The organism is Amphibacillus jilinensis Y1 (assembly GCF_000306965.1).
Lineage (GTDB): Bacteria > Bacillota > Bacilli > Bacillales > Amphibacillaceae > Amphibacillus_C > Amphibacillus_C jilinensis.
Genome location: NZ_JH976441.1, coordinates 5,188 through 62,858 on the forward strand (window position 1 = coordinate 5,188; position 57,671 = coordinate 62,858).

Sequence of the window (57,671 nt, forward strand, 5' to 3'; positions counted from 1 at the left end):
AGTGATAAACACCGTCCAACTAAGTAATACAGCCATGATATCAGGGTTTCCCAAAAACGCTTTAAAGGCATCAGCCATTAGACCGCCTATCTCCATCTTTTAGTACCCCTCTCAATAGCTGTAAATATTAATAGTGCAAGTGGAAAGGTTAATAATCCGGCTGAACCAACGACAATATAGACTAGAACTATTTCAAGTATCGTAAAGTCTACCATTTCAAACATTTACTTTACCTCCTAGCCACTCTGCTAATCAGCATAAAGATTATAATCGTAAACAATACGCTTGTTACTAAAAGATCTCCTAGTGTAATTTCATGAATGATGTGGATCTCCCCATTATCTGTAACCATTCTCGTCATTTCCCTTGGATCAACTGGTACAACAACCGTTGCCTCATTCATCAAATCACCCCTGCACTTGCTTGATTAACTCTAGTGTAACGAGTCAAAAAACATTTGTGTATCCCAAAACCGAACGTATGTATGCCAAAACTATTCTTTTTAATTTTCGTCTAACAAAGTTAAACTTACTCGTAAATCCATTAAAGGTATACTATTTTAGGTATATCAAGATTCATATGCAGTCAGTCATTTAAAAAGCAAAAAAAAGCCGTGCAGAATTAAATATATAAATTATATTTAAAAGCTGCACGGTGTACATGTTTAATTTCCTAATTCTTCAATTCTATATTCAGTAAAATAATATAGTAATTTCTTATTGGTATCAAATTTAAGATTTGTATTCTTAAAAATATAGTCTAAGTATTTTTGGATATTCATCACTATAAAAGCAATTACAAGTGCAAAAGAAATTAACATAATAAGATCAAAAAGTCTAAGTTCAGGTTTTACAAATATAAATTTAACAAATTCATTCCAAACTACAAAAAGTAATCCACCTAATAAAATTCTTGTCTGAGCATGTTTTTTTCGAATCTTATTTGCTTCTTTCTCAAAAATACTGTAAAGCTCATTAATTTGTTCAATTGTTAATTTTTTTTGTTTAATTAAACATCTAAATTGGTGATAGATTTCCTTTTTATCTTTGAATGAAAAAAAATAGGAATCATATATTTTTTTGTGCTTTCTTACGTGTAAGTGTATAATTAAAAGAATTAATAGGAAAAATAAAAAGCCTAAAAGTTCCAAATTAAATATAATAGCAAGAGCAAGTAACACGACAGACAATATAGAACTACACACATAAATTTGGTTATGTTTTCTTTGGAATTTCTTATAATTATCAAAATTCTCATGTTTTTTTACGTACCTCTTTATGAGATCAAGAAAAAGTTCCCTTACTTCATTTTCTAACATATCTTCACTCCAATCTTCTAGTTAACTTTATAATACAAAAAAAAGCGTATCTTTTCAAAAAACATGGTATTAACCATTCAAAACATTGTATATATTATATTGTGTAGTGAAAGAACGACCTGTAGGGTGTAAACCTGACTCTAATGTATTTATCCAACTGCTTAAATCTTTTTTTTTACAACCCTCCTTCTTTAATTCTTCGGGAAATTCACTAAAATCTTTTTGCCACTTATACATTTGTCTTAATGCGTTATCTATCCTGCCAAATCTATACACCGTCATTGAATTATTACAATAATTATCTCTAACTGCATATTTGCGCAAATATAAATATGTCTTCCCTTTTGCTTTTACACGCTCTAAATACAATTAAATCATCCCTTTCGTTTATTTAACCAATCGATAAAACCAACGGCATCTTCAAATGCTCGTTCAAAATTGCTGTTTTTACGGATTGTCTTGATCTTATAAGGTTTGTCACCACCCTTAGGATAATTGGCTCTCCAGGCGGTGACTAAATCATTTGAATAACGTTCTATGAACAAATAAGATCCAAATCCATAGCGATACTCGTATAAATCACCATGACCATATACATTAAACCCTTTTGATCTGGCTTGCTCATTTTGCTTATGTCTTGCTATTATTTTGTTCTTATACTTTGTTATCTGATTTTTTAACTCTTTTGTTATTTGATTTTTCTGGTATAATAGCTTTATCTTTTGATTGTTTAGCACAACAATCTGGATGTTTTGGTCATTTAAATGGTCTAAGAGTTTACTGATCATTTCAAATCTCCTCCTCGATCATTTCAGAGTTACTTTCAGTTACTTTAGTTACCTTAAGTGACTTATTTTCTTGTTTACTCTGATTTCCACTGTCTATAGGAAGGTTTGCTGATTTTGTGTAACTTTGGGTAACTGAGTAACTATTAGGTAACTCATTTTCAAATTCAGAAGATAAACCTAAACCAAAAAAGAACGTTTTATTTCCAGTAGACTTCCTTTTTTGAAAACCTTTCATAGAAATACGGTTGTTAAATGCCCTTTTCTTTAATGGATATTCTCCGTTTTCCTCTGCCCAAGCAAGATACTTTTTATGTAGCTCCCCTACTTGAACCTTTGCTTCTGATCTAATGACACAACATTCATCTAAAAAGCTTGACAGTAGATCCATTTCCTCTTTATATTCATCCGTAGCGTTTTTAACATCCTCAGGCTCTTTTAATCCTTCCTGTTGCCATTTAAGACAACCCTCAATCGCCCAATTTAATATACCTGGTAATTCCTTTTGAAGTTTTTCTGGCAAGTGCTTATCTACTTCTTCTTTAGGTATTTTAAAATCAAAGGGAATTAACCGTATTCTTCTCCAAATCCCCTCATCATCACCTTTTACAATCGGCTTGTGGTTTGTAGTAAAGAAGATTTTAAATTCTGGCATAAACTCAAAAAACTCTTTTCTTAAAAAACGTGCAGTAATTGGCTCTCCTCCTGTTAATTGTTTAATTAACGCTTCCGATAATTTTTGACCGTCCTCTGATTCCACAGCTGAAACGAATCTTGAACCATGTAATCTAGCAATATCATTGTTAATGCCACCCTCGTTTATCTTATTGGTAAATGTATCTGCATTTGTCTGTTTGCTATAATCACCCAATAAGTCTTTAATTGTGTTAATTAGCGTACTTTTACCATTACGCCCTGTTCCCCACAGAAAGAAAGCCACTTGCTCACTTGTATCACCTGTCAACGCATAACCAACAGCTTTTTGAATAAATTCAATGAGTTCTTTGTTAACTTCACCTTTATTATTTTTGAAAATACTATTTAAGAAATGAATCCAATTCGGGCATGTGGCTTCACGGTCATAATTAATATGTGTATTTTTAGTCATTAAGTATTCTCTTCTGTGTTCAAGAAAGGAACCTGTCTTTAAGTCAACAACACCATTTAAACAATTTAATTTATAGGGATCTTTGTTCAGTTCATTTTGCGTCACAGGCAACATGGCTTGTGCGCGACTAATACTATTTAAAAAGACAGAACTTCGCTCACTTGATTGTGCCCATTGGTATATTTTTTTACGTTGATCAGTACCTTCTTCTTTGGCTATTTCACTATACATTTCTCGAAATGTTTTAATAGCGATACGCTCTATTTTTCGCTTTCTATCCTCAATCCAAGTCGCTCCATCCCAAAGCAACCATTCTTCAAATTCAATGCAATAACGTAAATTATAGCCATTTCGGTACACTAGTCTTTCAGCATTTCCCATTTCGGTCATATTAAAAGTGGGTTTAGTCTCTTCTTCTTCATCTATCAAACTATAGTTCGTTCCACTTGCTTCATGTTGAAAAGCACTCGTTAACGTAGCTTGAAATTCTCGATCATCAATTGATGGTATAAAAAAGAATCGATTTAAGAAACGAACAATATATAATACATCCTTCTGTGAATACCCAAATTCAATTAGTCTACAACAGTGACTGTATAATGTGTTATTTCTTCCGCCTTCATAAACAGGCACTTCAAAAGGTCTTGACTTTCCTTCTATCTTTTTTAGCCTTTCAAAAAAAATTGGCATAAGATCAAGTTCTGAATCACATATATGAACCCATTCACGACCTTCTGTGTTCTGACTGGGCATAACAACTTGTCCACGTCCTGCAAGACGATAATCTCCAACAAAACCACCTGCCATTAAAACTTTGGCATCTTGCCCTGTTATTTTGCCAGTCGATTTAAAGAAAAACTGATAGCCTCTAACTGTTCTGATCGCATGAAATTTAAATTCAGCAGTTAACAAAGCTTGAAAAATGGCTTCTCCTTCCTGCATCTCGTCAATGTCAATTACATCGTAGCCATCTGGAATGACTAATCCTGTCCAACCTTTTTGATTAAGCCAAGCTATTTCTTGCTTTTGATCTAAACCAGGTTCATTTAGATCCTGCCACCTCTTCATAAATGGACGTTTGGCAACACTATAGTCATGTTCTTTATTAATATTGGAATAACCAATTAATTTGATAATTTTTAAAGGTTTATTTGCTGAGGGAAACAACCTTGTTAGATCGATAGGCTCAGTTTCTAATAGTGCTAAATTCATAGAGTTGCTCCTTCCTGATAACACTTGAAAAATAAAATAATCATGATAAAGTAAATTTGTAAGTTTATTTATGCAGTAAGTGTTGGCGCACTTGCTGTTTTTTTATACGGTTAACTTGTCCTGCTTTTGTATAAAAAGAGCTTGCATAATCAATTAGTAATCCTTTTGCTCTTAGCGACTTTATAACAGTGGCTAAAACTTTTTGCTTCTCTATCTTTTCCATCTAACCAACCTTTCAATAAAATGGTACAATTAGGATACAATAAGTTCCTTTTTCTCTTCTTTAAAATATGGTTCTACAGCCTTATTAAAGGCTTCTTCCTTTGGTATAGTCCCATACGTTTTTGTACCAATGTAAATGACTGATTTCCGTTTTTTCTTTTTTTCTGGCATGTAATCCCTCCTTTGTTTCTAACTTATGCAGTACAGTGAGAAGGACTAACCATATTTTTCAGTTGAGTAATAAGCAGCCCTGAACATCTTAATATGCTCAGCTAATTGCTCAATGTCATAATTGATTAGGAAATGTTTTTCTTCAAGCCGATAACCTTGCTGTCGATCAGATTGAAAAGCGAAATGAAAGGTGCATGCTAATGTAACAATGGACACCCCAATGACATCACTAACAGCTCGTTCTGTTTTGGAAACGATATATCCAGTAAATGGACTTAAGCTGTATGAATGATCTTCCTTTACTTGACTAACGATTTCAGCAATTTCACTTGTTGTTAGTTGAGCAATTCTTGTTAAATCAAAGGTTGTACCTTTGTAGATAGTTTTATTTGACATAGTTTCACCCCTTATATTGTTTTCGCCAACAGAAACGATTCGTTTCTGTTTTGATTAAAAAAAAGATCTTCAATACTGTGTCCATAAAGATCAGCAATTTTTTTAGCAAGAAGTAAAGAAGGTGTGCGATCCCCTCGCTCAATTGCCCCTAACATCTGCGGGGTTATTTTTAACTGTTCAGCTATATGTGGACGCGATTCTTTACCTCTTGCTTCAATTAATAATTGTCTCAAATTCTTCACCTCCAACGAAACAATTTGTGTCTTACAAACTTAAATATACAGAAACATTTCGTTTCTGTCAATGATTTTAAGAAACTTTTCGTGTCTTTTATAGAATAGAAACTATATGTTTCTTATAATAAGTGGAAAGGAGTGTTGTACATGCTTAAAGATAGATTGGTTTCCCTTAGAAAGGAAAAAGGTTTAAGTCAGTATGAAGTGGCTGACCGTCTTGGCTTTTCAAGAGGAAAGCTGGCAAATTACGAGCAAGGAACACGACAACCAGATTACGATACCTTAAATAAAATTGCTGAATTTTATGGTGTATCAGCTGATTATCTTCTTGGCAGAACGGAAAAGAAACAATTTGAAGAAGATGAAAATTTATTCTTCTTTGATATGGAAGGACTCAATGAGGATGAGATCGCAGACATAAAAGAACACATTGAGTATGTTAAATGGAAGTCTAAGCAAGGGAAGGAAGAATAATTTGAATAGAACGCAAGCAAAAGGATTTATTGAATTGTTAAGAATTTCGATCATGTTCGCTGGTGTATTTTTTTACTTTACGCAAGGATTAAGCTTCTACTTCCTTATAGCAGTTTTAATCGCACCAAACATCTTAGCACAAATTCTTATTGCAATATTACCAAAGAATAAGAAAACAAAACGAAAAACAACATCAAAAAAAGCTATTAAAAAGAAGCCTTCTGCTACTAAAAACAAAGTGCCTACAACAAGACTTCTTCCAGACAAGCAAATATTAAAGATGCCATTAGAGAAAATGTCTGGTCATGAATTTGAACGCCTGTGCTTTTTATATTACAAAGCTAAGGGTTACAAGCCTAAAGAAACTGGAAAAGGTGCTGATGGCGGTGTCGATCTACTCATATATCAAAGACAGCATAAAACATATGAAGCTGTACAAATTAAGCATTATCTTAACTCTGGAAACCAAATTACCGTGAAAGAAATTCGGGAGCTAAACTCTGCTAAACTCAATCATGACTGTGTAATTGCACGGTTTATTACAACAACTACATACACTAAAGATGCTATGTTGCAAGCCGACAAATATAAAATTGAAACACATGGTATTGAGTGGGTTAGAAGCAAAGTAGACACCTGGAGAAAAGAACAAGCAAAGAAGATTAGCTAATATCTTTGAAAGATATTAGCTTTTTAGTATTGAAAATGAGAACGTTTGTTCTTATAATGGTCGTGGGGTGATAATTTTGTACCAGAACTATAGACCTTTTGATGCAGAAATTTATATTATGAATCTATATAAGAGTATTGGAATTAATGAGCCGTACCAAATCAAGGAAACAAGGATCGCATATGAATTAAACGTAAATCTAACGTATACAAAAAGTCGATCATACAGTTATGAGCGTAGAGGTTACAAGGCAATAAATATATTTAATGGAATATCCGCTCCCCAACAAAGGGAACGGTTTTTCCACGAACTTGGTCATATTCTAAGGCATCGTGGTTCTCAAGTAAAAATGCCAAAAGCATTTTTAGAATGGCAAGAATTTGATAGTACAAGATTTAGCAGATATGCTTGTCTCCCACATTTTATGCTTATGAAGTATGATCTTAATTCTAAATATATTATCAATCAATTATCACAGGATTTTAAAGTGCCTACTAATTTGTGTTTTAATCGTCTCAACCAAATCCAAAATAATAGCGTGGAAAACGTTCTATTATCTGGGAGGACTATTAGATTTTAATTCTTTTAATCCTTTATCCCATTTAAAAAAATATAATTTTATTTGAGGATAAAATCCTAGCCATAACAGCAATGAAATTGTTACTATACCTGCTAATGAATTAAATGTATTTGCTAATGCACTAGTTATAGTTGGATCAGAAAAGAATAATATTTTCACAGATGAGAACAAACTTACAGCTATAGAAGTTATTACTACAAACATCTGTCTAATGTCACTCATAAAATTTAATTCTTTTTTTCTCTTAAACTTCATGTATGCTCTTGATTTTCGCAAAAGAAAATTTGAAATATTTTCAATGTGATTTTCTACTTCGGAACAATTATTTTTAAATCCATTTTTAAAAGTATAAAATGTGATTCTATCTTTTGAATATTGGATAAGTATTTTAAATTCATTATTTGTATAGCCTTCTCTAATATCTTCTATAGGGATATAGTAATCAGAGCTTTCTGGTAGAAAATCATCCGAATTAATTATCGATCTATAGCCTATCAATTTTAGATATTCACTTATTACATGCCTATACTCATCTATCTCTATATCTTCTAAACCACTAGGAGTATTGATATAATTAAATATATTGCTCGCTTCTTTTCTACTCCCTTCTTTTAGTTTATTTAGAAATTGATTCGAAGAAGGTTCATTTGATAATGGAATGTCCCAAAAAATTAAATCATCAAAAAGACTCTCCTTAACATCGTTTATGAATGTAACATGAATTCCTTTAGAAAATTTCACATCATTATCTACTACAAAATTCACTCTAGATTTAAAATCCAGAAAATCATCTGTGTTAACAAAATAGCAATTCTTATCTTCTCTGATTGGAACATCCATTGAAGGGTCTAACCCTGCATTAGCTAGAACCGTTCTAAACCAATACTTTATTAGTTCCTTTTCATTTATACTTAGATAAGATTGCTTTATTAATTCCAAAATCTCGAGATCATCCTCAGAAGATATTTTGGGTATTTCCTTTTCATTTAATTCTATAATACCTTTTAACCTTAGGCTCTCGTAACCTTCTCGATCAAAAAGTTGATGACTCTCAATTTTTTTGAAATTAACTTTTATATCTGCAATTGTATTTGAAATAACTTGACTAATAATAAGATCTAAACAGCTAATTTCTTCTATTGAAAGACTGTATTCTGACATTTTAACCATTCCTCGTATTTTTCTATAATAATCACTCCATCACCATTTGAATCATAAATTAAACTCTTTAAAAATGATAATATTAAATTACTTAATTCATCACTTTCCGATTTATTTTTATTTTTATTCAAGACCATGTATTTTGATAAAAAATCTTTAATCGTATCACATTCACCTACTTTTAGACTATGGTCAGATGTTAACTCAGGACTTAATGAATAAACAGAGTCAGATTCTGCAATCATAGTCGATAAATTATAAATTATGGTAACAAGCAACTTTAATTCTTTCATTTTAAATTCCTTGTTAGTATTTTCTTTTATCAATCCTTCTAATTGTGATTTAATCTCGCCTACTTTTCTATCTCTATGAACACCTAAACTTGCTTTATACATCTGTTTTAGATAGAGGTTTAACTGGGCATTATAATCTTTGTAGTATTTCTCAGAAAATATTATCCAAGTTAAATGTAAAACAATAACATCTAGTACATCTGATGTAACATATGTCTCAATTTGTACTTTTCCATTATTATTAATTTTCATACTGCAATTATGTCCTTGAATTATCGATCTTGTGGAAAGTTCATAAATTTCAAGTTGAGAATCACCCACAAACTTCACAATAGGATTTTCTGTATTACCCGCATGTATACCGTACATATCAATTTTTAAATCTTCTCCAGAAGAAAATTTTGGAGATGAGACATCTCCATTTAAGCGAAGATTACACATGATTAACTGAGCTTCATCCAAAATAACAGGATAATAATCCGGCGTATGCCCTTTAATAATAAGATAAATCACTTTTATAATATTTTTCACATGACTCTCATTTCCTTTAGGATTATAAACTGCAATAATTCCGGAATTAAAGTAAAGTCTTGTCTCAATAGAAATTTCATCTATAACTTCAACTGGAATTTCTTCATCTTGATTAATCACAGCTTGTTCTATGGTAATTTTTAAATCTAATTTGTTTCTATCAAATTTAACTTTAGTAATATACGTATCATCCTTTAATCCGGGAGATATTGAATCTATCAAACGAATATTACGTTTATGAGTCTGAAGATCCTTAAGTCTTTCTTCTATCTCTTCAGAGTATTTATATTCAAATTTTTTTAAAACATACAATTTAACATTTAATCGATCTCCTTGCCTACCGTATTTTTCAAAGCAAGATTCTATCTCATTCCTTAAACCATTAGAATTATCTCGAAACCGTTTAAGTAGCCCCCTATAACAACTTTCTTTATTTAATTCTTTATTTATCGCATAACTTTTAAAATGTTCTATAAATTGTTCAGAATATATCCTACGAACCATTTCTTTAATAGTGTATTTATCCCTAAAAAAAAATGTATCCTCCTTCATCAATATACCTCCATGTGCCTCAACATCGAGTTTTCAGCTATCTCTTTTAGTTCACTTTTTTGCTCTTCAAGTTTATTTACTATTTCTTCTATAAAAACATGTGGTTGCATCAACTCTTCATATGCTTCCTCGAAGTCTTCAGGAAAAATAGTTTTCCTACTTTTACATCTAGTAATTTCCTCTGCTCTTCTAAACATTACTATTGCTAACTGTTCCAACTGATCACCGAATAATTCTTTTGCTTCATCTTTGATCCTAGTTCCTTCAATTTTCGAGTGTTCCTTTGAGAATTTTGTTAATGTTCCTTTTTTAATCAATTTTACTTCTTCATCAAGATTTTCGATCATACAGAAACCCCTTTTTCCAAATGTATTTTTACAAAGTATATCAAAATACCTATATAATTGCTGTCTTTTTTTGTCGAATTAAAATTTTTATCAATTATCTTAAATAATCTTCCTTAAAATTTGATTTAAGGAAGATTTGTGTAATGAATTAGTAGGATGTTATTCAAAATTAACTCCCTCATAAATTTTGTGATTAATACCCACAGAATAATATTTTCTTTAGAAAGAAAGGCACTTACAGTTTGTTTGCAATCACCATGAATCACATTTGATATGTGATTTCTTACCGTTTTTTGTGAAATAAATAGTTCATCTGCGATATCTTTCGTTGTTTTATCTTGCACCAGTAATTCAAATACTTCTCTTTCACGTTTGGTCAATAATTGCTTCGGTTTGTAGTCGTGATCTTTCAAATTTAGACCCCTCCTTGCTGTCCTTAAAGCTGCAATTTGAAGGGTATTAATTCATTTAGTCATGGTATTTTATGATTTATGCCGGTTTCTGTGCTTTTACTTTTGCATATTCTTTTAAAAACCAACGCCTGTCACCGTCTCATCTACAATTAGCAAATAACTTCTGCGTGATTAAATAAAAGAAAGACTCATCTTTATTGCAGTTAACACTCTTGGAACTTAACGCCATACACCAATTGTAATGAAGAATTGAACATATTTTTTAACGTTTTTTCTGCTTTAAACATTGCAATCGTTGTCCTCAAAAGCGATAATAGAAGATAGGGTCAATGTTTGGAGGGAGCATAACTTATGCACAGTAACATGAAACAAATAAAGAGCGTTGTTGAGCAATTAGATACCAGTGGTTCTGGTTATGATTTACTAAGGTATGTAGCTTTACCTGACCTCTTGGGAACAGATGCAGCAACGATTTTATACGTATTAGGAAAAAACTTAGCGCGGGCAATGGAATGGAAATCGATTGATGAAATTATTGATTTTTTCTATAAAACCGGTTGGGGAACACTGGAAATGATGAAAGAAAAACGTTCAGAACATATTTTCAAATTACAGACGCGGGTGATCTCGAAACGTTATGAATTGGGAATTGAGACTGATTACCGTTTAGAATCGGGTTTTTTAGCAGCTGCAATGGAGACATTATATCAATATAATTGTGAGTGTGTTGAAGAAGAAAAACCTAAGAAAAACTATGTGGAGTTGCGGGTGCAGCACTATCGGTAAATATGTAAAGACCTTAGCTAAATTACTCTTGGCTAAGGTCTTTTTCTTCATTTAAGTGGTTTAAAATAATCTGTGCCGTCGGTTCAGGGATACCTAACCTTTTCAATGTTTCTATCGGTGCTTGTTTAATATCTGTAATCGATTTAAAATGTGTTAATAATAACTTACGTCGCTTTTCACCAACGCCTGGAATAGCATCGAGTTCTGATTTAAACGCACTTTTCCCTCTAAGTTGACGGTGAAATGTAATGGCAAAACGATGGACTTCATCTTGAATTCTTTGAATTAAGTAAAACTCTTGAGACTGGCGACCCAAATCAACAACAACAGGAGGGACACCATATAGAAGTTCACTTGTCTTATGCTTATCATCTTTAGCCAAACCAGCTAAAGGAATATCAAGCCCCAATTCATCTTCCAACACTTCAGTAGCTGCTGTTATTTGTCCTTTGCTACCGTCAACTAAAATCAGATCGGGTAAAGGTAGATTTTCTTTTAGCACACGTGAATAGCGACGGCGTATCACTTCGCGCATTGTGTCATAATCATCTGGCCCTTTAACATCTCGAACTTTGTATTTTCGATATTCTTTTTTATCTGGTTTACCATCAATGAATACCACCATAGCTGACACAGGGTCTGTCCCTTGAATATTCGAATTATCAAATGCTTCAATGCGATGAGGGATTTCAATATTCAGCTTTTCACCAAGCCGTTCAACAGCCTTTATCGTACGTTCTTCATTCCGCTCAATTAGTGAAAACTTTTCAGCTAAAGCAATTTCAGCGTTTTTTCCTGCTAACTCAATCAGCTCTTTTTTGCGACCACGGTACGGGATCATGACATCAACATCTAATAATTCAGTAAGCAATTGATAATCAATCGGTGCGGGTACAAGCACCTGTTTCGGCTTAATATGATTATGATGTAAATAAAAACGTCCCACAAACGTGGTGAATGTCTCTTCTGCATCGTCAAAGAACGGAAAAATTGAAACATCGCGCTCAATTAATTTTCCTTGGCGGATAAAGAAGACTTGCACACACATCCAACCTTTATCATAAGCGTAATGAAATACATCACGATTCACTCGATCATTTAAGGTCATTTTTTGTTGTTCCATTACCGCATCAATATGTTGCATTTGGTCACGTAATTCCTTTGCGCGTTCGAAATTCAGTGCCTCACTTGCTAGCTCCATTTTAGTTTTCAATTCCTTTTTTATCTCTTGATGCCCACCATTTAAGAAAGTCACCACATTTTGGACAATCGTTTGATATTCATCTTTAGACGGAGGCACCTCTGCACAGGCTAAGCATTGCCCTAAATGATAATACAAACAGGGTTTACCCGGAGGATTGTTACATTTCCTTAAAGGATAAATTCGATCTAATAGCTTCTTTGTTTCCCTCGCTGCTAACACATTGGGGTATGGACCAAAGTACTTTCCTTTGTCTTTTAAAACTTTTCTCGTAATAATTAGACGTGGATGGCGTTCATTGGTCACTTTTAAGTATGGGTAACTTTTATCATCTTTAAGCAAAACATTGTATTTAGGATCATACTTTTTAATAAGATTCATTTCTAAGATTAATGCTTCTATCTCTGAAGATGTCACAATATATTCAAAATCAGTAATTTCTTGAACAAGCCGTTGTGTTTTTTGATCATTTGCACCGGCAAAATAAGATCGCACACGATTTTTTAATTTCTTAGATTTCCCAACATAAATAACCGTCCCGTGCTTATCCTTCATCAAGTAGCAACCCGGTTGAGCCGGTAGGACAGCTAATTTTTCTTGGATTGATGTTGACATACGCGCTACACTCCATCTTAATATCTAGTTCTTACCCGTTATTATAACACACACTTGCTTTTGCCAATTTAATTTTGATTTTTAATATATAAAATTTAAATAGACTTCTTATCTAAACACCAAAGACTTATGTTAGTAGACGGAAGTCTATCAACATAAGTCTTTGTCGACGGTCTATTGATTTTAAATCAAGCCAAAGTTTCTACTTAATTATTTCAAAACTACCGATTACCGGCAATGGTTGTTGTAGGCCTTTATTCGCATTAAGCATACCTACAATCATTAAAGCAAGAGCAATAAACATTCCTACAGGTATAATGAAAAAGCCACCAATTACAGGGATAAGGCTACCTAAGATGTTAATAGCAGCTGAAAAAATAAACAAGTTTAGGCCTTGATTGGCATGATAACGTGCAAATTTAGATTCTTTTGCCGCTAGTAACGGAATAAAAAAGATTAAATAAGCAATCATTGCAATGTTTTTATTTTGTTGTACATCATTTTGATCGACAGCTTTTGCTTCTTCCATTTCTCTTTCCTCCTTATTCTAAGACAAGATTGCAACAATAAAATAAAGTTACAGAAATTATCTGATCTGTAGGAAATATTAGCATAGCAAAAGGTGATTTACAATATCTTCTGAATAAAACAATATTTTAGTACTACTTAATAAAACATTCTAGTTAAAAAAGCTTAGTAATTAAGCTTTTTTATCTGTCGATTTATGATTATATTTGCTCAAAAACAACTTAAATCCTTACCTCGCACTACTTTTTGACTAGCGGAATATGAGATTTAGTACTGAAAAAATTAAAAAAACTTATCTATTTTTTAATGTTAGAAGAAAATATATTCCATATCATTTATTAATCAAACACCCATCGTTCTATATATGCGATTTCTTTGTCGTATATTCGCCTTACTAAAAGCAAAAAATCACCAAGCCATGTATGCAAGGTGATTTTTTTACGCATTTATATAACCAATATCAATGCGTCGTGATGACGCATTGAGGGAAACCATAAACTATGCGTGTTGATTAATACGCGCTTCTAACGCTTCTTTAGGTTGGAAGCCGACAACCTGATCAACAACTTCACCGTCTTTGAAAAGCAATAAAGTCGGGATACTCATCACACCAAATTTACTAGCGGTTTCTTGATTATCATCAACATTAAGCTTCACAATTTTTACTTTGTCATTCATTTCTTCAGAAAGTTCTTCAAGAACCGGTCCAATCATTTTACAAGGACCACACCAAGGTGCCCAGAAGTCTGCTAAAACAAGTCCTGATCCTGTTTCAGTTGCGAAGTTTGCATCGCTTGCATTTACAATTGCCATTCTATATTCCTCCTAAAAAATAAAGCTTATCATCTTCAAGGGATAGTATACCACCTAGGGGCATTTATTGGCTAGCAGTCTGCTCACCCGTATTATATCCTGACTTTAACAATTCATACCGCTGTTTTATTTAAGCTCGAAGATAGTCACACCGCTTCCGCCTTCGTTCATACCACCAGCAGTTGCTGAAGCAATATGGCGATGCTTCTTTGCAAAGTCTTGTACCCCTTTTCTCAACGCTCCTGTCCCTTTGCCATGGATAATAGAAACACGTGGGTATCCCGCTAACAAGGCATCGTCTATATATTTCTCTAATTGCTGTATTGCATCTTCGTAACGTTCACCTCTTAAGTCCAACTCTGTTTTGACATGGTAATTAGATCCTTTAACCGTTGCAAGGGGTTGTTCCACCACTGGGCTATCACGCTTGATTAACTGAAGGTCTTTTTTCTTTGCTTTCATTTTCATCATGCCAACCTGAACTTGACATTCCTTATCACCAATCACTTCAATAACTGTCCCGTTTTGATTTATCGTTAACAGCTTAACTTCATCACCAACCTTAAGCTGTTCAGTTTTAGTCGTCGATCGAGCGTACTCAGCTTGGTTATCTTTTTTGGATAATTCAGGTTGGGCATCATCAAATAATTTTCTTGCTTCAATCCATTCATGTTCTTTCAGAGCAGATTGATCTTTCATTTGACGAATAGTTGCGACAATATCTTCTGCCTCTTGTCGAGCTTTTTCAACTGCTTTTTCTGCTTTTTGTTCTGCTTTTTTATATAAATTTTCACGCTCGTGGTCAAATTGCTTCCATTGCTTTTCAAGATCTTGTTTCAGTTGTTCAGCGTCTTGTAAAACCTTTTCTGCATGATGATAATCTGCTTCTGCTTTTCGGCGTGCTGTGTCTAATGACTCAATCATATTCTCGACACTTGTTGAATCGGTACCAATCAATTGTTTTGCAGAACTAATGATATCATTAGTTAGGCCTAAACGCCGTGAAATGTCAAAGGCATTACTGCGACCAGGTACCCCAATTAAAAGGCGATAAGTCGGCTTTAATGTTTCAACATCAAACTCAACTGAGGCATTAATCACCCCGTCCCGATTATAACCATAAGCCTTGAGCTCTGGGTAATGGGTGGTAGCAATAATCCGAGCGCCTTTCTTAACGACATCGTCTAAGATCGCCATCGCCAATGCTGCACCTTCTTGTGGATCCGTTCCTGCTCCGAGTTCATCGAAGAGCACAAGGGTTTTGCTTGTTACTTGCTTTAATATCTCAACAATATTTGTCATATGTGAAGAGAACGTACTTAAGCTTTGCTCAATGGACTGCTCATCTCCAATATCAGCAAACACATCGTCAAAAATTGATAAGCGACAGCCATCTAAGGCTGGAACTTGCAAGCCTGACTGTGCCATTAACGTACATAATCCAACGAGTTTAAGGGTAACCGTTTTCCCACCAGTATTCGGACCGGTAATCACAATCGCGTGATAATCTTCTCCTAATAAAATATCATTTGCGACCACCTCTTTGTCCGCTAATAAAGGGTGGCGGGCTTGCTTCATGTCAATGATACCTTGATCATTAATAGCAGGCATTGCTGCACGCATCGATTGCGCTAACTTCGCACGGGCAAAAATAAAATCAAGCATAGCAAGTAGATCAATATTTTGACGTAAATCTGCTTGGTCTGCAGCGATTCGAACCGACAAGTCGCTTAGAATACGTTCAATTTCTGACTTTTCCTTTACTTTTGCTTCTGATAAAGCATTGTTTAATTCGACCACTGCTTGCGGCTCCATAAAAAGTGTCTGACCCGAGGCTGATTGATCATGGACAATTCCACCAACTGCACCTCGATATTCTTGCTTCACCGGTAGCACATAACGATCATTTCGAATGGTGACAATCGCGTCAGACAACATTTGACTTTTAGAGCGTGTATAGTTGTCTAAGCGCTCACGTATTCGGCTCTCACTTGTCCTAATTTTTGTTCGAATCGAGCGTAACTGATCGGATGCCCCATCCATGACATAGCCATGATCATCGATACAGCTTTTAATCTCTTGTTCTAGTTCACTTAACGGCTCAATTTGGGCAACCATCTCTCGGATCACCGGGATATCTGGATCCTCCATTTGTTCAATAAAGCGCTTGAGCTTTTTTCCACCATAAAGTGTACTGGCAACCTGCAGGCACTCTTGGGGATTTAACATTCCTCCGATTTCGGCACGTTTCAAACTTGGACGGATGTCAGTAATCCCACCAAATGGCACATCGCCATGCAGTCTCACCACTTGAACGGCTTGATCGGTTTCTTCTTGTAATTGTTGTACATGTTCTAAATCATAGGCTGGTTTCAATTGCCTTGCCTGTTCCTTCCCTAATGAAGAAGCGGCTTGATCAACTAACTGATCGATAATCTTGTTAAATTCTAAAACGCGAAAAATGCGTTTATTCATTTTAATCACCTGTCTCTTTTCTTTTCCAAAATGCTTGCAACTGCTCAATTGACCATGTATTGACAACCGTATCTGGTTTTAGCCATCCTCGGCGTGCTACTCGTACCCCTTCTTCCATATAGCTTAACGTCGCTTCACTATGGGCATCGGTATTGATGGCAATCGGAACCCCTTTTTCTTGTGCTTTACCTACCCATTCAGCAGATAAATCAAAACGTTTTGGATTTGCATTTAATTCTAAAATCGTTCCTGTTTGTTTAGCTTTATCAATCAATTGATCCACATTTACCCGATAACCTTCCCGCTTTCCAATCAAACGCCCTGTCGGGTGAGCAATCAGTTTAACATAAGGACTGTCCATCGCTCGAAATAGGCGATTCATGATTTCAGCTTCACTTTGATTAAAACTTGAATGAATCGCACCGATAACAAAGTCCATCTCTTTCAAAAAGTTCTCACTAAAATCTAAGTTGCCATCCGGCAAAATGTCCATTTCTACACCGCACAAGATTTCAATGTTGGGATATGCCCGTCTTAGCCGTTCAATCTCTTGGCGCTGTTCACGAAGTCGCTGTTCATTTAGACCATTGGCGACGCGAAGAAATTTAGAGTGATCAGTAATAGCGATATATTGATAACCACGCTTTTCTGCCAATTGAACCATCTCTTCAATCGACTGCGCACCGTCACTCCATGTCGTGTGCATATGAAGATCGCCCTTAATATCTGCAATATCAATTAAATCAACAGTATGTTCAAATGCCTCAATTTCTCCGTTAAATGCTCTTACTTCTGGAGGAATGTAATTTAAGCCAAAGTGATTGAAAAAAGCCTCCTCTGTAGCAAAGGTTGTCACTTCTCCCGTTTCTAAAGATTCAACACCATATTCACTAATTTTCTCACCTTGTTCTTTTGCCCGTTGGCGCATCGCCACATTATGATCCTTAGATCCGGTAAAATGGTGCAAGGTTGTCGCAAACTGTTGGTCTGTCACTAAACGAAAGTCCACAGAGATATCATATTTACCAGCAATGACAACAGATACTTTAGTATCCCCTGCTGCTATTATTTCTTTAATGCCGTCTATATCAAGTAAAGTTGCTTTTACAACATCAGGTTGGTCTGTTGCGATAATAAAATCTAAATCTTTTATCGTTTCAGACATACGACGCATACTACCAGCCAATGAAAAGCGTGTAATCGCTGTAATCGTCTCTAAATAACGTTCGATTGCATTAGCAAATGGTAACATCACATCAAATGGCAAGCGATCCGGACGTTTGCCAACGTCTTCAATTGCTTTTAATATTTTTTCTGCTGTTTTTTGTCCGAATCCTTTTAAATCAGCAACTTGACCTGATTGACATGCTTGCTTCAAGCTATCTTGATCGTCAACACCAAGCTCTTGGTATAAACGGGCTAATTTTTTACCACCCAATCCCGGGAGATCAAGTAATGGTATTAAACCACTAGGAACCTCTTGTTTCAATTGTGTTAATGTATCTGAAACCCCTGTTTGCATATATTCATTAATGACAGCCGCCGTTCCTTTACCGATGCCATTCATCTTGGTAAAATCATCAATTTCATTTAAAGAACGCTGATCTGTTTCGAGGGCTTGTGCTGCTTTACGATAGGCTGAGATTTTAAATGGATTTTCTCCCTTCAGCTCAAGGTAAACAGCAATTTCCTCTAATAATTTAATAATATCCTTTTTATTTAATGTCATCATTCTACCTCCTGCTTCGATCATCAATCGGTTGATAATGATTATCTGAAACCTATTAAATGGAAGAAAAACCCTTGCATCTTATATGACAAGGGTTATCCATTAACAATATGCTCAAACCATAATGATTGAATTTGTTCTGATAAAATTGGCGTATGATTAATCATCAAGCTAGCTAATCGCGACCCTTCCAGTAATGATTGAATCTGCGAGACCGGTAACAAAGAAGCAATATATAGCAGTACAAAAAGTACTAAATATTGTTCAACAAAACCAAACACAGCACCTAAAAGATTATTAAATGCACTTAATATAGGTAGCGAAGCAATTGAATCTAGCATTGAGGCGATTATACTTAAAATAATCTTTGTACCGAAAAATAAAATCGCAAAGGCAATCATATTATAGTAAGCATTTTCTAACGATAGGACATCTTGAAAGAAGGCCCATTCCTCAGCAGCAATTCGTGGATATGGAATTAACATTTCTAGATGGCCGGCTAAACGACCATAAAAGATCACAGCAACTGTGAACGCTACAAAAAAACTAATAAAATGAAATACTTGTAAGATTAAACCCCGTTTTAATCCCCTGAAAATACCGAAAACGAGTAATGCAAATATGATAATATCTAACATGTGTCTACAAATCCTCTTTCTCTTCTATTTTTTTTAACAAATCTTCATGTTCTTGTTTTAATTTCAAATAATCATTAACGGTGTTAACAGCCGTTAACACTGCCAATCGCGTAGTATCTAAGCTTTTGTTTGCTTGATAAATATCTCGCATTTTATCATCAACCATGCTGGCAACGACGCGCATATGATGGACATTTTCTTCACCTAATATCGTATACGTTCTACCATATATATCAACGGTCGTCCGTGTTTTTTTTGCTTGGGACACACAAATTCCCCCTTCTATCAAATCCTAATATTTATCTTAACATGAACATGTTGATTTAGGAAACTATTCTCTTAATAGTTTCTTTGCTATAATAAAAGATATTATATTTTCAAAGGAGTTCTTATGGGGCAAATTGTACTTAATGTGTCGGAACAGACCTTATTAGAAATGAAGCAAGCATACCAATCTGTTGAAAAAGCAACACCTCCGGGAGCCGTTTTTTCTGCAAAAACCGCTTCTACAACGATAACAGCCTATAAATCAGGGAAGGTCCTCTTTCAAGGAAGTCAACCAGAGATCGAAGCTGAAAAATGGGCAGGAACGGAAACACCCTCCACGTCAAAAGCAACGAAGAAAAAAAACACCCATGCCTATCACCCTGATCCATCCTTATTTCATCAATCATTAATTGGATCAGATGAAGCCGGTACCGGTGATTATTTCGGACCTATAACAGTGGCTGCTGCCTATGTAAGAGCAGATCAAATTGAGCTATTAAAAGAATTAGGTGTACGGGATTCAAAGCACTTAACCGATCAATCGATTCAACACATCGCTCAACAGCTTTTATTAATCGATACACCCTATTCACTGGTCATCTTGGATAATCCTAAATACAACCAACTTCAAAACAAAGGCTGGACACAAGGGAAGATGAAAACAATGCTTCACCATACAGCCATCGAAAATGTCTTAAGCAAGATCGCACCAACAAAACCGGACGGTATCTTAATTGATCAATTTTCACAACCAGATGTATATATTAAACATCTACAAAAAGAACAGAAAACATTGCCGAGATCCACTTACTTTGTCACTAAAGCAGAAAGTCACTCCATTGCTGTTGCAGCGGCATCGATTATTGCACGTGCAAGCTTTGTTAAAAAAATTGATTTACTGAGTAAACAGGCAGGCTTAACATTGCCAAAAGGCGCCTCTGCCAAAGTTGATCAAGTGGCTAGCCACATTATTAGTAAAAAAGGCAAAGCATACTTGGATCAGGTCGCCAAGGTTCACTTTGCGAACACTAAAAAAGCACAAAATTATTAATAAAACGACCCTTCAATCAGTGGGCGTAAGGCTATAGGACGTAAAAGCATGCAGACGTGGGCCTACAGGATGTAGGTCATGCAGACGTTGCCACAGGACGTGGCGGTCTTAGTCTGTAATCCTTTGGCGGTTTTTAGTCTGCGATCTCACTCGCTCACTGATGGGGCGTTGAGTGAATCAGAACATGAGTGTCATCCGTTAGACCCGCCTTCAAATAAAGAGCTGAGCTCATTTATTTGGAGGCGGGCCTTTTTTCGAACGATTATCTGTGATAAAAAATGTCGTTCATTTCAAGGTAATTCCCTCAAAATGAACGACATATAACAAATAGCTTTTTATGCTCTTAACTGCGCATTATGACTTTCTTTAACCGCAGCTAATATCGTTTGATAGGAGGCTTCAACCTCATCATCTGTTAACGTGCGTTCTGGATCAAGATAAAGCAAGTTAAATGCAAGTGATTTCATTCCAGCTTCTAAGTGCTCGCCTTGATAAACATCGAAGACATTGACCTGCTTTAGCAAATCACCAGCTGCCCCTGCAATCGTTGCTTCCACTTCCCCAGCAGAGATGCGTTCATCCACCACAAGCGCAATATCGCGTGAAATCGATGGATAACGTGGAATCTTCTCAAAATTAGGCTCTTGGTCATGAATCGCAAATATATGATCTAAATCGAGATCAAAAACATAGGTTTCCTTAATATCAAATGTTTTTTGCACACGTGGATGTATTTGACCAATAAATCCGACAGGTGCATCATCAATAAAGATTTGTGCGGTACGTCCTGGATGCATATCTGTTAGCTCTACTTGTCGAAAAGTTGGGCGAATCGCTAACCGTGCAAATAATCCTTCCACTATCCCTTTTACAACATAGAAGTCAACGTTCTTCGCTTCTTGTTGCCATGGATGGTGTAACCATTTCCCAGTAACCGCACCACTAACTCGCCATTTTTCCTTAGGTTGAACAGAGATTTGCTCTTCTTGTGAAGCAAAGATACTTCCTACTTCATAGTAACCGATATCGTCCTGTTTTCTAGCATTGTTATAAGCGATTGCAGCTAGCATTTCCGGTAATAAGCTTAAACGTAACGTACTGTGTTCTTCACTCATTGGCATCGATAACCTCACCGGTGAAACCGCAAATTGTGCAACTTCAGGACTCACTAACATTTGTGAACGTTCCGTCGTTGTTAAAGAATACGTGATCGCTTCATTAAGTCCGGTGCTTTCAAGATATTGCTTAACAGCGCGTTTGAGTCGTTGTTGGTTTGTTAAACGACCAGCTTGCTGACTACCTTGTGGTAAGGTATAAGCGAGGTTATCATAGCCATAAATACGAGCGATTTCTTCTAACATATCTTCAAAGATGGTAATGTCTTGGCGACGCGTAGGAATCGTTACAGTAAACGTAGCTCCTGACTGCTCATAGTCAAAGGCTAGCTTTTCTAAAATAATCGCTATTTCATCATCATTAATTTCCGTACCTAACCGTGCATTAATCCGATCGGTAGTAATAACTACTTGTTTCTCTGTGCAATCAAGCTGATCGTAAGCCGCTACACCAGATAAAACTTGACCACCCGCATATTTAGCCAATAACTGGGCGGCTCTTACACCCGCTCGTCTGACACGATTCGGATCTACACCTTTTTCAAAGCGGATGCTTGACTCACTACGTAATTGATGATCTTTGGCTGCGATCCGAACACGTTTTCCATCAAAATAGGCTGCTTCTAATAAAACGGTTGTCGTTTGCTCTGTCACTTCAGAGTCAGCGCCTCCCATCACACCCGCAAGAGCGGTTGGCTGAGAACCATTCGTAATTACTAAGTGTTCAGTCGTTAATTCACGGCTTTGATCATCTAAGGTCTTGATTTCTTCTTGATCTTTGGCGCGACGAACTACCACTTGATTTGATCCAAATTGATCAAAATCAAAAGCATGAAGTGGCTGGCCATACTCCAGCAACACATAATTGGTAATATCAACGACGTTATTAATTGGACGAATTCCAGCAGCGATTAAAAAATTGCGCATCCATAATGGCGAAGGACCGACTTTAATATCTTTAATTAAAAAAGCACCGTAATAAGGATTGTCATCCGTTGCCTCAACTTTAATTGATACATGATCCGATGCTTTTTCCTCAATCGTTTGTAGTGTTTCATCTGGCAACGTTACTTTCTCATTTAAAATCGCCGCGACCTCATAAGCTACGCCTAGCATACTTAATGCGTCAGAGCGGTTTGGTGTTAAACCAAGTTCCAAAATGACATCATCTAAATTCAAATAGTCAGTTACGTCACGCCCTACTTCAGTATCATTAGGAAATACGAAAATACCTTCTGCAAACTCTTTCGGTACATATTGTTCGGCTATTCCTAATTCCTGTAGCGAACAAATCATACCGTTTGATTCGATGCCACGAAGCTTAGCTTTTTTTATTTTAAAATTGCCTGGCAAGACAGCTCCTGGCTTAGCAACTGCAACCTTTTGTCCAGCTGCTATATTAGCTGCTCCACAAATAATTTGTAACGTCTCGTTACCAATATTAACTTGACATAAATTGAGCTTATCTGCATTTGGATGTTGCTCACACGTTTCCACATAGCCAACCACGACATGATTGCTCTTTTCAGCAATATAAGTTATATCTTCTACTTCAATACCTGTTTTTGTTATTTTATCTGCTAATGCTTCTGGTGTGTGACCACCTAAATCAACATATTGTTTTAACCAATTTAACGATACAAGCACGTTTCTTCCTCCTTAATTAAACTTGATGATATTGTTTTAAGAATCGGACATCGTTTGTATAAAAATGGCGAATATCATCAACACCGTATTTTAGCATCGCAATCCGTTCAGGGCCCATCCCAAAAGCAAAACCACTATATACTTCAGGATCATACCCCGCCATTTCTAAAACATCAGGGTGAACCATACCCCCACCCAAGATTTCAATCCATCCTGTTTTTTTACAAACGGAACAACCTTCTCCATGACAAACTTTACATGAAATATCCATTTCCACAGAAGGTTCTGTAAATGGGAAAAAGCTTGGGCGTAGCCGAATTTCTCGCTCTTCTCCAAAAAATTGTTTAGCAAATTGATTAAGGACACCTTTCAAATCACTCATGCGCACATCCTTATCAACATATAAACCTTCTACCTGAGTAAATTGATGTGAGTGTGTTGCATCATCAGTATCACGGCGGTATACTTTACCCGGACAAATCATTTTTACTGGTTTATTGCCCTTGTATTCACCCATTGTTCGTGCTTGTACGGGTGAGGTGTGTGTTCGTAATAACAGCTCTTCAGTAATATAAAATGAATCCTGCATATCACGAGCGGGATGATCTTTTGGTAGATTTAAGGCTTCAAAATTGTAATAATCCGTTTCTACCTCTGGACCTTCTCTAACTTCAAAGCCCATGCCGATAAATAAATCTTCGATCTCGGTAACAATGTCTGTCAGGAGATGGGATCCTCCAACTTGAACAGGGCGTCCAGGCAATGTTACATCAATGGTTTCAGATTTTAGTTGCTCATTTAACGCTGCCTCTTCTAAGTTTTGTTTTTTTGTATCAAGTGCTTCAGTGATCGCTTCACGAACTTTATTAGCCAACTCACCAATAACTGGACGTTCTTCAGGTGATAGTTTCCCCATCCCTCTTAGCACCTCTGTAATCGGGCCTTTTTTTCCAAGGTAAGAGACACGAACGTTTTGTAAATCAGCTAACGTCTTTGCCTGTTCCACGTGTTCTAGCGCTTCTGTTTGTAATGCTTGTAATTTCTCTTGCATTGAACTGCCTCCTTAATAATCAATTTTTTTCATTATAAAAAGCCTCTATCCCTATAAAAAGGGACGAGGCTTTGATATCGCGGTACCACCCTTGTTGACAAAGTTGACTTTGCCCACTTGATTGTTATAACGGATGATTAATCCGGTACGCTCTTACTTGATGAGATCAAGGTCCCGAACGTCTGCTCCAGAGTGAAGGTTCAGCCTTTTACAATGCGCCTGCTCTCAGTCGTGACAGGACGTCCCTAAACATTGCTGATAAAAAGCCTACTGACTCTTTCGTTGCTTTTTCTTATTCATCTTTGTCTTATTATAGAAAACTAACCGTTAAGATGCAACTCTTTGTTTGATTTTTTTAGATTTTTATTTACCTAAGACGAATTGGTACATCATAATAGCAGCAGCAATACTGACATTAAGTGATTCAGCTTGACCATAGATTGGGATATGAACACGTTTATCCGCTAATTCTAACAACGATGATGCTATCCCACTTCCTTCATTCCCAACAATCAGTGCCATTTTCTCAGCTAAATCAAGGGATTGAATCGGCTCAGCTTGTTGTAAAGTAGAAGCACAGACCACAACGCCTTGTTGCTGAAGGCCTTCAATTTCTTCTGTTAAGTTTCTCTTAACAATGGGCAAATGGAAAAGCGAACCTTGTGAAGCCCGTACCACTTTATCATTATATAAATCAACCGTCCCTTCTCCTAAGATCACTTGATCAAAACCGGCTGCATCTGCGGTTCGAATCATCGTACCCAAATTACCTGGATCTTGTACCGCATCAAGCATTAAAATACGATCAATGACTTTCGGATTGAATGGATTCATTTTTACAATTGCTAAAATACCTTGAGGTGACTTTGTTTGTGCCAAATAACTCAATACGTTATTTGCAACAACGGTCACAGGTATTTCTTCCGTTTCAAATGGAAAAGTAACGCCTTCTTGCACAATAAGCCGTTCTACTATCCAATCACTTTTAATTGCCTCCTCAACAAGGTGCATTCCTTCTACTATAAAAGATTGCTCTTGTTCACGATATTTCTTTTGATGTAATTTTGCCCAATTTTTTATCGTTTCATTTTTAACCGATGTAATCATCATCTTCATCCTTTAGCTAGATATTCTTGTTCAATCATACATATTTATAGATAACTGGGTCAAACTATTTTTCAGAGTATGTAAGTGAAAAGAGGTGATTGCATGGATCTTAATCTTAGAAAAGCGATTTTAGCTAATGTTTCCGATAACAGTCAAGAAGAGTTAGAAGCGACCATTGTTGATGCGATACAAAGCGGTGAAGAAAAGATGTTACCCGGTCTAGGCGTACTGTTTGAAATGATTTGGCAACAATCTGATGAAAGTGAGAAAAGTGAGATGTTAGAACTGCTTGAACGTGGTGTACAACACGTCGGTGCCTAATACTCTATACCAAAGACACTTTAACTAATCATACGAACCTTCAATCAGTGGGTGTTTTTTGCTCTTCTCCCACTGATTGTTCGTTAAGTGAATAAGGACATGAACGACCGTTATCGCCCCCCCTAACGAGATGGACACGACGCTCTTTTTTGAGACAGGCATTTTCCAGATGCTTATCTGTGAGAAAAGTGTCTTTTTTCATGTTGCTATTTGTAGAAGTTTGCATTAAACTTAAACTAATAAAGACGTTGGGTAAGGGGCAGAAAAATGGACATTCGACTTTTGCAAACGATGATGCAGACACAAGCCATCAGTAACTTTAGAACGACTGATCAAAATCAGTCATCCGATCTTTTCCAAAATATGTTTCAATATGCATTACAGGACACTGGCAATATCGGTGTAAATCAAACGAATACGATGTCAATACGTGAAATCTTAGATGGTAAACCTTCATTATTGGAACAAACGAGCGCTGTAAGCTCACCCGTTCAAGCTAATATTTCCAAAGATATTGATGCAATTATAAAAGAAGCCGCTTCAACTTATCAAGTTGACGAAAGCTTAATTCGATCAGTGATTAAAACCGAATCTAATTTCAATCAGCATGCGGTTAGTCACGCTGGTGCCCAAGGTTATATGCAATTGATGCCACAGACGGCAAGAGGCCTCGGGGTAACAGATGCATTTGATGCAAAACAGAACATTTTCGGCGGAACGAAATATTTACGCCAAATGCTTAACCGTTATAATGGCAATACAACGCTAGCTTTAGCTGCATACAATGCAGGACCAGGTAATGTCGATAAATATAATGGTATCCCACCATTTACTGAAACCCAAAATTACGTAAAAAAAGTTCTCAATCAACAAATCGTATAATTGAAATAGCGTGTTGGCCTGCCTAAACCAAAGACTCCATCTTCGGTTTAGGCAGGCTTTATCTTGGCACTAACATATAAAACAAACTTTCAATTCGTGAAGGGACGTTCTCCTCCCACTGATTGAAAGTTGAATAAATGAGGACATTAGCATCCGTTAGCTAAATAATCACTAAAATATAACTTTTCAACGGACATTTTACGAACGGTTATCTATAAAAAACAGGTGAAGTCCTTATGTTTGAACATTATTATTTTATCTCAGCTATAATCGCATCGATGTCAAATAAATCGTCGATTCTAACGCCATTCACAAACACCGTTGGAACGGAATCAATTTCAAGTTCACGTGTGTATTTTCTAGTCACTGAGATCGCATCAATCTCAGGTTCTTGCAAGAGTAATTCTCGATCTAATTGATAGTCATCAATTAATGCTTCAATATATGATGTGGTCCCCCAATCGCTTGGTACCTCTTGTTCAAAATCAGCATCAGCCACCACTTGCTTAAACACGGACTCATATTGGTCAGGCAAATAACTTTTTAAATTTTGATCAATATTTGATAGTAACAGTGACGCCTCATTTAAGTAAACCATTGATTGCGCGCGAAATTTAAGTGTTCCTTCTTGAATGTAATCTGTTTCTAATGCTGGATAGACTTCTTCTAACCATACTTTACACCAAGGACAAGAATAATCAAATACAAATAAAAGTTCATTATCCGCATCTTCCTCCCCAATATAAACAAGGGTTTGTTCTTCAATCGGCGCTGTCTGATAAGTGACATCTTCATCTTGATTAACCGTTTCCGTTTTACTTGTCTCTAAGTAACGAATCATTAATAATATAGACAATCCAGCAATGACCATGCAAGAGATAATCAAGTATTTCTTCACCTTATTGTCCTCCCTGTTCAATACATATATTTCCACTATTATATCTAGTATAAATGTATTTTTAAAAATATCAACAGGATTCGTTAGACAAACATCTACATAAAATTACATTACTTATACATTCTTTTAACTATACTTATAATCAAATAATATTATAGTAGTAATTGAAATGATTAAGAAAAAGCTGTGGATATTAAAAATTACCTGTAGTGAAATCACTTTTTCCAAGTGTCCTAACCACAGGTATCATTCTAAAATCTATCATCTTTATCAAACCGCATGTCCCAACTGAAATATTTACTATCGGGCTTTTTAAGGTAAGCTAAGTAAGCATTGAACTTTTTCCCTTGCTTATTTGTTAAATCTTTGACGTAGACACTACCATTAGCAAGCAGCGTTTTCGCCATTGTCTTGGTCACACGTTTTTTCATTGTTGCGAGAAATTTATCATACTTCCATAATACAAATGAGCAACCATTCTTCCAATTGCTACAGCCAAAGCCCTTGTCCCCTTCTACCACAGGATGACCACAGACTGGGCATTTACCAATAACTTCTTTAGTCACACTTGACTTGGCTGAACCAGACATTTCTCTAATTGTTAATCCCTTCGTCTGTTTAAGTGTTTCGACTGCTTGCTTGGTAAATGCATACACTTCAGCTAAATACGTTTGTTTTGAAATACTGCTCCTCTCAATATCAAATAATGATTTTTCCAAACGACCTGTGAAGTTGAGATCAAATAATTGTTTGATCGGGAAAGATTCTACCAACTTCCTTCCTAATGAAGTACATGTTAGTGTTTTTTGCTCTCTTTTAATATAGTCAACATCAATTAATTTTTTTATTGTTTCAGCACGGGTTGCAGGTGTGCCGATGCTATATCCTTGTAAAACCTCTCCAGAATAAGGGGCGTCAATTTGATTTTCAATCTCTTTAACACGCTTGCCACAGCTTTCCATTACCCGTAGCAATGTTCGCTCTGTATGCTTCTTCGGTGGTTTTGTCATATGAGAAGATAACACGGTTTCAACAACATGTACCGTATCATTTAATTCAATCTGTGGAAGACGGATTTCCTTTGATTGCATATGTTCAACTTTCTTCCAACCTTCATTGATTTGCACCTTGCCTTTCGAATAAAAAATGCCTTTTAATGGCTCGCCAACAAGCTTTGTCTTCACTTCGGTTTCCTCGTACTCAGCAATCGGCATAAATTGCATGATTAAACGATTTTTTATCGCCGTATAGACAAGTCGTTCATCAGCTGATAAGCGACTTGGCACAAGATAAGTAGGAATAATTGCGCTATGACTATCAACTTTAGCATTATTAAACACACGCTTACTTTTACGATAATGAATCTCTTCCTTATAGGGGAGGTCTTTACTATGAACTTCTACGACTTTAGCAGTCTTAGCTACAAGACTTTCTTCAAGTGCTGTGCTTGACGTTCTCGGATATGTAATATATTTTTTTTCGTATAAAGATTGTGCTATTTTTAATACCTTATCAGAGGTCCAGCCTTTGAATTTATTGGTGATATACCCTTGTAAATGGGAAAGGTTAAATAAAAATGGCGGTAATTCTTTTTTTCGTTCTACTTGTTTATCAATGACAAGAGCTTGTCCATTTTTCACTTTGTTTTCAATCGCTTCAAGCACCGACTGTTCCGGAAATTTATCACTCTCCTCGGTATATACGCCTTGATACGTTTGTTTATCTTGCGTTTCAAATGTGGCAACTAGTTTAAAATAAGCCTCAGGTTTAAATTGTTCAATGTCAAGATCACGATCGTAAATGATCTTTAACGTTGGCAATAGAACTCTACCGATATTGAGTACTTTGCCCCTTCCCTTTTGGAATTTTAAAGTTGACACTGAGGTTAAGTTGATACCAATCACCCAATCGGTCCATTGTCGACTCAGACCAGCATCAAGCAATGGCTTCAATTCTGTATTTGGTCTAAGATTTTCCATACCTCGCTCAATTTCCTTTGGTGTCCATTCATTTAATAACAAGCGATAGACAGGTTTCTTGGTTTTACTATTGTAGATAATGCTATCGCCAATCAGCTGACCCTCCCGATCATAATCACAAGCTGATATGATCGATTCGACATCACGTCTCCGAATAAGTGAATGGATCGTTTTCAACTGCTTAGCTGCACCAGAATCACGGCGTTGGCGATTGCGAGGATTGGTTTTCACTTTATATTGAAATGCCGGTGGAATAAATGGGAAGTTATCAATCTTCCAACGCGCCATCGTTTCATCATAGTCTTTAGCATCATATAACTCTAGCAGATGACCAAATGCCCATGTAACAAGATAGTTATCCCCTTCATAATAGCCGTCTCTTTTATGTCTTACATCTAATGCGTCAGCAATATTTTTAGCAACAGATGGTTTCTCTGCAACAAATAATTTCATTATTACTCTCCAATCTTGAACATCCTTTTAAAACACTTACGAACACACGGTCGCTTCTATATTATATCATGAGAACTTTGTCTTTACTTAGTGAAAACAAAATGCATCTCCAATCAATCGGGGGGCGTTTTTCTCCCGCTGATTACTAGCTGAGTGAATCAGGACATTACCGTCCGTTTAGCTCCCACCTAAATAGATCAGCTTTATTTTTATGGTGGGCGGTTATCTGTGATAAAAAACACCTATTAAAAAGATCAGAAATCTCTAATAGGTGTTATCGATATTTAAGGCTTAATTTAATTGAACGTAATTTGTTTGACCGTGTCTGCATCCAATCCTTTGATAACTTCAACAATCAATTTAACCGCATGATCAAAGTCGTCTTGATGTAAAATACCTGCATGTGAATGGATATAACGCGTCGCAATACCAATTGATAACGCAGGGACGCCATTTGCGGTTAAGTGAATTGAACCACTATCGGTTCCACCTGCTGCAATCGTTGCATATTGATAAGGAATCTCTGCACGATCTGCCGTTTCTATTACAAAATCACGTAAGCCTTTATGAGAAATCATTGATGCATCATAAATAATAACTTGCGGACCATAACCTAGTTTACTATCGGCATCTTTAGCCGAAATACCAGGTGTGTCCCCTGCTATCCCCGTATCTATAGCAAAAGCAATATCAGGTTGAATCGCATAAGCTGAGGTCTTTGCCCCACGCAAACCCACTTCTTCTTGAACGGTTCCAACACCATACACCACATTGGGATGCTCGACTTCCTTTAATTGCTTTAATACTTCAATCGCAACCGCACATCCTATTCGATTATCCCAAGCTTTAGCGAGTAATAGTTTTTCATTTTTCATCGGTTGAAATTCAAAATAAGGAACGACCGCATCACCTGGTCGAACGCCAAATGATTCCGCTTCTTCTTTGCTTGTTGCACCAATATCAATAAACATGTCTTTTATATCATAGGGTTTCTTCCGTGCTTCAGCTGGCATAATATGAGGAGGCTTAGAACCGATCACCCCGACAATATTCCCAGACGTTGTTGTAACCGTGACACGCTGAGCCAACATGACTTGATTCCACCAGCCACCAATCGTTTGAAAATATAAAAAGCCATTATCATCAATCCGTGTCACCATTAAACCAATTTCATCCAAATGGCCTGCAACCATTACTTTAGGACCCGTTCTTTGACCTATCTTTTTAGCAATTAAACTGCCTAAATGATCAGTATAAACCTCTGTTGCATAAGGCTCAATATGCTTTTTCATCACTTCTCGCGCTTCACGCTCATTGCCTGAAATTCCATTTGCTTCTGTTAATTCCTTAAACATGGTTAATTTATCATTCATCTATGGACGGCCTCCTTTAATATCCATTTCATTATAGCGTAATTAAATCAAGAACTAAAGTCTCACACATTATGTAAATACGGGCACTGTTAAAGTTTAATGTTGATATTAGTAAAAAAATAGGAATCTAATAAATTCGGGCGTTTCATTTCTGTAATATTGACTTATTAAACTAACACAGCTGTCACTTTAAGGGAGTAAATTCACAAACGCTAATCTTTTAACAAAACTTGAAAATCTTTAACAAAGACAGCATTTCCAGTAATCTGAACATCAAATGATTCACTTTTTTTAGAAACCTGTACTACAACCCGACCATCTTTTCCCATTTCATGGCCTTGCTCAACTGTAAGGGTGAGAGGTTCAGGAGGTTCTGTAAAATTGTTTTTAATGTATTTCGCATAGAAAGCTCCCATCACCCCTGAAGCAGTACCAGTGACCGCATCTTCAATTGTTCCTGAATATGGTGAGGAGAAGTGTCGAGCGTGCATATCAGCTTTAGCATCATACGTTTCCAGACAAAAAGGATGGACGGATGATTTAGGGATTTCCTTTAAAATATCAGGAAACTGCTTATTATTGGGTTGCATGTTTTGAAAAGCATCAAGTTGTTTTATCGGTAATAGCAGCGTCCAAGTACCTGTAGTTCCATAAAGTATTGGTAAATTAGCATGAAGGTCTGACTCATTTAATCCTACTGCGTTTGCTAAATCTTCTTTTGACCCCGTAAATTCCTTGAATTGAGGAGAAGCCTGTTTCATTGTTATATCAATTTCACTATTATCAGATGACGCAATTTTAATCGGTAGAATGCCAGCGTTAGTTTCAATGGTTAGCTCTGCTTTATCTTCCAATAGCCCTTTGCTTTTTAAAGCATAAACAGTTGCCATTGTTGCATGACCACATAAGTTCATTTCATGCCCTGGTGTGAAAAACCGTATTCTAAAGTCAGCTACACCTGATTTCATTGAAAAAGCAGTCTCATTAAATCCGACTTTGAAAGCAATTTTCTGCATCTCTCTATCTGTTAATCCATCACCATTTAAAACAACTCCCGCAGGATTCCCCTTATTCGGTTCTTTACAAAACGCATCATAATGATAAACAGTAATTGACTTCATACGCCATTCCCCCCCCCTAAGTTCAAATTAGATATTTTTATAACTTTACCATTACTTTCTTACTTTTCATTAAACAAACAGAGCGTTAGTTGAACAAGAAGAAATGTTTATATCGCGAACCGAGTTAACCTAAGTGTATCATATGTTTCTATATTTTGTATTAAATTCCCTTTAACCATCAAGTCATTCATAATGAACGCATTTTTTTATGTTGAATTGATTCAATAACTTGAAACCAAGCAAGGTAATTGTTCTTATTTAGTTGCAACTTATCAACAACAAACTTTAACAGAACCAAAATAAAAAGACGAGCTTAGTAAATTAATACTGCTCGTCTTGACGCTTGAAATTAACTTCATTTTTACTTAAATACGCTGCTTTTATGTCTTCAGGCGTAAAGGTTAGTTGCTCGCCTAATGTTAAGAATAAACCGAATACAGTTAAATAACTGGCTTGTGTCTGATCATCTCTGAAATAATCAATGGCACGATAGAGTTGATTAAATAGGTCAGTAAGCTCTCCACTAAATGGTAAAGCATCAACATGCTTTATCTGAAAGCCTTTATCTAACCCCAAAGACAAAATAAAATGAATACCATCAACGTATTCTTCCAATATAACGTCACGTGGACTAGGTTCCTTTAGACTCCAAAACTTAAAACATCTGGTTTCATTTGCTAGTTCGCCTAATTCAACAAATAAAGCCAATATTTTGCGATCAAATAATTGTTGATCAGTGACGTTGTGATTTGATTCAATGTATTGATCTAGCTGTTGTTGCATCTCAAATAATTCATTCCAATTCACAAATAAACATCCCTTCTACTCACTGTTATCTTAGAAATTGTCTAACACTCACACCATTCTCCTTCTTTCTAAACAAGAAAAATAGTGGAAGTAAGGCAATGATCATTCCGGTCATAATCATCGGTGAAAAATTAGTAATTGACTGACCAATTGCTGTATAAATAATCGCCATTGGAATGACAGTATAAAATGATGCTTCCATATAAGAACGAAAATTCTTGGTTGATTCATATAATAAAAAGGATAACAGATGATAATGAATAAATGGAATTAACCTTAAAATAGCGATTTGCCCAGTCGTCATATGTGTATCCTGACCAATCAATTTAGTTTTCATACGGATTAAGCGTTTCGTAATCGATGGCATAATTTGTGCCAATTTATAAAATAATGCACTTGAAAGGACAACTCCGATGATTGATAAGATAATCCCAGGTATAATACCAAAGATTAAACCACCCGCAATAAAAATTAGTACGACAGGTATAAATAATATAGGGCGAATAACATGTAATAGAATAAATAGCAATGGAGCGATAAGGAGATGTGTATCTCTCAGTATAGCAATATAGTGTTCTATTTCATCCATTACAATTTAGCCTCCCTTCAGTGTCTCTTCAATTTATGATAAGAGACAGTTCATTATGTCAAGCTTCTTAGCGATATATCCACATTAATCCAATCATTTGCACAACAAAAATTAAAGGAAGACCAATCCTGAACTGAATATGGTTCGTTTTGTGTCGATAATAATTCATGCCGAAAATCGTCCCTAACGAGCCACCTAGTAAACTGATCAACCATATGCGTTGTTCAGGGATACGCCACTTATTTTGTTTAGCTCGTTTTTTGTCTATCTTCATTATGATTAGACCTATTATGTTTATGCCAATTAAATAGCCAATGATCACTTTCATTGCCTAACCTCTCTTTTTTTAAACTGCTTGTTCATTATAACAGACGCCAGTCACGAGATAAAGCGTCCCGAACGTCGTGTAAACATGTAATTAACCATTTAAATACGGAAAAGAGCTGTTTCTTATAGGAAGAAACAACTCTTGAATGTTATAAATATTATTTATTTAATGCGGTTTTAGCTTGATCAGCTAGTTGTGAAAATGCTTGTTGATCAGAAATTGCTAGTTCTGAAAGCATTTTACGGTTCACTTCAATACCAGCTAATTTTAAGCCATGCATTAAACGACTATATGAGAGATCATTCATACGTGCCGCAGCATTAATACGAGAAATCCATAACTTACGGAAGTCACGCTTTTTCTGTTTGCGGTCACGGTATGCATATTGACCTGATTTCCATACTTGTTGTTTTGCCACTTTAAATAGGGCGTGTTTTGAACCATAATAACCTTTAGCTAATTTTAATATGCGTTTACGACGCTTACGTGTAACTGTTCCACCTTTAACACGTGCCATAATAATTCCCTCCTATATATCTAACCGAATATCTGGTGCATTTTATTATCTTGGTAACATTTGATCAATACGTTTTTGATCGCCTGCAGAAACAAGAGCACTTTTACGTAACTTACGTTTTTGTTTTTGTGATTTGTTGGCAAACATGTGGCTTGTGTATGCATGAGAGCGTTTAAGCTTCCCAGAACCTGTTCTTTTAAAACGTTTTTGTGTGCCTTTATGTGTTTTCATTTTTGGCATGAGTAGTTCCTCCTTAAAACAAATAAATTAAAGCTTATTTTTCATTGACTGGCGCTAGCATCAAGAACATACTACGACCTTCCATCTTTGGCTTTTGTTCAATCGTAGAAAGATCTTTACATTCTTCTGCCATGCGTTCTAGCACTTTACGACCAAGGTCTTTGTGTGTAATAGCACGCCCTCTAAAACGGATCGATACTTTCACCTTATCGCCCTTATCTAAGAACTTGCGTGCATTACGAAGTTTGGTATTAAAGTCATGTTCTTCAATACCTGGGCTTAAGCGCACCTCTTTGACATTGATAATCTTTTGCTTTTTACGCGCTTCTTTATCTTTCTTTTGTTGTTCAAAGCGAAACTTACCGTAGTCCATAATACGACATACGGGCGGCTTTGCATTTGGAGCAACAAGCACTAAATCAAGATTGCGATTTCCTGCAATATCCAACGCTTCTTGACGAGACTTGACACCAAGTTGATCTCCATTAGAATCAATAAGACGCACCTCGCGTGCGCGAATACTCTCATTGACATTCATATCTTTGCTAATAATCATCCACCTCCGTGATTTTTTAAAAGCGGCATGAACTATGACCGGCTACTTCATTTAAGAAGCAACGTGACCTCTTCCAATGGCCAATTGACAAGCTTGTTGTATTCTCCTTAGGGTATACCAATTTTTAAGCTCATGGTATCAACCCTGGTTGCACATGTGCAACTTAGAAAAACTTAGCTTAGCACCAAAGTGTTAATGATGAAAGCCGTAGCTTTTCTTATACTATCGCTGTTAATTAATGCCTAGTTGATAGCATAAAAAAAGTGTCGGCACTATTGCACCCACACGTATCCTGTCATTTAATCAGAATCATTAAAACCTGGCAACTACAACATGTGTGTCGGACAGGCGAGAAGCGGGTGCCTCTACTTGTCGAAAGATCATATTCAATTTCACTCAAATAATCATAGCATGTGCGATCAGTTGTGTCAACCATTTTCAAAGTAATTTAGCCCGCCATTCATATAACAAACCATGCTTCGTTAACGAGTGATTCGATTTAAACCCTTAATCAATGTATATTGAAATCCAAAATAAAAGTTTATTTTGAAATAAAACACGCTCCACATTAGCTCATTTGCTGTGGAGCGCCATTATGATCATGCTACATCACGTTAGTTGACAAAAAACAATAAAATATGCCTTTAATCAGTAGACGTTTGTGTTCCTAACCATTAAGTGAGCCAGGACATTAACATCCGTTAGCTCCCGTCTCCTCTCTATTTTAAGGCGGGAGCTAATATGGATCACGATTGTCTTAGTTGTTTTTCAGCAATTTCTTTCTTAATGGCAGTAATATAATCATCAAGTCGGACGGTTTCTGAGTTCTGTTCACCATAGCGACGAACATTAACAGCCTGATCTTCAACTTCTTTATCACCAACCACTAAAGCAAATGGGATTTTTTCTGTTTGCGCTTCACGAATTTTATATCCGATCTTCTCATCACGTTGATCGAGTTCGACACGAATCCCTTCAAGGCGTAGTGCATCCTCGACTTTTTTAGCGTAATCAGCATGTGCCTCTAATGATACTGGAATAATTCTTGCTTGAATAGGTGCTAACCACGTTGGAAATGCTCCTTTATACTCTTCAATTAAGAAAGCAACAAAGCGTTCCATCGTTGAAACAACACCACGGTGTATCACGACTGGTCGATGATCTTTACCATCTTCTCCAACGTAGGTTAGATCAAATTTTTCAGCAGAATTAAAATCTAGTTGAACCGTGGATAGCGTTTCATCTTTTCCTAAAGCGGTCTTAACTTGAACATCTAACTTTGGACCATAGAAGGCAGCTTCACCCTCTGCTTCAATGTACTCAAGATTCATCTCTTCCATTGTTTCTTTTAATAAAGCTTGTGCTGTTTCCCACATTTGATCATTGTCAATATACTTCGTTTTATTTTCTGGATCACGATAAGACAAGCGGAAGTAATAATCCTTAATGCCAAAATCGCTATATACATTTTCTACCAATTCAACAACCCGAATAAATTCTTCTTTTAGTTGATCGGGGCGAGCAAAAATATGAGCATCATTTAATGTCATCGCACGAACCCGTTGCAGTCCAGCTAGTGCCCCTGACATTTCATGACGATGCATCATGCCTAACTCTGCAATACGTACAGGCAAGTGACGATAACTATATAGATCATTTTTATAAACCATCATATGATGTGGGCAATTCATCGGGCGTAACACTAAATCTTCATTATCCATTTCAAGGGTTGGGAACATATCATCTTTATAATGGTCCCAGTGTCCACTTGTTTTATAAAGTTCGACACTCCCTAATATAGGGGTATAAACATGATCGTAGCCGAGACGCTCTTCAAGATCGACGATGTAACGTTCAATTGTACGACGAATGGTTGCCCCTTTTGGTAACCAGAGTGGTAAACCTTGCCCAACTTTCTGAGACACGGTAAACAAACTTAGTTCCTTGCCTAATTTACGATGATCTCGTTCTTTAGCCTCTTCGCGCAAACGCAAATATTCTTCTAAATCTTCTTTTTTTGCAAAAGTCGTACCGTAAATACGTTGAAGCATTTTATTATTACTATCACCTCGCCAATAGGCACCTGAGATACTTAGTAATTTAAATACTTTAATCTTGCTTGTTGTTGGAACATGAACACCACGGCAAAGATCAAAAAATTCACCTTGTTGATATAGTGTTACCTTTTCATCTTCAGGAATGGCATCAAGTAATTCGAGCTTCAAATGATCACCGATTTCTTGATAACGTGCCTTTGCTTCCTCTCGTGTCACTTCAAGTCGAACAATTTCTAAGTTTTCATCAATAATACGTTTCATCTCTTTTTCAATTTTAGGTAAGTCTTCTGGTGTTAAAGCATGCTCCATATCGATATCATAGTAGAAGCCATCTTCAATGGTTGGTCCTACCCCTAACTTAACATCTGAACCATATAGACGTTTAATAGCCTGTGCCATCACGTGTGCTGTTGAATGGCGCATGATTTCGATACCTTCTGGCTGCTTATTGGTGATAATCGCAATTGCACCATCCCTAGGTAATGGCGTTTTCAAATCAAAATAAACATCATCAAGCTTAATCGCTAGCGCTTGTTTACGTAAACCGGGAGATATCGATTGTGCAATATCCTCTCCTGTCGTTCCACTAGGGAAGGTTTTCTTTGCACCATCTGGAAAAGTCACTACTAATTGTTCTGCCATATTGAATCGCTCCTTTTAGATAAATTTTGCAGTAGGAAAGTGGTTTAGATGTATGAACATCGATTCATTTTAAGTTAAAATGATAATATGTGTACATAAAAAACGCCCATCCCTCTGCATGTATAGCAAAGGGACAAGCGTTAGCTCGTGGTTCCACCCTAGATTCCCAAATATCAAGTCAATATTTGGCTTCATTAGCTCTGTAACGTAGAGAGACGCCACAGCCTAGCCAGAAGGTTCAGCAATGGAGTTCAGAGGTGGTAATTACTGGGTAATTGAACAGGAAGATTTCAGCTAGCCTTCCCTCTCTTATGATCATCACATCCGTAATCTTGTCCTCATCAATACTTTTATTTTTTAATATGCCTTGTATTATATATCCTGTTTAACCAAAAATCAAGAGGCTATTGTTGAAATGAAAACGGAAATGTATTTTTTTCAAAAATTTTGACACGCTCATCAAAAATATTTTGTAACGTTTCTAAAATCGGATCGTCCACTTTGTTCGTGTAGATATAAATCTTCCGCGGATTTAACGCTAACAGTGGACTAATTTGATACTCATTTTTAGCAAATTGGTAAATATGTATCGGCGTGTCCTTGATTAGGTTATTCAATGTTTCATTCGAGTAGCAGTTTCCTGATTTTTCAAAAAAACGAATACGATCGTCATCCCACTTAACAAAACAACTGTCACCTAATGGCTGTTTTTGGACATATTCACGCAATGACTGTAAAAAAATTTGATATTGCTCATCTTGTTTCTTTTCATCAATAGCCCGACCAAGCACTTCATCAATAAGCCAATCCGCTTGCTTAAAAAACAACTGGCTTTGATCAAAGTAATGATAACACTGCTGCTCAGGTGTTAAAGTAAAATAATGTAGCATCGTCTCTCTTAAATCTTTTAAGAAACTAACATTTTGGTAGTGATCGGTCAACAATAATTGTGCTGCAATCGTTAATATAGCATCTATTTCGTTAAAATCATAGTAGTGATAATCTTGAATTAAACGCTCTTTTAAAATCGGCTTCAAATCGAAGTAAAAAAATAATTCCGCTAACCAAGTGCTAACGCGCTCACAATCATGCTCAAATATTTCAACCTCATCATCACTAATCGATCTCCATAAAACTTGTTGATGATAAAGACGATTTCTGAGCACATGTTGATCGATCTTATCGTTGAACTTAACTTTTACCATTATCTATCACCCATCTCTTCTAACACTGTTATATTGTATGGGAGAAAGATCAAAAAAATGACTCAACTTTCTCAGCTAAATTTTCAAGTTCAGCCAAGAAAGCATACGGGTAAACCGTATATTAAATATAAGGTGAATTTTCGGTTTATGATGAACCTTTCGTTTTAGACGTTAACCGAACATTAATCCCTTCGGTTTTCAGCATTGATTTCGATTGGCTTGCTTACTTGTCTGATTCGTTCAACAATCCGACCCGCTTTAAGTTCTTCGATGTCCCCTTTAGAGGTGAGTGAGAGATGTTTTTCTAACTGATCAAGCGCGTAATTTGAGCTAAAGAAAACAGGCAAGCCTTCCATCATGCGATATTGTAAGATCGAACCCAATACTTCATCACGAAACCAGCTGGATAATGATTCAGCTCCAATATCATCAATCATGAGTACTGGAACTTTCTTGAATTGATCAACTTTCTCACCTACCGAATCATCCTTAAATGAAGATTTGATTTCTCTTACAAATTCCGGCATATAAATAAGCATTGAAGCAATTTTCTTATCGGCCAATTCATTAGCAATTGCCCCGAGAAAATATGTTTTTCCAACCCCAAATGGACCATACAAGTAGAGGCCCTTTTTAGGTGGCTGATCTTCGATATTTGCTAAGTAATTAACCACTTCGCGGATCGCAGGGTGACGATCAGGGTTCTGACTATCAATCTTGGCAACAGAAGCTTCAAGAATATCTTTAGGCATATAAAGGCTTTTAATCAATGCGGCTCGCTTAGCTTGCTCTTCTTGTATAATCGTGTATTTGCATTTTTTGTAAGTCAAATGAATATTAGCGCCTTCGATCTCAAGCTTCGGTTTATAACCTGGTAAAATATTATTCTTACAACCATGATCAGGACAATTTGCACAATCCTTGTTCTGTGAGTAGTATTCATATAATTTTATTAATTGGCGGTCAACTGCCTCTTGATCAAGGTCAGGGTGGTTTTTAATAATTTGTTGAATCTCCGGATCCTGTAATATTTCTGAACGCATTTCCCGATACACATCTTGAAAAGATTGCTTATCCTTCATCCACTTCTTTAATGATGCCTGAATCGATTCCATTATCATCACCTCTATTGATTCGTTTTCTTATCTTGGAATGCCTTTAATAGTTCACTAACATCTTCTGTTGCTTCAGAAGATCGATCGGTTACTTTTTTAGCTCTTGCTTGCTTTTGCTGTTTGAACCAATCTGGAACCACTTCTTTTCGATTAGATGGTTTAGTATATTTACGCTGATAATTTTGTCCCCATTGCTGGTATTTATTATGTTCTGACTTCGCTAACGTCATGGCTTGTTGAGCCGTTTTTACATTTTTTCTTGACCAATGACTCGCTATTTTTTCTAAGTAAGATTTGGTTAACTTCATATCTGTTTTCAGCATAACATAATGGATTAATACATTCATCACACCTGGATTTAACCCTTGGGCATCCATAACCCCAGCGATCATTTTCAAGTCTTGACTCGATGCTCGAGAGCCGTTGGATAAGTCTTCTAGCAATTCTTTGGGGCTAATCGTTTCCATCCGTTCAATAAACAACACTTGCTTCGATTTTTGTGATTGGTCTGAGTTAGTCGTTGTTAGTTTTTCACGTTGCTCAACCCCATCAGTTGTATCTGAAATCGTTTCAACCAAATCTAGACACGCGGTTTTAAATTCTTCACGATTTAACTCATGATCAGTTGAAATAGACCATTGAAGTGCTTTTTCTAATTGTGTTGTTGTTAAGTGATAAAGTGCTGTCATCTGTCTAATTAATTGGCAATTATTTTCATTTAATATTTTTTTTGCAGGAAGCATACGGTCATCAAGCATTTTCTTTAGCCATGACCAATCAATTTCCAAGTTATCTAGTCCCGGTTTCCCTGGTTCAATAATAGCATCATTTTCAGTGATGTCACTCTCATACCTTTTACTGTGAAAAACATCAGTGAAATGTGCAGTAATATCTTCGCCCTTAATGTCTTGTTGTTGATCAGATGTTATTAACTGTTGTACTAATAACTCGTATTTATCTTTACCAATCTGATGGTACAGCAATTGACTTAACAGATCATCATTAAAAAAGCGACGCACATTACAAGGTAAATTTAACTGGTAACGATAAATCGTATGCTGTCCATTATCAAGTTGATATGTTGTCAACAGTCCAATTGCCTCACATCTTAAACGTGCTTGATAAATTTTATCTAGCGGTTGGTCTAATGTTTGCATTAAATGATGATGTGATAATAACTGCTCATCTTGAAACTGGGTAGACAAAGTGACATATAGTGATGTCGCCGTCACGCCAATTATCGGTTGATACAATTGAAAAAGCGCTTGGTAATGATCGCTTAATAATTGCGCATGTTTATTTGTTGTAAACCCATCTGAAGGTAATATTTTACCAATTGATTGATGCACATTTATCCCCCCATTGGTTGCTCAGCTGAAAGGTATAACACAAACTATCACAACAATGTAATATCGGCTATTTCCTTTCACTCATACGATTTTATAACCGAACACATAAGAATTTTATTTTAACAACTTTAAATCAATCGTTGTAGCTTCATGCCTTTCATTAACATGAAAAGAAAAAAAGAGCCGCAGTTGGCTCACTTATCTGTCTTCTTTATCGGAATGATTTATTAAATCTTTTAATTCATCAAGGAAGACATTAATATCTTTGAATTGCCGATAAACAGAGGCAAAACGAACATAAGCGACATCATCAATATGTGCTAATCGGTCCATTACAAGTTCGCCTACATCTTTGCTTTCGACCTCTGGAATCCCTTGACTTCTTAGCTCACGTTCCACGTCTAAAGCTAATTGCTCTAATTGTTCAAGTGGTACAGGTCTTTTTTCACATGCTTTAATAAGCCCGCGGATAAGCTTTTCTCGACTAAATGCTTCTCGAATGCCCTCTTTCTTAACAACAATAAGTGGCATTTCTTCTAAACGTTCAAATGTTGTAAATCGATAATGGCAAGCCTCACATTCACGACGCCTTCTTATCGCGTCACCTTCTTCTATTGGACGCGAATCTAATACGCGGGTATGCTTGTCTTGACAGTTTGGACAGCGCATTTCTTTCATTCCTTTTTAATCATTTTGTTTAGGCATTGTTTTTCATATCGAGTAAGGTCATTTCTTTTTTTAAATCATCATAAAGTTTTGGGATAAGATTATGACTAAATCCTAAATCGAATAAACTTCCTTCAGTCGTTACAGAGAAATCAATTGCCGTCTTATAAGGTCTAACCATAATAACCGTTGCAATAACAAAGGCTCTTCTCTTCCCTTTATAGTTAATCGTTACTTCTCCATGTTCAGACGATGTGGCAACCACTTCACAGCCTGACTTTCCTTTAAAGTACTGGGCAACCGTGTCCATTCCTTTATCTTTTGTCGTTTTAAAATAATGTGTTCGTAGCTTTGGATCCCAATGTTTTTCTGTTGATTCAGAGTGATTATTAAAGTACTTATTCCAAGTTTCTTTAAACCCCATCGTTACACCTCGTTCATCAAAATGTTTTCTTGTCTTAAACATAAACAAGTCATATACTCTATTTTATAGTTTAACATGTTTTGTCCAAGAAAACGATAACAACATGCTAGATCATTCCTCTTTGCAACCAAATTAAATCCATTTTTAAGGGTTCTCTGTCAAATGTGGTGGTGTAATGTTCACTCCACCATTCATCTTTGTTAAAAGCTCTTTTTCCATAAAGTAGTGCTATTGCTAAGCCGCAGAGGGAAATATACTCGCTTTCCGCGGACGAACGCCCAAGCCTCCTCGCAAAGACCGCTGTGGGGTCTCGGTCGCCCGTTTTTCCGCAGGAGTCTCGCATATTTCCTCTGCTATGTACTATTTCAACCGAGAGCCTTTTTGACTTCTGATGGTCAAATAATCGAAAGACTGTTCCTTGTCATCCCTACCAAGCGAGCTGCAGTAAGAAAAGAATGGAAGGCCGTGTATGCTAATGCTGTTGTTTTCACCGTTTTTCCGCAGGAGAGCATTTGTACAACGTTGATAATAATCCGCCATTTGTAATCGTTCATAAAAAGGACGACTACAATTAGGACACAAATATCTTCGCTTTTTTAATGATATCTTCACATCTTTATTAGAAAGGACTGGACCTTGAATCTCCTGTCTTCTATAACTATGCACTCGGTTTGTTTTCTCCTTACAGAAAGGACATTTTTCTTGTTTTTGCTTTGTATAGAGTTCCACAATCAAGCTACTAGATTCTTCGGTTACATCCCATACGTCTACATGCTTGTCTTTAATCCCCAATAATTCTATGGTAAAATGACGTTGCACTCATATCCCCTCTCTTTTTCTATTGTCTCGACAACTTTAGGGTAACAAAGAGAGGGCGAAGGAGTGTATTTTTTTGCACGCTATCACGATAGAGGACACCACCACATTCAGTATAGAGCCTTTTTAAGCAAAAGCGATTTGCGTTACGATTAAAAGCACCCTTTCCCTTTTAAAATAAAAGAAAAAGAGTGCCAAACGTGCCCTTTTATAGTATTTGTGAGGTTGGTATTTGAACAGGCCCAATTCCTCTTGGAACCTCTACTTTTTCACACTTTTTTGATTCTAGGCTTTCTGAAATAAAATGACATGCGACGTTTGGATCAATAATATCACCACATGTATAAACATCTATACTTGCATATCCATGTTCAGGAAAACTATGGATGGTCAAATGTGATTCTGATATGATTACGACACCACTAACACCCTGTGGCGCAAATTTATGAAAAGCAACTTCCCTAATTTCAGCACCAGCCTTTAATGCCGCATCAACAAAAATCTGCTCAATCTTTCCCATATCATTCAATATCTCAATATTACAATCCCACATTTCTGCAATAACGTGTCTACCCATTGTATCCATTTTGGCACTCCCCCAATTCGACTAAATTTAAAAATAGTTGCCTGATTTGCTACGGGGGAAGTTAGTCCTAAGAGGTCCTAACCCTTTAAGCAATCATAAGCACATTTTTGATATTTATCTTTAAGTTGCGCATCGTTTATCTCTATTATGCACATGCAGAAAAAGTATATATCGAAATGAGGGAGATGGCAAGATATTTTATAGCTTTTATAGAAAAAAATTATCTGTTCAAAAAGTAATTAAAAAGTGTAAATTTTACAATATAAACCGTAAAGCTAAGAACAAGCAGTTGAATATTTATTTTTAAACAAAAATATCGATCGCTTCCCTTTCTATGGAGACCGCTTTAGCTATCTTCCAAATTAAAATAACTGATTCCACCAAATAGCTATTACTAGCAACTTATAGGCTGTCGCGCCATATGCTAATGCTTAAATTGTTGAAGCAGTTGTTTAAACGATGCCTCCGTGTGCGCCAGTGTCTTACTATTGTCAATAACATAATCGGCCCATTGTACTTTTTGCTCAATTGATATTTGTGACTGAATTCTTTTACTTGCTTCTTGCTCTGATAATTGGTCACGAGCCATTAACCGTTGCAATTGCTGCTCAGGGGTTGTGAAGACAACCACTACTACATCAATTAAGTGCGTCAAATCATTCTCATATAACAACGGTATATCTAACACGATATACTGATGTTTAGCTGCGATTAACTGATCACGTTCATATAATAAACGATCTGTTATAGCAGGATGAACAATTTGATTCAACGTTTGCCTTTTTACCGCGTCATTAAAAATCAGTTGGGCAAGTTTTTTTCGATCAAGCGTCTGATCTGGCAATAAAATATCACGCCCAAACACTTCCACAATTTGTCGGTATGCAGGTTGTTCGGGTTCCACGATAGTACGCGATAACTGATCCGCATCAACAATTGGAATCCCCTCTTGTTTAAACATCTTAGCGACTGTGCTTTTCCCTGTAGCAATACAGCCAGTTAAACCAATAACAATAGTCAAATGTCCCACCACATTTCTTTTCAAATAACCAAGCGACTTATCCCTAGTAGTACAAGGAGCAGACCAGGAAGATACCGAATTTTATCAGGTAATCCTTTATTGGAAAATACTACACCTAAATGGAGCCCCATGGCAAGAAACACCATAGTCATGACGGCAATTAGACCAACCGCCATATACGAAACACCTGTCAATGCAGCACCCATCCCAGCAGCGCTAGCATCAATTGATAACGCCAATGCTAACCATACAGTTTCCATACCAGAGATATGGCCAGAGTGATCAAAGTCAGCGATCGCAGGTTTTTTTAGAATATCAATCACCAAACCAACCTTCTTTAATTCAAAACGAAAATGCTTTGGCGTCGTTTGAGATTGCGACTGATCAAAGTTAATTAAACTGTAACATCCTAAACCAATGAGTAAGGCAGCACCTAAGTAACTGGTAAACCGTTCCGTTAGCAACAGAGCAACAAGTTGGCCCGCGCCCATCGCCATTCCAAATACTAGCCCAGAGCACAAACCAATTAATATAATAACATGTGGTGCCAACTTCACTTGTCTTAAGCCATACCCAAAAGCAACCATAAAACTATCGACACTTACTGCAATTGCCAACACAAATAAGGAGAGTATATTGACCATCTCCACATCCACCCTCTCCAAGTTCAAATAGATTAACTTGGAATAGTATATGGATGGCTGTAAAAAATGTGAGTAAAACGCCCATTAACTAATTTGTTGACAGGATGGGCATAGATGCGTTCCTCGATTGGAGACCTTAATCTTCAATACTTCAGTTCCACATCTTACACAAGGTTGCCCTTCTTGTCCGTAAGCATAGAGTTGTTGTTGAAACATCCCGATTTCACCTTGACTGTTAACATAGCTACGAATCGTTGTCCCCCCTTGCTTAACAGCTTCCTCAATTGTTGCTTTCGCTTCAACTATTATTGCTTGCACTTCTTTACGATCCAGTGAATCACCTGACCGAAGCGGATGAATGCGTGCCCGAAATAACGTCTCATCCACATAGATGTTTCCAAGGCCAGCAATAACCGTTTGATCAAGCAAAATATTCTTGATTGCACGCGTACTTTTATTTATTTTAGGTAAAAGGTGATCTACTGTATAATCTTGATCGAATGGATCAGGTCCTAATTGCTTAAGCGGTAAGTCATGATAAGCTTCTCCCTTAGCAAATAAGTGCATCGTTCCAAATTTACGCACGTCATGATACCGTAACGTTTTTCCGCTTTCCAAATAAAAAATAACGTGCGTATGCTTATCGATCGGTTCATCTTTAGCATAAACACCGTATTTACCTTCCATTCGCAAATGAGAAACTAAACTATAACTATCTAATTCAAATATTAGGAACTTGCCCTTCCGCTTAATATTTAGTATTGATTGCCCTTCAAGTAAGTGTTGAAAGTCACTTGGCTCAGCCGGCATTTTTATCATGTTTGGCCACTGAACGTCAACATGTTTAATCCGCTCATTGAGCACGAGGGCTAATAAGGTCTTTCTCACCGTTTCTACTTCTGGTAATTCAGGCATCCCCTCGCTCCCTTCTATTTCGCATCATACCATGTAGAACCATAAGCATAGTCAACTTTAAGCGGTACCGCTAATTCAACAGTCTCTTCCATCACTTTTGGAACCATTTCCTTTAATATTTCGATTTCCGCTTTTGGTGCTTCTAAGATTAATTCATCATGAACTTGCAACAACATACGAGCTTCCAACCCTTTTGATTTTAATGTATGATCAAGATCAATCATTGCCTTCTTGATAATGTCAGCTGCACTTCCTTGGATCGGTGTATTCATAGCTGTTCGTTCAGCAAAACTTCTTTGATTAAAATTTCGACTTGTAATTTCCGGTAAATAGCGACGTCTACGCATTAATGTCGTGACAAACCCATCTTGTTTTGCCTGAAGAACAACATCATTCATATACGCCTTCACCCCTGGGTAACTTTCAAGGTAACGATCTATAAATGCCTTGGCTTCTTTACGCGTAATACCTAAGTTTTGAGACAGACCATAATCGCTAATTCCATAGACGATACCAAAGTTTACTGCTTTAGCTTGTCGGCGCATGAGATCATTAACTTCTTCTGCACTAACATGAAAAACGTCCATCGCTGTCTGTGTATGGATATCACGTCCGGCTTTAAAAGCTTCAATGAGTTTCTCATCATTTGCAATATGCGCTAACACACGCAATTCAATTTGTGAATAATCAGCAGCAAACATCACCCACTCGGTTTCACTTGGAATAAAAGCTTGTCTAATCTTACGTCCCTCTTCCAACCTTATCGGTATATTTTGTAAATTAGGCTCTATTGAACTTAACCGACCTGTTTGTGTTAATGCTTGATTAAATCGGGTGTGAATCTTCTGATCGTCATGGATCACTTTTAATAAACCTTCAATGTAAGTCGATTGTAGTTTACCCAATTGTCGATACAGTAAAAGCTTACCAATAATCGGATGCTTGTTTTCAAGTTGCTCTAACACATCTGCTGAAGTTGAATAACCGGTTTTTGTCTTTTTAATGACAGGTAACCCTAGTTTTTCAAATAGAATCGGACCCAGTTGTTTTGGTGAATTCAAATTAAAGGTTTCTCCAGCTAACTCGTGTACCTCTTGTTCAATCTTATCCAAACGTTCTTTCAGTGCTACTTGCATGTTTTCCAACTGCTTGCGATCTACGGCTACACCTGTTGCTTCCATTTCGCCTAAAATAAGTGCTAGCGGTAGTTCTAACTCTTTTAATAAAGCTTGCTGTTGATTTTTCTCCAACGATTGCTCTGCCGTATTTGTCAATTGATATAGGGCGGTTGCCTTGCGACCAATATGATCAGCCAAGTGAGCTTGTTCAGGTATTTTTAACTTTGCCCCTTTTCCGTAGACTTCCTCATCATACAAAATCTCATCATAGCCCAAGCGATGACTAATCGCCGGTATATCATGATTATTTTCTGAAGGATTGATCAAATATGAAGCTAATAAAAGGTCAAATCTTATTCCTTTTACTTTAATACCATGTTGAAGTAAAGCTACTGTCACCTGTTTTGAATCAAAGGCAAATTTAATTTGCTCAGGATCTTCTAACCAAGCCTTAAAAGATGTCGAATTTAATGCAATATCAGTAGGAATAAAATAAGTACTTTCTTTATTAGCAATACCGAAACCAATAATCTCAGCATGATGATAATTGTCTTCAACCATTTCGACCACTAACGCTTCTTTGTTGTACCAATTTATTTGGTCTACATCCTCAACAATTTTAACATCGATCGGAGCCAAAGCTTCAGACATACTCGCTTCGGTTTGATCATCATCTCCACTGATTGTATTTAATAATGATTGAAAACCTAAATCTTTAAACAACGCACGTAACTGCATCACATCGTAACCCTGATAATCGATGTCATCTAAGCCAACTTCAATAGGTGAGGATACATTAATCGTGACAAGGTCTTTACTCATAAAAGCTGAGGCTTTATGCTCGTCTAATTTCTCTTTCAATTTCTTACCACTCACTTCATCAAGGTGATCATATAAGTGCTCAAGTGTTTGGAATTGCTTGAGTAATTTAATCGCTGTTTTCTCACCTACACCAGGTACACCGGGAATATTATCAGAGCTGTCCCCCATTAATGCTTTCATATCAATGATCTGGTCAGGATTAAGCTCGATCTTTTCTTTCATAAAGTCTGGTGTATAGACATCAACTTCACTTAACCCTTTTCTTGTAATTTGGACATGAACGTGATCAGATACTAATTGAAGCATATCTTTATCACCCGTAATGACTCGGACATCATAACCATCAACAGCGGCTTTCTGTGCTAATGTCCCAATAATATCATCAGCTTCATACTGATCCAGTTGATAATGTTTAATCGAACTTGCATTAAGTAGTTCCTTCACTAAGTTAAATTGTTCGGATAACTCAGGTGGGGTTTTTTGTCTTCCACCTTTATAATCCTTATAGGTTTGATGACGGAAAGTTGTTTTCCCCGCATCAAATGCAACTAAAATATGGGTAGGTGCTTCATCTTCTAATACTTTTAATAACATTTTAGTAAAGCCAAAAACCGCATTTGTGTAAACACCTTTATCATTACTTAGCAAGGGTAAAGCGAAAAAAGCACGATATAAAATGCTATTTCCATCAATAAGAACTAGCTTTTGTTTAGACGTCATGTTAAATCTCCTTTTATTCAAATACTTACTATATATATTACCACGTTTCCTTTTATAAAACGAACCTTCAGTCAGTGGGCGTTCGTTATCTCCTGCCTATAGCTGAGCTCTATTCTCTATTTTGAAACGACGGTTTACGGCGGTTATCTGTGATAAGAAAAGCTTTCTTTATGCAATAGCTATTCAATACGTAAATTTTATTTTCATTTTTTGAAAATAACTGAAGTAAGTGTGTTATCATTTAATGGTCTAATCATTTTCAGTGTTTTTAGATAATTTTTAATTTTGGAGGTAGATATTATGATAAATAAATGCAATGTTAACTTAAAAAACGACAAGGGGATTGCGACTAATTAATTAAACCCTTTAGCGTGTCCCCAATCTTTGGAAGGGGATAATGATTTGAAACAAATTTTATTAATTATTGATGCACAACAAGCATTACTTGATGGAAATCAGCAAGTAAGTCCAATTTACAAAAAAGAACAACTTATTAAGAACGCAAACAAAGTGATTAAAAAATCAAAACAATCAGATGTTGCAGTTGTATTTGTAAGAGATCTCGATGTCGCTGAAGGAAAAGGTAATGGATTTCACATTCATAGTGACATTCATGTACCCACTGAAGCAAGATTTTTTGATAAAGCCGCCACAAATTGTTTTTATGGAACAGGGCTGTTAGAACATTTAAAATCACAGGACATTGAGCATATTGTCATAATGGGGTGCGAGACACAGCATTGTATAGATAGTGCTGTCAGAACAGCAACTATTAATGGGTTTGATGTCACATTAGTTGGAGATGGACATTCAACGCTAGGTAATGATGTTTTGAGTGCGGAACAAATGATAGCACATCATAATGCTACACTTCATGGTCATTACAATGTTGATCACTTTTCGATTGTCAGAGATTCAGAAGAAGCTTTATTTTGTCCAACTCACGATTCATATAGGTTAAGCTGAAGTATCAGCCTTTTATAGCGTGTGGCTTAGAGCAAAATGTGAAGTTGACCGTTAATCCAACAACTATTTTAGAGCCAAAATTAAAAGTGAATGCTCCATTTAATTTTAAAATGGAGCATTCACTTTATTATGTTTATGATGCAAGTTTATAGAAGATAGTTTTGTATTGTCACTACCTGTTTACTATAACCTTTAGTTAATGGGTAAGCGGACGCTAAATCTTGAACCCTTATTTAACTCACTTTTCACATGAATGGAACCGTGATGTGCCTCGACAATGTGCTTAACAATCGCTAATCCCAAACCTGTTCCACCAGTGTTTCGACTTCGCGCTTTATCAACGCGATAAAAACGCTCAAAAATACGACTAAGCATGCTGCGCGGAATACCAATACCATTATCTTTTATCGCTATTTCAAAAGCGTGATTAATTTTCTTTGCTTCAATGTAGATCGCTCCATCATTGGGTGTATAATTAATGGCATTATATAAGAGATTTAAAATCACTTGTTTTAATCGGGCTGCATCTCCTGTCAAGACTAAATCCTCATCAAACTTAAAATTTAACGTAATTGCCTTTTTCTCGGCTTGACCGCGAACGATATCGATACTGTCTTCAATCAAATTGGCTATATTAACTTTCGATAGCTTCAACTTCATTTCTTCTTTTTCTAGCTTAGATAATTCCAATAAATCATGAATCAATGCTTGAAGGCGATCGCTCTCGTTGTATATAATCGTTAAAAACTTACGTTGTACAGCTGCATCCGTTGCATCATCATCCAAAATTGTTTCTGCAAATCCCTTAATTGAGGTAATAGGTGTTTTAAGTTCGTGAGAGACATTAGCAACAAAATCTTTGCGCATTTGCTCAACTCTTTTTAAATCGGTAATATCATGAAAGACAAGGACAACACCTCTTAAGTCATGTTTCTCATTAAAGAAAGGCGCTCCAACAATTTCAATATAGCTTTTTTTCGAATCATGTTCTAAAGTAATCGATTCCTTTACCGTCTGTTCATATAAAAAAGCTTCTTGAACCGTTTGATGAATCTTGCGTCTATCTATCACTTCATAATAAAGTTTGTCATGATAATCAGCAACGCTTTTACCGAATTGTTCAGTAAATTTTCGATTAACGAGATGGACATAACCTTGTTCATCGATCAGCATAATACCACTTTCCATATTATCAATCACTGTTCGCAATTGCCTATCATGCATCTTCTCTTGGCGATTTAAATCTTGCAAATTACGAGCAAGCCGGTTGACTGAATAAGCAAGGCGCCCCGTATCATGATGAAAACTCTCTTGCGCTCTTACTTTATAATTCCCTTTTATTAATTCATTTAGAATAGCTGTTATACCTTTAACTGGTTTCACATAATTAAGGTAAATTTGATAAAACAAAACAATGATAACAGCATAGGATCCTATTAAAATCATTGCGGCAATCGCCCGATCCCCTCCACTCGTTAATGGCACAATTAAAGCTAATAAAGCTAAAAAGAGTAAACTTGCGATCACAGCATAGCTGAAAAACAAACGAATAGGGGTTTGTTTCTGCTTCATTTATATGGATCCTCCATTTTATAACCAAGTCCACGAATGGTTTTAATATAAATAGGTTGTTTCGTGTCAGGTTCAATTTTTTCACGAAGGTGACTAACGTGAACATCTACGATTCTTGTATCTCCGGAAAAATCGTAGTTCCAGACCGCACTTAACAATTGATCACGAGATAACACTTTACCTTTATGTCGCGCTAAATATAATAATAATTCAAATTCTTTTCGCGTGAAAGTAAGGATGTCATCGTTCATCATTGCCTCATACTGCTCTGGATATATTGATAATTCTCCAATCGTAAGGTGAGGTGGGGCTGTCTCCACTTCTTTATTCGTTCGACGTAAGATGGCTTTAATTCGGGCAATAACTTCTTTAGGACTGAAAGGTTTAGTCAAGTAATCGTCAGCACCTAATTCTAAACCTAATATCTTATCAAATTCATCATCCTTAGCAGTTAACATAAGGATAGGCGTATCGACCTTTTGCTGACGCAATTGTTTACACACTTCTGTTCCTTCCATTCCCGGCAACATTAAATCAAGTACAATGAGGTCAAAACTATCGCTTGTAGCTAACGATAAACCGTCTGCACCTGTATAAGCCACTGTTGTTTTAAAACCCGCTTTTTCAATATTATATTGTAGTAACGTGACAATCGATTCTTCATCATCGACAATTAATATTTTTTGATTCATCTCTGATCCCCCTCATCCTTCTACTCTCAATGATACATTGCTATAAATGGATTGTGAACAGAAATTACAAATTAACGTGTTAATTTTTATTTACAATGTTAATTTTATGTAAAGTCATTTAAAAATAATCTTCAAATAACTAAAAATATTCAATCTAGATAAGATTAGCTTGAACTAAGGTTCTAATAATGAGAAGCGCCGACTCACTACAAAGTTTAGTCGGCGCTTCATTTGAATTAATTCATATTTTTAATCAACGCATCAGCAAATTCTGATGCTTTAACCTCTGTCGCACCGTCCATCAGACGAGCAAAATCATAAGTGACTACTTTTGATCCAATCGTCTTGTCCATTGCCTTGGTAATTAGATCGGCCGCTTCTTTCCAACCTAAATGCTCAAGCATAAGCACACCTGATAAAATAACAGATGATGGGTTTACTTTATCTAAACCAGCATACTTAGGGGCTGTACCATGCGTTGCTTCAAAAATGGCATGTCCAGTCACATAATTAATATTAGCACCAGGGGCAATACCAATTCCACCAACTTGAGCAGCAAGGGCATCAGAAATATAATCCCCGTTTAAGTTCATTGTTGCTACAACATCAAACTCTTTAGGACGTGTTAAAATTTGTTGCAGGAAGATATCAGCTATCGCATCTTTAATAATAATCTTACCGGCTTCTTCAGCCGCTTGTTGAGCTTGATCAGCTGCTTGACGACCATCTCGTTCAACAATTTTGTCATACTCAGCCCATGTAAATACTTGCTCACCATACTCTTGCTCTGCAAGTTCATAACCCCAGTTTTTAAAAGCTCCTTCAGTAAACTTCATAATATTACCTTTATGAACTAATGTAACGCTTTTACGCCCTTCTTTGATGGCGTAATCAATCGCAGCACGTACGATTCGTTTGGTTCCTTCTTCTGACACTGGTTTGACCCCAATACCTGAAGTTTCTGGGAAACGAATATTCGTTACGCCCATTTCTTTTTCAAAGAAATCAATGACTTTTTTTACATCTTCAGAGCCATTTTCCCACTCAATACCTGCATAAATATCTTCAGTATTCTCTCGGAAAATCACCATATCAGTATCCTGTGGGCGTTTAACCGGAGAGGGAACACCATCAAAGTAACGAACGGGACGCAGACATGTAAATAAATCAAGCTTTTGACGTAAAGCAACATTTAAAGAACGAATCCCACCACCAATAGGTGTAGTAAGCGGCCCTTTTATCGCTATTTTATATTCACGAATTGCGTCAAGTGTAGCTTCCGGTAGCCATTCTCCCGTTTGATTAAATGCTTTTTCACCAGCTAACACTTCTTTCCAAACGATCCCTTTAGCGCCATTATAAGCTTTTTCTACAGCACCTTCTAGAACGCGACTTGCAGCTGCCCATATGTCCGGTCCAGTCCCATCACCTTCAATAAATGGAATAATTGCGTGATCTGGTGTTTTAACGACTCCATTTTCTACTGTAATTTTCTCACCATTTGACATTGTTCATTCCTCCTGTAATTAAACTAAATAATCTTAATCGCTATGTATTTAGCGTTTAGAAATAGGTTGATAAACGTGTTTAACTGGTCCTACATACTCTGCTCTTGGTCGGATTAATCTGTTATTCTGATATTGCTCTAACATATGAGCGATCCAACCTGATGTTCGACTCATCGCAAAAATCGGTGTGAATAAATCATGATCAATCCCCATACTATGATAAGCAGATGCTGAATAAAAATCAACATTTGCAGGCAAACCTTTTTCTTCTTTGATATAATTTTCAATTTTTTCAGACATGAGGTACCATTTTTCTTGACCTATTTTAGCCGTTAGTTTACGTGACATTTCTTTGAGGTGTTTAGCTCTTGGATCACCTGTTTTATATACGCGATGCCCCATACCCATTATCTTCTCTTTATTAGCTATCTTTTCTTCAATATATGGAATCGCACGGTCGACTTCTCCAATTTCTGTTAGCATACGAATGACTTGTTCATTAGCACCACCATGGAGTGGACCTTTTAAAGCGCCAATTGCTGCAGTTATCCCTGAGTAAAGATCGGATAATGTTGCCACACATACACGGGCAGTAAAAGTAGAAGCATTGAGCTCATGATCAGCATGGAGCACCAGTGCTTTATTAAAAGCCTCTACCTCTAAAGGGTCAATAGCTTCACCTTTTAACATATGCAGGAAATTTTCCGCGTAACTATAGTTAGGATTTGGCATAATCGGGGCTTTACCTTGACGTAGCCGTGAAAATACTGCAATCGCAGTAGCTATTCGAGCCTGTATACGAATCGCTTTTCGTCTATTGGCTTCTTCACTCATGATATCAACTTCCGGATCATAGACACCCAATAGTGAGACGGCTGTCCGTAAGATTGACATGGGGTGTGTCTTTTCCAAATTCATGGTTTGAAAATGGTTTAACAATTCTTCTGGTAAAGTCATTTCTTTAGTTAATTGGTGGGTGAATTCTTTCAACTCTGTTTGGTTTGGTAATTTTTTATTCCATAATAAATAAATAACTTCTTCAAAAAGAGCATGATTTGCTAGATCATCTATTGAATATCCCACATATGCGAGCTGATCATCAACAATTGAAGTAATGTCTGTTTCTGCAACAATAACACCCTCTAAACCTTTTGATGTTGACATATCGCCTTCTCCCCCTTTACTTGTTAATTTAAGAAGTATTCATACTTTTTAAATTAAAATCCACATTCACTCGCCATCAGCAACTGTATTAGCTTTTCTCATTCTTATATTTGGAACGTTTATTAATGTATAAAAAAATCAACCATCCGCATCATCATATAAGCAATTCCTGCACCAATCAATGGACCAACCGCCACACCTTGTAGAAAAACGACCGCAATAATTGTCCCCATAACTAATGCAGTTGTAAGGTGAGGATCGTTTGCTAGTAAGTCAAGCCCACCCCTTGCGACTACAGCAACAAAAATACCAGATCCTAAAGCAATCCAACCATAATAGGTTTTAACACTTTCTGCTAGTTCTTTAAAACCAATCTCTCCTGTTGCAATCGGTATAAGAACAGTAATCGTAATAATGGTCACACCGATCGTCATCCCTCTTTCTTGGATGAAAGGAAAAAGTTTATGATCTAATCTCAATAATTGTATACCTAATAAAACATAGACAGCTATCATGATCGGTTGGTTCTTTCCAATATAGCCCAAAATAAAAAGTAAAAACAAAAAAATTGTCGACAGGTTAAGCATAGTGAGTCTCCTACTTGATAATATATTAATTGGTTAATGAACATCTTATCATAAAATGTAACATATAGAAAAGATGGTGACATGAATAGGTCAGCTGCATCATAATCTTAATATTATAAAAGAACATTCAACCAGTGTGCGTTTCATTCATTGTCCACTGATTGTTAGTTGAATAAGACAGGACATTAGTGGCCGTTATCATTTAACCCACCTTTATGGATTTTAACCCTGTTAATTTTGCGGTCGGTGTTTTACGGGCCGGTTATCTGCAATAAAATAACGTTTAATAAGACAAGCTAGTGAGGTGATTGAACTGTCTCCACAATCAAAACAGAAGCTATTGCGATTAATTAATGCAGTCTTAATAAGTGCTATTATTATTGCCCTCATTTATTTCATCTTTAAATATATGTTCCCATTTATCATTATCATTTTACTTAGCTGGTTATTACAAAAACCCATTCGTCAATTGCAAAAAACATTAAAAATAAACAGATTATTAGCAACGTCACTAACATTTCTCATTACCTTTTTATTGATTGGGTTAAACCTAGCCATGATCTTTATCTATTTTTTTAATAGTGTCAACCATTTATTTAACCAATTACCCCTATACCTCGAGAATACCATTGATATATTTAAACAAAGCTTTAATTATATGATTAGCCATACGTTGGTACATCTTGATCATTTCTTTAGCTCATTTCATTTTAGTATAGTCGACTATTTGAATGAGACGATAGACACACTTTATCAAACGATTATTGAGTTCAGCCAACAGTTAACCAATCAATTAATCCCCATTATTGGACAGACTATTGTCCAAACTGCTCAGCTCACTTCAACAACGATTATTATTTTAATTGGTACTTTTTTGTTAAGCAAAGATTGGTGTTACTATCAAGAAAACGCGCGTAATATTATACCAAAAAGGGGTCGCAGTTTACTTTTAGAGATAAAAATGCAATTCATTAAAACGGCTTGGGGGTATTTACGCGCGCAGGTTGCTCTATCCTGTATTACAACCGCTATATTGATTGTAGGGTTCCACATTTTAAGATTAAACAATCCCATTGTTTTAGCATTTATTTTTGGAATCATTGATCTCTTTCCTTTTGTCGGGGTTGGTTTATTGATGTGGCCTTGGTTAATCTATAGCTTATTTAGTGGGACTTTTTCTTTAACCATCCAACTTGCCGTTATTTATAGTTTTCTTCTTCTCATCAGGCAAGTGACTGAACCGCGTTTAGTCTCTAAGCAATTAGGTACAAATCCACTATTAGTCATTTGTTTAGCTTATCTAGCCTACACGTTACTAGGCTTGTGGGGAATTTTAATGACACCAGTTATTCTTATCTCTCTTCAGGCACTTAGAGCGAGTAATCTTATTGCAATGGTGATTAACTACGTAAAATGTGGCGAATTCCACAATTGACTAAAAACGTTTATGAATAATGACATTGCCATTATTCATCATTTTTTGAACAACTGCTTTGAGCCAGCCTTTAAGCGGAGAACGCGTCAAT

61 protein-coding genes, 1 pseudogene and 3 other annotated features (1 of these 65 running past the window's edge) are annotated in these 57,671 nt (G+C 36.4%); of the genes and pseudogenes, 9 read left to right on the top strand and 53 right to left on the bottom strand.

Going from position 1 to position 57,671, the window contains the following annotated elements:
- Positions 1-86: 86 nt before the first annotated feature.
- The 10 genes from B494_RS21205 to B494_RS0115705 all read right to left on the bottom strand — a co-directional run bounded on the left by B494_RS21205 (position 87) and on the right by B494_RS0115705 (position 5,445).
- A complete protein-coding gene (locus B494_RS21205; RefSeq protein WP_017473329.1) occupies positions 87-224 on the bottom strand; it encodes a hypothetical protein in 138 nt (45 codons plus the stop codon).
- 5 nt (positions 225-229) lie between these two features.
- On the bottom strand, positions 230-403 hold the full coding sequence (locus B494_RS21210) for a hypothetical protein (protein ID WP_017473330.1): 174 nt from the start codon (positions 401-403) through the stop codon (positions 230-232).
- 261 nt (positions 404-664) lie between these two features.
- Entirely contained in the window at positions 665-1,318 is a 654-nt protein-coding gene (locus B494_RS0115670; RefSeq protein WP_017473331.1) for a hypothetical protein, read from the bottom strand.
- A gap of 69 nt (positions 1,319-1,387) precedes the next feature.
- Positions 1,388-1,687 carry a hypothetical protein gene (locus B494_RS0115675; protein ID WP_017473332.1) on the bottom strand — a complete coding sequence of 100 codons (300 nt, stop codon included), beginning with the start codon at positions 1,685-1,687 and terminating at the stop codon, positions 1,388-1,390.
- Between the two features lie 5 nt (positions 1,688-1,692).
- Positions 1,693-2,106, bottom strand: coding sequence for a hypothetical protein (locus tag B494_RS0115680; protein WP_017473333.1), 414 nt, complete (start codon positions 2,104-2,106; stop codon positions 1,693-1,695).
- 1 nt (position 2,107) lies between these two features.
- The gene (locus tag B494_RS0115685) at positions 2,108-4,423 is read right to left on the bottom strand and encodes a phage/plasmid primase, P4 family (protein ID WP_017473334.1); all 2,316 of its coding nucleotides are present in this window, start codon (positions 4,421-4,423) and stop codon (positions 2,108-2,110) included.
- 64 nt (positions 4,424-4,487) lie between these two features.
- A complete protein-coding gene (locus B494_RS21035; RefSeq protein WP_017473335.1) occupies positions 4,488-4,646 on the bottom strand; it encodes a hypothetical protein in 159 nt (52 codons plus the stop codon).
- A 29-nt stretch (positions 4,647-4,675) separates the two neighbouring features.
- Positions 4,676-4,816, bottom strand: coding sequence for a hypothetical protein (locus B494_RS21215; protein WP_017473336.1), 141 nt, complete (start codon positions 4,814-4,816; stop codon positions 4,676-4,678).
- Between the two features lie 45 nt (positions 4,817-4,861).
- On the bottom strand, positions 4,862-5,212 hold the full coding sequence (locus B494_RS0115700; RefSeq protein ID WP_017473337.1) for a hypothetical protein: 351 nt from the start codon (positions 5,210-5,212) through the stop codon (positions 4,862-4,864).
- Positions 5,213-5,223: 11 nt separating this feature from the next.
- Positions 5,224-5,445 carry a helix-turn-helix transcriptional regulator gene (locus B494_RS0115705; protein WP_017473338.1) on the bottom strand — a complete coding sequence of 74 codons (222 nt, stop codon included), beginning with the start codon at positions 5,443-5,445 and terminating at the stop codon, positions 5,224-5,226.
- Between the two features lie 150 nt (positions 5,446-5,595).
- Between B494_RS0115705 and B494_RS0115710 the strand changes: the two genes are divergently transcribed.
- From B494_RS0115710 to B494_RS21755, 3 genes are all read left to right on the top strand, one after another.
- Entirely contained in the window at positions 5,596-5,922 is a 327-nt protein-coding gene (locus tag B494_RS0115710; protein WP_017473339.1) for a helix-turn-helix domain-containing protein, read from the top strand.
- A gap of 1 nt (position 5,923) precedes the next feature.
- A complete protein-coding gene (locus tag B494_RS0115715) occupies positions 5,924-6,592 on the top strand; it encodes a restriction endonuclease (RefSeq protein ID WP_017473340.1) in 669 nt (222 codons plus the stop codon).
- A 118-nt stretch (positions 6,593-6,710) separates the two neighbouring features.
- Positions 6,711-7,172, top strand: coding sequence for an ImmA/IrrE family metallo-endopeptidase (locus B494_RS21755; protein ID WP_420884351.1), 462 nt, complete (start codon positions 6,711-6,713; stop codon positions 7,170-7,172).
- Here the strand turns inward: B494_RS21755 and B494_RS0115725 are convergent.
- From B494_RS0115725 to B494_RS20680, 4 genes are all read right to left on the bottom strand, one after another.
- Complete coding sequence (locus tag B494_RS0115725; RefSeq protein WP_017473342.1) at positions 7,146-8,333, bottom strand: hypothetical protein; 1,188 nt, start codon at positions 8,331-8,333, stop codon at positions 7,146-7,148. The genes B494_RS21755 and B494_RS0115725 overlap by 27 nt on opposite strands.
- On the bottom strand, positions 8,309-9,709 hold the full coding sequence (locus tag B494_RS0115730; protein ID WP_017473343.1) for a hypothetical protein: 1,401 nt from the start codon (positions 9,707-9,709) through the stop codon (positions 8,309-8,311). The genes B494_RS0115725 and B494_RS0115730 overlap by 25 nt, the downstream gene beginning before the upstream one ends.
- Positions 9,709-10,056 carry a histone-like protein gene (locus B494_RS0115735; RefSeq protein ID WP_017473344.1) on the bottom strand — a complete coding sequence of 116 codons (348 nt, stop codon included), beginning with the start codon at positions 10,054-10,056 and terminating at the stop codon, positions 9,709-9,711. The genes B494_RS0115730 and B494_RS0115735 overlap by 1 nt, the downstream gene beginning before the upstream one ends.
- 125 nt (positions 10,057-10,181) lie before the next feature.
- A complete protein-coding gene (locus B494_RS20680) occupies positions 10,182-10,469 on the bottom strand; it encodes a helix-turn-helix domain-containing protein (RefSeq protein WP_017473345.1) in 288 nt (95 codons plus the stop codon).
- A gap of 351 nt (positions 10,470-10,820) precedes the next feature.
- On the opposite strand from B494_RS20680, the gene B494_RS0115745 reads away from it, so the two are divergent.
- Positions 10,821-11,255, top strand: a complete 435-nt coding sequence (locus B494_RS0115745; RefSeq protein ID WP_017473346.1) for a YslB family protein — start codon at positions 10,821-10,823, stop codon at positions 11,253-11,255.
- A gap of 22 nt (positions 11,256-11,277) precedes the next feature.
- On the opposite strand, the gene uvrC is transcribed toward B494_RS0115745, so the two are convergent.
- The 7 genes from uvrC to zapA form a co-directional block, all read right to left on the bottom strand.
- Positions 11,278-13,071 (bottom strand): excinuclease ABC subunit UvrC, encoded by a 1,794-nt coding sequence (gene uvrC / locus B494_RS0115750; protein WP_017473347.1) that lies wholly within the window; start codon positions 13,069-13,071, stop codon positions 11,278-11,280.
- 202 nt (positions 13,072-13,273) lie between these two features.
- Positions 13,274-13,600, bottom strand: a complete 327-nt coding sequence (locus B494_RS0115755) for a DUF4870 domain-containing protein (protein WP_017473348.1) — start codon at positions 13,598-13,600, stop codon at positions 13,274-13,276.
- Positions 13,601-14,097: 497 nt separating this feature from the next.
- Positions 14,098-14,412 (bottom strand): thioredoxin, encoded by a 315-nt coding sequence (gene trxA / locus B494_RS0115760; protein ID WP_017473349.1) that lies wholly within the window; start codon positions 14,410-14,412, stop codon positions 14,098-14,100.
- A gap of 126 nt (positions 14,413-14,538) precedes the next feature.
- Positions 14,539-16,887, bottom strand: a complete 2,349-nt coding sequence (locus B494_RS0115765) for an endonuclease MutS2 (RefSeq protein ID WP_017473350.1) — start codon at positions 16,885-16,887, stop codon at positions 14,539-14,541.
- 1 nt (position 16,888) lies between these two features.
- A complete protein-coding gene (polX, locus tag B494_RS0115770; RefSeq protein WP_017473351.1) occupies positions 16,889-18,616 on the bottom strand; it encodes a DNA polymerase/3'-5' exonuclease PolX in 1,728 nt (575 codons plus the stop codon).
- Between the two features lie 95 nt (positions 18,617-18,711).
- Positions 18,712-19,254, bottom strand: a complete 543-nt coding sequence (locus tag B494_RS0115775) for a CvpA family protein (RefSeq protein WP_017473352.1) — start codon at positions 19,252-19,254, stop codon at positions 18,712-18,714.
- Between the two features lie 4 nt (positions 19,255-19,258).
- Entirely contained in the window at positions 19,259-19,522 is a 264-nt protein-coding gene (zapA, locus tag B494_RS0115780) for a cell division protein ZapA (protein WP_017473353.1), read from the bottom strand.
- A gap of 123 nt (positions 19,523-19,645) precedes the next feature.
- On the opposite strand from zapA, the gene rnhC reads away from it, so the two are divergent.
- The gene (gene rnhC, locus B494_RS0115785) at positions 19,646-20,572 is read left to right on the top strand and encodes a ribonuclease HIII (protein ID WP_017473354.1); all 927 of its coding nucleotides are present in this window, start codon (positions 19,646-19,648) and stop codon (positions 20,570-20,572) included.
- Between the two features lie 335 nt (positions 20,573-20,907).
- Here rnhC and pheT read toward each other — a convergent pair whose 3' ends face one another.
- The 3 genes from pheT to B494_RS0115800 form a co-directional block, all read right to left on the bottom strand.
- Positions 20,908-23,334, bottom strand: a complete 2,427-nt coding sequence (pheT, locus tag B494_RS0115790; RefSeq protein WP_017473355.1) for a phenylalanine--tRNA ligase subunit beta — start codon at positions 23,332-23,334, stop codon at positions 20,908-20,910.
- A gap of 16 nt (positions 23,335-23,350) precedes the next feature.
- Positions 23,351-24,385 carry a phenylalanine--tRNA ligase subunit alpha gene (gene pheS / locus B494_RS0115795; protein WP_017473356.1) on the bottom strand — a complete coding sequence of 345 codons (1,035 nt, stop codon included), beginning with the start codon at positions 24,383-24,385 and terminating at the stop codon, positions 23,351-23,353.
- A 56-nt stretch (positions 24,386-24,441) separates the two neighbouring features.
- Positions 24,442-24,677, bottom strand: a binding site (T-box leader).
- A gap of 71 nt (positions 24,678-24,748) precedes the next feature.
- Positions 24,749-25,492, bottom strand: coding sequence for a TrmH family RNA methyltransferase (locus B494_RS0115800; protein WP_017473357.1), 744 nt, complete (start codon positions 25,490-25,492; stop codon positions 24,749-24,751).
- A 102-nt stretch (positions 25,493-25,594) separates the two neighbouring features.
- On the opposite strand from B494_RS0115800, the gene sspI reads away from it, so the two are divergent.
- The gene (gene sspI / locus B494_RS0115805) at positions 25,595-25,813 is read left to right on the top strand and encodes a small acid-soluble spore protein SspI (RefSeq protein WP_017473358.1); all 219 of its coding nucleotides are present in this window, start codon (positions 25,595-25,597) and stop codon (positions 25,811-25,813) included.
- 267 nt (positions 25,814-26,080) lie between these two features.
- On the top strand, positions 26,081-26,695 hold the full coding sequence (locus tag B494_RS0115810; RefSeq protein ID WP_017473359.1) for a lytic transglycosylase domain-containing protein: 615 nt from the start codon (positions 26,081-26,083) through the stop codon (positions 26,693-26,695).
- A 250-nt stretch (positions 26,696-26,945) separates the two neighbouring features.
- Here the strand turns inward: B494_RS0115810 and B494_RS0115815 are convergent, their stop codons facing one another.
- The 23 genes and pseudogenes from B494_RS0115815 to polA all read right to left on the bottom strand — a co-directional run bounded on the left by B494_RS0115815 (position 26,946) and on the right by polA (position 49,656).
- A complete protein-coding gene (locus tag B494_RS0115815; protein ID WP_017473360.1) occupies positions 26,946-27,593 on the bottom strand; it encodes a thioredoxin domain-containing protein in 648 nt (215 codons plus the stop codon).
- A gap of 251 nt (positions 27,594-27,844) precedes the next feature.
- Positions 27,845-30,025, bottom strand: a complete 2,181-nt coding sequence (locus B494_RS0115820) for a type IA DNA topoisomerase (RefSeq protein ID WP_017473361.1) — start codon at positions 30,023-30,025, stop codon at positions 27,845-27,847.
- Positions 30,026-30,321: 296 nt separating this feature from the next.
- Positions 30,322-31,398 (bottom strand): M42 family metallopeptidase, encoded by a 1,077-nt coding sequence (locus B494_RS0115825; RefSeq protein WP_017473362.1) that lies wholly within the window; start codon positions 31,396-31,398, stop codon positions 30,322-30,324.
- Positions 31,399-31,610: 212 nt separating this feature from the next.
- Positions 31,611-32,519: a PhzF family phenazine biosynthesis protein gene (locus tag B494_RS0115830; RefSeq protein ID WP_017473363.1), complete on the bottom strand. Its 909-nt coding sequence runs from the start codon at positions 32,517-32,519 to the stop codon at positions 31,611-31,613.
- 107 nt (positions 32,520-32,626) lie between these two features.
- A pseudogene (locus tag B494_RS20870) lies at positions 32,627-32,772 on the bottom strand (IS1595 family transposase); the annotation flags it as partial.
- Positions 32,773-32,840: 68 nt separating this feature from the next.
- Positions 32,841-33,326 carry a dUTP diphosphatase gene (locus B494_RS0115835; RefSeq protein WP_017473364.1) on the bottom strand — a complete coding sequence of 162 codons (486 nt, stop codon included), beginning with the start codon at positions 33,324-33,326 and terminating at the stop codon, positions 32,841-32,843.
- Positions 33,327-33,351: 25 nt separating this feature from the next.
- Positions 33,352-33,915 (bottom strand): TVP38/TMEM64 family protein, encoded by a 564-nt coding sequence (locus B494_RS0115840; protein WP_017473365.1) that lies wholly within the window; start codon positions 33,913-33,915, stop codon positions 33,352-33,354.
- A 67-nt stretch (positions 33,916-33,982) separates the two neighbouring features.
- Positions 33,983-34,243 carry a DUF1294 domain-containing protein gene (locus B494_RS0115845; RefSeq protein ID WP_017473366.1) on the bottom strand — a complete coding sequence of 87 codons (261 nt, stop codon included), beginning with the start codon at positions 34,241-34,243 and terminating at the stop codon, positions 33,983-33,985.
- Between the two features lie 157 nt (positions 34,244-34,400).
- Entirely contained in the window at positions 34,401-34,760 is a 360-nt protein-coding gene (rplT, locus tag B494_RS0115850) for a 50S ribosomal protein L20 (RefSeq protein ID WP_017473367.1), read from the bottom strand.
- 45 nt (positions 34,761-34,805) lie between these two features.
- Positions 34,806-35,000 (bottom strand): 50S ribosomal protein L35, encoded by a 195-nt coding sequence (rpmI, locus tag B494_RS0115855; protein ID WP_017473368.1) that lies wholly within the window; start codon positions 34,998-35,000, stop codon positions 34,806-34,808.
- Between the two features lie 34 nt (positions 35,001-35,034).
- On the bottom strand, positions 35,035-35,538 hold the full coding sequence (gene infC / locus B494_RS0115860) for a translation initiation factor IF-3 (RefSeq protein WP_026065285.1): 504 nt from the start codon (positions 35,536-35,538) through the stop codon (positions 35,035-35,037).
- Positions 35,539-35,807: 269 nt separating this feature from the next.
- Positions 35,808-35,933 (bottom strand) — a sequence feature (ribosomal protein L20 leader region).
- Between the two features lie 369 nt (positions 35,934-36,302).
- Positions 36,303-38,255 (bottom strand): threonine--tRNA ligase, encoded by a 1,953-nt coding sequence (thrS, locus tag B494_RS0115865; RefSeq protein ID WP_017473370.1) that lies wholly within the window; start codon positions 38,253-38,255, stop codon positions 36,303-36,305.
- Positions 38,256-38,381: 126 nt separating this feature from the next.
- Positions 38,382-38,609, bottom strand: a binding site (T-box leader).
- 50 nt (positions 38,610-38,659) lie between these two features.
- Positions 38,660-39,460, bottom strand: coding sequence for a sporulation protein YtxC (ytxC, locus tag B494_RS0115870; RefSeq protein WP_017473371.1), 801 nt, complete (start codon positions 39,458-39,460; stop codon positions 38,660-38,662).
- Positions 39,461-39,642: 182 nt separating this feature from the next.
- Positions 39,643-40,575 (bottom strand): primosomal protein DnaI, encoded by a 933-nt coding sequence (gene dnaI, locus B494_RS0115875; protein ID WP_017473372.1) that lies wholly within the window; start codon positions 40,573-40,575, stop codon positions 39,643-39,645.
- Positions 40,576-40,586: 11 nt separating this feature from the next.
- The gene (locus tag B494_RS0115880) at positions 40,587-41,924 is read right to left on the bottom strand and encodes a replication initiation and membrane attachment family protein (protein ID WP_017473373.1); all 1,338 of its coding nucleotides are present in this window, start codon (positions 41,922-41,924) and stop codon (positions 40,587-40,589) included.
- A gap of 198 nt (positions 41,925-42,122) precedes the next feature.
- Complete coding sequence (gene nrdR / locus B494_RS0115885; RefSeq protein WP_017473374.1) at positions 42,123-42,593, bottom strand: transcriptional regulator NrdR; 471 nt, start codon at positions 42,591-42,593, stop codon at positions 42,123-42,125.
- 28 nt (positions 42,594-42,621) lie between these two features.
- Entirely contained in the window at positions 42,622-43,056 is a 435-nt protein-coding gene (locus tag B494_RS0115890; protein WP_241211437.1) for a cytosolic protein, read from the bottom strand.
- 318 nt (positions 43,057-43,374) lie between these two features.
- Positions 43,375-43,833 (bottom strand): transposase family protein, encoded by a 459-nt coding sequence (locus B494_RS0115900; protein WP_017473377.1) that lies wholly within the window; start codon positions 43,831-43,833, stop codon positions 43,375-43,377.
- A gap of 205 nt (positions 43,834-44,038) precedes the next feature.
- Positions 44,039-44,416 (bottom strand): adenosylmethionine decarboxylase, encoded by a 378-nt coding sequence (gene speD, locus B494_RS0115905; RefSeq protein WP_017473378.1) that lies wholly within the window; start codon positions 44,414-44,416, stop codon positions 44,039-44,041.
- A 424-nt stretch (positions 44,417-44,840) separates the two neighbouring features.
- Positions 44,841-45,437, bottom strand: coding sequence for a dephospho-CoA kinase (gene coaE / locus B494_RS0115910; protein ID WP_017473379.1), 597 nt, complete (start codon positions 45,435-45,437; stop codon positions 44,841-44,843).
- Positions 45,438-45,457: 20 nt separating this feature from the next.
- Positions 45,458-46,081, bottom strand: coding sequence for a sporulation membrane protein YtaF (ytaF, locus tag B494_RS0115915; protein WP_017473380.1), 624 nt, complete (start codon positions 46,079-46,081; stop codon positions 45,458-45,460).
- Positions 46,082-46,165: 84 nt separating this feature from the next.
- Complete coding sequence (gene mutM, locus B494_RS0115920; RefSeq protein ID WP_017473381.1) at positions 46,166-46,996, bottom strand: DNA-formamidopyrimidine glycosylase; 831 nt, start codon at positions 46,994-46,996, stop codon at positions 46,166-46,168.
- A 14-nt stretch (positions 46,997-47,010) separates the two neighbouring features.
- Positions 47,011-49,656, bottom strand: coding sequence for a DNA polymerase I (polA, locus tag B494_RS0115925; RefSeq protein ID WP_017473382.1), 2,646 nt, complete (start codon positions 49,654-49,656; stop codon positions 47,011-47,013).
- A 402-nt stretch (positions 49,657-50,058) separates the two neighbouring features.
- On the opposite strand from polA, the gene B494_RS0115930 reads away from it, so the two are divergent.
- Positions 50,059-50,622: a cysteine hydrolase family protein gene (locus B494_RS0115930; RefSeq protein WP_017473383.1), complete on the top strand. Its 564-nt coding sequence runs from the start codon at positions 50,059-50,061 to the stop codon at positions 50,620-50,622.
- A 192-nt stretch (positions 50,623-50,814) separates the two neighbouring features.
- Here the strand turns inward: B494_RS0115930 and pnpS are convergent, their stop codons facing one another.
- The 5 genes from pnpS to B494_RS0115955 form a co-directional block, all read right to left on the bottom strand.
- Complete coding sequence (gene pnpS / locus B494_RS0115935; protein WP_017473384.1) at positions 50,815-52,194, bottom strand: two-component system histidine kinase PnpS; 1,380 nt, start codon at positions 52,192-52,194, stop codon at positions 50,815-50,817.
- Positions 52,191-52,886 carry a response regulator transcription factor gene (locus B494_RS0115940; RefSeq protein ID WP_017473385.1) on the bottom strand — a complete coding sequence of 232 codons (696 nt, stop codon included), beginning with the start codon at positions 52,884-52,886 and terminating at the stop codon, positions 52,191-52,193. Before B494_RS0115940 ends, pnpS begins: the two co-directional genes overlap by 4 nt.
- Positions 52,887-53,122: 236 nt before the next feature.
- Positions 53,123-54,394 carry an NADP-dependent isocitrate dehydrogenase gene (gene icd / locus B494_RS0115945; protein ID WP_017473386.1) on the bottom strand — a complete coding sequence of 424 codons (1,272 nt, stop codon included), beginning with the start codon at positions 54,392-54,394 and terminating at the stop codon, positions 53,123-53,125.
- A 48-nt stretch (positions 54,395-54,442) separates the two neighbouring features.
- Positions 54,443-55,558 carry a citrate synthase gene (gene citZ, locus B494_RS0115950; RefSeq protein ID WP_017473387.1) on the bottom strand — a complete coding sequence of 372 codons (1,116 nt, stop codon included), beginning with the start codon at positions 55,556-55,558 and terminating at the stop codon, positions 54,443-54,445.
- A 122-nt stretch (positions 55,559-55,680) separates the two neighbouring features.
- Complete coding sequence (locus tag B494_RS0115955) at positions 55,681-56,145, bottom strand: DUF441 domain-containing protein (RefSeq protein ID WP_017473388.1); 465 nt, start codon at positions 56,143-56,145, stop codon at positions 55,681-55,683.
- A gap of 304 nt (positions 56,146-56,449) precedes the next feature.
- On the opposite strand from B494_RS0115955, the gene ytvI reads away from it, so the two are divergent.
- A complete protein-coding gene (gene ytvI / locus B494_RS0115960) occupies positions 56,450-57,580 on the top strand; it encodes a sporulation integral membrane protein YtvI (RefSeq protein ID WP_161603098.1) in 1,131 nt (376 codons plus the stop codon).
- On the opposite strand, the gene B494_RS0115965 is transcribed toward ytvI, so the two are convergent.
- Positions 57,581-57,671 carry the end of an FxsA family protein gene (locus tag B494_RS0115965; protein ID WP_017473390.1) on the bottom strand. Its footprint extends 305 nt past the window's final position, so the window shows 91 of its 396 coding nt (coding positions 306-396); the start codon falls outside the window, past its right edge; its stop codon occupies positions 57,581-57,583. It abuts the gene before it with no gap.

What these genes read in the sequence shown, in the direction of transcription:
- B494_RS21205 (WP_017473329.1), bottom strand. Translation starts at nt 224, where the DNA reads ATGTTTGAAATGGTAGACTTTACGATACTTGAAATAGTTCTAGTCTAT.
- B494_RS21210 (WP_017473330.1), bottom strand. Translation starts at nt 403, where the DNA reads ATGAATGAGGCAACGGTTGTTGTACCAGTTGATCCAAGGGAAATGACG.
- B494_RS0115670 (WP_017473331.1), bottom strand. Translation starts at nt 1,318, where the DNA reads ATGTTAGAAAATGAAGTAAGGGAACTTTTTCTTGATCTCATAAAGAGG.
- B494_RS0115680 (WP_017473333.1), bottom strand. Translation starts at nt 2,106, where the DNA reads ATGATCAGTAAACTCTTAGACCATTTAAATGACCAAAACATCCAGATT.
- B494_RS0115685 (WP_017473334.1), bottom strand. Translation starts at nt 4,423, where the DNA reads ATGAATTTAGCACTATTAGAAACTGAGCCTATCGATCTAACAAGGTTG.
- B494_RS21035 (WP_017473335.1), bottom strand. Translation starts at nt 4,646, where the DNA reads ATGGAAAAGATAGAGAAGCAAAAAGTTTTAGCCACTGTTATAAAGTCG.
- B494_RS21215 (WP_017473336.1), bottom strand. Translation starts at nt 4,816, where the DNA reads ATGCCAGAAAAAAAGAAAAAACGGAAATCAGTCATTTACATTGGTACA.
- B494_RS0115700 (WP_017473337.1), bottom strand. Translation starts at nt 5,212, where the DNA reads ATGTCAAATAAAACTATCTACAAAGGTACAACCTTTGATTTAACAAGA.
- B494_RS0115710 (WP_017473339.1), top strand. Translation starts at nt 5,596, where the DNA reads ATGCTTAAAGATAGATTGGTTTCCCTTAGAAAGGAAAAAGGTTTAAGT.
- B494_RS21755 (WP_420884351.1), top strand. Translation starts at nt 6,711, where the DNA reads ATGAATCTATATAAGAGTATTGGAATTAATGAGCCGTACCAAATCAAG.
- B494_RS0115725 (WP_017473342.1), bottom strand. Translation starts at nt 8,333, where the DNA reads ATGTCAGAATACAGTCTTTCAATAGAAGAAATTAGCTGTTTAGATCTT.
- B494_RS0115730 (WP_017473343.1), bottom strand. Translation starts at nt 9,709, where the DNA reads ATGAAGGAGGATACATTTTTTTTTAGGGATAAATACACTATTAAAGAA.
- B494_RS0115735 (WP_017473344.1), bottom strand. Translation starts at nt 10,056, where the DNA reads ATGATCGAAAATCTTGATGAAGAAGTAAAATTGATTAAAAAAGGAACA.
- B494_RS0115745 (WP_017473346.1), top strand. Translation starts at nt 10,821, where the DNA reads ATGCACAGTAACATGAAACAAATAAAGAGCGTTGTTGAGCAATTAGAT.
- uvrC (WP_017473347.1), bottom strand. Translation starts at nt 13,071, where the DNA reads ATGTCAACATCAATCCAAGAAAAATTAGCTGTCCTACCGGCTCAACCG.
- B494_RS0115755 (WP_017473348.1), bottom strand. Translation starts at nt 13,600, where the DNA reads ATGGAAGAAGCAAAAGCTGTCGATCAAAATGATGTACAACAAAATAAA.
- trxA (WP_017473349.1), bottom strand. Translation starts at nt 14,412, where the DNA reads ATGGCAATTGTAAATGCAAGCGATGCAAACTTCGCAACTGAAACAGGA.
- B494_RS0115765 (WP_017473350.1), bottom strand. Translation starts at nt 16,887, where the DNA reads ATGAATAAACGCATTTTTCGCGTTTTAGAATTTAACAAGATTATCGAT.
- polX (WP_017473351.1), bottom strand. Translation starts at nt 18,616, where the DNA reads ATGACATTAAATAAAAAGGATATTATTAAATTATTAGAGGAAATTGCT.
- B494_RS0115775 (WP_017473352.1), bottom strand. Translation starts at nt 19,254, where the DNA reads ATGTTAGATATTATCATATTTGCATTACTCGTTTTCGGTATTTTCAGG.
- rnhC (WP_017473354.1), top strand. Translation starts at nt 19,646, where the DNA reads ATGGGGCAAATTGTACTTAATGTGTCGGAACAGACCTTATTAGAAATG.
- pheS (WP_017473356.1), bottom strand. Translation starts at nt 24,385, where the DNA reads ATGCAAGAGAAATTACAAGCATTACAAACAGAAGCGCTAGAACACGTG.
- B494_RS0115800 (WP_017473357.1), bottom strand. Translation starts at nt 25,492, where the DNA reads ATGATTACATCGGTTAAAAATGAAACGATAAAAAATTGGGCAAAATTA.
- sspI (WP_017473358.1), top strand. Translation starts at nt 25,595, where the DNA reads ATGGATCTTAATCTTAGAAAAGCGATTTTAGCTAATGTTTCCGATAAC.
- B494_RS0115810 (WP_017473359.1), top strand. Translation starts at nt 26,081, where the DNA reads ATGGACATTCGACTTTTGCAAACGATGATGCAGACACAAGCCATCAGT.
- B494_RS0115820 (WP_017473361.1), bottom strand. Translation starts at nt 30,025, where the DNA reads ATGAAATTATTTGTTGCAGAGAAACCATCTGTTGCTAAAAATATTGCT.
- B494_RS0115825 (WP_017473362.1), bottom strand. Translation starts at nt 31,398, where the DNA reads ATGAATGATAAATTAACCATGTTTAAGGAATTAACAGAAGCAAATGGA.
- B494_RS0115830 (WP_017473363.1), bottom strand. Translation starts at nt 32,519, where the DNA reads ATGAAGTCAATTACTGTTTATCATTATGATGCGTTTTGTAAAGAACCG.
- B494_RS0115840 (WP_017473365.1), bottom strand. Translation starts at nt 33,915, where the DNA reads ATGGATGAAATAGAACACTATATTGCTATACTGAGAGATACACATCTC.
- B494_RS0115845 (WP_017473366.1), bottom strand. Translation starts at nt 34,243, where the DNA reads ATGAAAGTGATCATTGGCTATTTAATTGGCATAAACATAATAGGTCTA.
- rplT (WP_017473367.1), bottom strand. Translation starts at nt 34,760, where the DNA reads ATGGCACGTGTTAAAGGTGGAACAGTTACACGTAAGCGTCGTAAACGC.
- rpmI (WP_017473368.1), bottom strand. Translation starts at nt 35,000, where the DNA reads ATGCCAAAAATGAAAACACATAAAGGCACACAAAAACGTTTTAAAAGA.
- infC (WP_026065285.1), bottom strand. Translation starts at nt 35,538, where the DNA reads ATGAATGTCAATGAGAGTATTCGCGCACGCGAGGTGCGTCTTATTGAT.
- thrS (WP_017473370.1), bottom strand. Translation starts at nt 38,255, where the DNA reads ATGGCAGAACAATTAGTAGTGACTTTTCCAGATGGTGCAAAGAAAACC.
- ytxC (WP_017473371.1), bottom strand. Translation starts at nt 39,460, where the DNA reads ATGGTAAAAGTTAAGTTCAACGATAAGATCGATCAACATGTGCTCAGA.
- dnaI (WP_017473372.1), bottom strand. Translation starts at nt 40,575, where the DNA reads ATGGAATCGATTCAGGCATCATTAAAGAAGTGGATGAAGGATAAGCAA.
- nrdR (WP_017473374.1), bottom strand. Translation starts at nt 42,593, where the DNA reads ATGCGCTGTCCAAACTGTCAAGACAAGCATACCCGCGTATTAGATTCG.
- B494_RS0115890 (WP_241211437.1), bottom strand. Translation starts at nt 43,056, where the DNA reads ATGTTTAAGACAAGAAAACATTTTGATGAACGAGGTGTAACGATGGGG.
- speD (WP_017473378.1), bottom strand. Translation starts at nt 44,416, where the DNA reads ATGGATACAATGGGTAGACACGTTATTGCAGAAATGTGGGATTGTAAT.
- ytaF (WP_017473380.1), bottom strand. Translation starts at nt 46,081, where the DNA reads ATGGTCAATATACTCTCCTTATTTGTGTTGGCAATTGCAGTAAGTGTC.
- mutM (WP_017473381.1), bottom strand. Translation starts at nt 46,996, where the DNA reads ATGCCTGAATTACCAGAAGTAGAAACGGTGAGAAAGACCTTATTAGCC.
- polA (WP_017473382.1), bottom strand. Translation starts at nt 49,656, where the DNA reads ATGACGTCTAAACAAAAGCTAGTTCTTATTGATGGAAATAGCATTTTA.
- pnpS (WP_017473384.1), bottom strand. Translation starts at nt 52,194, where the DNA reads ATGAAGCAGAAACAAACCCCTATTCGTTTGTTTTTCAGCTATGCTGTG.
- B494_RS0115940 (WP_017473385.1), bottom strand. Translation starts at nt 52,886, where the DNA reads ATGAATCAAAAAATATTAATTGTCGATGATGAAGAATCGATTGTCACG.
- icd (WP_017473386.1), bottom strand. Translation starts at nt 54,394, where the DNA reads ATGTCAAATGGTGAGAAAATTACAGTAGAAAATGGAGTCGTTAAAACA.
- citZ (WP_017473387.1), bottom strand. Translation starts at nt 55,558, where the DNA reads ATGTCAACATCAAAAGGTTTAGAGGGTGTTATTGTTGCAGAAACAGAC.
- B494_RS0115955 (WP_017473388.1), bottom strand. Translation starts at nt 56,145, where the DNA reads ATGCTTAACCTGTCGACAATTTTTTTGTTTTTACTTTTTATTTTGGGC.